Source organism: Roseiconus nitratireducens (assembly GCF_008629675.1).
GTDB classification, from domain to species: Bacteria; Planctomycetota; Planctomycetia; order Pirellulales; family Pirellulaceae; genus Stieleria; species Stieleria nitratireducens.
The window spans coordinates 288,358-346,028 of record NZ_VWOX01000004.1; the positions used below are offsets into that span (position 1 = coordinate 288,358).

The following is a 57,671-nucleotide window of genomic DNA, read 5'->3' on the forward strand; positions in this document are numbered from 1 at the left end:
AAACGTGCGCATCTTTGCCCCATCACCGCGCAACCGATTTGAGTTTCGTTTAGACCCCGCCAATTTACGAAGTCGATGTCGCCACCCATCGCCAGACGGTGGAAAGCCACGCTCTGGCGAGCGTGGCTACTTGTTCTCATTTGTGACCAGCGACGTCGTGTTCGGCCACTTCACCCTCCCGCTTGCGGGAGGGTCGGAGGCGAGGCACGAGACTCCGGGGAGGGTAGAACCCGAAGCGGATGTCAACGACGCACGGCTCAGCAACAACCCTCCCCGCGTCGTCGCGGGGCTCCTCCGCGACCCTCCCGCTCGCGGGAGGGTGAACCAGAGAACGCCTGACATTGATCGCCAGATGGACCTTTGCGGAAATGCCCCACAAAAGCAAGGCAGTTGAACCACTAGTTGCGACGACGTTCTTTCAGGCGGACCGCCTTTCCGGTTCGTCCACGCAGGAAGTACAGCTTGGCGCGACGAACGACACCGCTGCGTTTCACTTCCACCTTTTCGATACGGGGGCTGTGCACGGGGAACTTTCGCTCCACGCCTTCGCCGGCGACGATGCGACGGACGGTGAACATTTCCTTGGAACCGCTTCCCGAAAGGGCGATCACGACTCCGGTGAAGACCTGAATCCGCTCCTTGTTGCCTTCCAAAATACGCAGGTGAACATCGACGGTATCGCCGATCTCGAACTGAGGCGGATTCTCCTTCAGCGAAGACGCCTCGACCTTATCCAAAATGGCCTGACTCATGTTCTTTCTTCTCTCGGGCTTGAATGGGGTGGCTGTGTGGTTGGTTCAAATACGGGGAAGGTTGAAGGTTCGGTCTGAGCGTCCGAGACGATCAATTCCCAAAGGGTTCCACGTTGTTATTTTCCGGATCGAGCAGATCGGCACGCCGCTGCTCGGTTCTCAATCGGGTCTGTTCGTTGCGCCAGCGGGCGATCGCCTGGTGATTGCCGCTTAGCAAAACCTCAGGAACGGGCAGCCCCCGAAACTCCCTCGGTCGTGTGTACTGTGGAAACTCCAACAACCGATTCCCTCGGCTGAACGAATCGTCCACAGAACTGTTTTCGTCACCGAGCACGCCGGGCAGCAACCGCACGACGCTGTCGATGATGGTCATCGCGGCGACTTCACCGCCGTTGAGCACGAAGTCGCCAATACTGATTTCTTCTGGTTGCAACAGGTCGACCACTCGCTGATCAAATCCCTCGTAACGTCCGCACAACAGCATCACGCGGGGGCTGCCGGCCAAGTCCTCGGCCATCGGTTGGTCGAACCGACGCCCCTGCGGGGTCAGCAACACCTTGCGTGCGGGTGTCGGGCAGGATCGCTCCACGTCTTCGACGCAACGCACGGTCACATCGACTTGCAGCAACATGCCGGGCCCGCCTCCGAACGGTCGGTCATCGACCTTGCGGTGCGGTGTGTCGGCCGCCCAGTCTCGCAAGTCATGGCGTTGGATTTCAACCAGATCTTTCTGGATCGCTTTTTCCAACAGACTCTGCGTCAGGTAGCCGTCAAAGATCGCCGGGAACAGCGTCACGATGTCAAATCGCACTCGTCAAGTCTCCGGTGATCACCAATCGCCGACCAAGGACCGAAACCGCGGCAACTATTCCGTGGCCGCTTCGGTTTCCGCCTTGGCTTCACCATCTTCAGCCGGGGTTTCTTCGGCAGCAGCTTCTTCGGCGGGCTCCTCGGCTTTCGCCTCGGCGGCCGGCTTGGGAGCTTCCTGCGGTGCCGGAGTGTACTCCTTCCGTTTCCCCAGGCGCTCCAGGGCTTCCTTCTGGGCTTCCAAGTGCGTGCCTTCGGTGCCGTACTTCTTGATCAGGACGGCGACCTTTTCGCTGGGCTGGGCACCGACGCTCAACCAGTGGTCGATCCGGTCGGCCTTCAACTGGGCCCGCGCATCGGTCTCCGGCAACATCGGATCATAAAAACCCAATTCCTCGATCACGCGACCGTCGCGTGGCGACCGCTGGTCCATTGCGCAAACACGGAAAAAGGGCCGGTGGGTACGCCCCATCTTTTTCAGACGGATTCGAACTGCCATTTCAAACTTGCTCCAGGAAAAAACAACATATCTCTGTGTGGATCGTTTTGGATTCGGACCGACGCTCGGCTACCGATTCTTACTTCGTTTCTTTTGCCGCTTGAGCTTGTCGCGTTGTTTACGCATCTTCGCCCGCTCGGCGTTGGACAACCGTTTTCCGGTCCCCTTCTTGACCTTCATGTGCCCCAGATTCGGATCGCCGCTGGCCATCGCCCCCTGCAACTGCTGCATCATCTGGGCGCGGTCCATCATCGAGCCGCCGGCCATTCCCTGCATCAAAGGCTTCATCACCTCGAACTGCTTGACCAGTTGCGTGATGACGGGCGTCTGCACTCCGGCGCCTTTGGCAATCCGGGTCCGGCGGGCCGCGTCGATCAGTTTGGGATTCCGCCGCTCCTGGGCGGTCATGCTGTTGATCGCACCGATGGTCTGCCGAATTCCGCCGGCGGCCTCTTCGCTTTCCAAGGCCTCCTTGAATTGGCCCATGCCGGGCATCAGGCCCATCATCCGGCCCATCAGGCCCGGCTTGTTGACCTTCTCCATCATGTTCTTGAAATCGTCCAGGGTGAAGTCACCGGAGGCCATTTTGGCTTCCAACTCTTCACGCTCTTTCTCGTCGACGATTCGGTGCGCCTCGGCCGCCGCCGCGACGATGTCACCCATCTGCAGGATCCGCCCCGCCATCCCCTCGGGCCGAAACGGCTCCAGGGCGTCCAGGTGCTCCCCGGTGCCGATGAACTTGATCGGCACCCCGGTGACGTGCTTGACCGACAACAACGCCCCGCCGCGGGCATCGCCATCAAGCTTGGTCATGATCACGCCGTCCAGCTCCAACGCCTTGTTGAACGCATCGGCACTGTTGACCGCATCCTGCCCGGTCATTCCGTCGACCACCAGGTAGACCTGGTCGGGATGGACCTTGCTGTCGATCCGGCCCAGTTCGGCCATCAACGCTTCGTCGATCGCCAACCGGCCGGCCGTGTCCAGGATCACCACGCGGGCATCCTCTTCGATCGCCTTGGCCACACCGTTGCGACAGACCTGGACGGGATCCTGGTTGCCGGGCTCGCTGTAAACCGGGACGTCCAACTGCCGCCCGATCACGTGCAATTGCTCGATCGCCGCCGGACGCTGCAAGTCAGCCGCGACGAGGGTCGGCTTGATGTTCTGCTCTTTCAACAGCTGCGAAAGCTTGCCACAGGTTGTGGTTTTCCCACTCCCCTGCAACCCGCACAGCATGATGATCGTGGGGCCGTCTTTCTTCAGGTGAATGGCCGGGTCGACCGGCCCCAAAATCGAAACCAGTTCCGAATGGACGATCCGGACCAATTCCTCTTCCGGACGCAGGCTCAGCAGGACCTTCTTTCCCAGAGCACGCTCGCTGACGTGCTTCATGAATTCCTGAACGACCGGGTAGCTGACGTCGGCTTCCAGCAGGGACCGCTGAACGATCTCCAACCCCTCGCGCATATTTCCTTCGGTCAGCTTGCCTTTGCCACGCAAGCTTTTGAATGCCGATTGCAATCCGTCCGAAAGGTTGTCGAACACGCGAAGTCAGGAAATTGTCGAAGGGGAAATCAGGACCGGCCGCACCCCGCCGGCAGCGACCACCACGGCACTGCCGCCGTCGTCACCGGACGCGCCGGAAACCACTCGGGACGCTCGGCGGGACAGCCGATGGCTGCCCTGGCCGGGTTCCTCAAACTGGGTCCCGAAACGGGGTTCCTGAACCGCGGAAAACGCGACTTTCCCGCGGCGAACGCCCCGGGCAGGAGCCATCCACGTCGGACGTCCAACGCGTCACGCTGGCGGTCAACTGCCCAGCACGGGTCCGCGCGTGATCCACACGGATCGAACGTGCCGAAGGAGCCCCATTGAGGCGCACCGCTAGCGGCGTCAGGAAAGCCCGGCAGTTTACGGACAACCACGGCGTTTTGTAAATGGACAAAGCCGCCACTTTCGCGGCCGATTCGGTCTCCGACGACCGGCCATCGCACCTGAAGCGACGCCGCAACCGCCGCCCAGCCCGGCAACACGCCTCGCCCCCTCGGTAATGCCGCTGAAAACCCCACTAGTCGGCGACGGTCGATCCCATAGCAGCCTTTCCACCACGCTGGCCGCTAACCCTCCAATTGCGGGAAGGTTTCTCAATGCCGGTGAAAAATACTCAATTTTAAAGAATTTTTCCACAGAAAAGCCGCAGATCGGGTCACTAACTGCGTGCAATGGGGGCACCAGCCCCTTAGGTTGAGGATTGGACCATGCTGGGCGGAAAGTCGCCAGCGGCAGTGTCCTGGGCCAATTTTCTTCCCTTCTCGAACCGACGTTGGAACATGAAACATCTGCTCCCCTCCCTCCTGTTCTCCCTCTGCCTGCTGCCTTTGGTCGGTTGTGGCCAGAGCAATGAGCCACAAGCGGTCACGACCGACGAAGACGAGATCGCGGCCTACGAGGCGGCCCTGGAAGGCGAAGAAACACCGGACGTGACTCAGTGAGCCAGTCCAGTTCCGGCGCTGACGGCAGCCCGGTGCACCGCACCGTTGCCGTCGGCTGCTCATCGAACCGCCAGCTGCACTCCTGAGGCTGGCGGGATTTCGGAGCCTACCACGGCTCCGACGCTCGCGAAGCGATGGATCGACGGGTTCGATCCGCGACGCACCCACCACGGTGCGGCGCTCTTTTCTTTTTATCCTTTTATTCGGAGGCTGCGTTGCAATGGCAACCAAACGAAACGCGTTCACGCTAGTGGAGTTACTGGTCGTGATCGCCATCATCGGGATCCTTGTGGGACTCCTGTTACCGGCCGTCCAGGCGGCCCGTGAAGCGGCTCGACGCATGAGCTGCAGCAATAATTTCAAGCAGATCGGTCTGGGCATTCACAACTATCATTCCGCCTTCAAACAACAGCCCATCCACGGGACCGGGGCCACCAACGAGACGCAGAACGGCTGGCAGCAGGCCGATGATCCGGGTCCGGCTGCGGGCCCGCCGATCGGGTACACCCGCTACATGCTCAGCTACCTGGTTGGGATCCTGCCGTTCGTCGAACAACAGGGGATGTGGGAAACCATTTCCAGCCCCAGCGTCGACGAAGAGGGCGAATCCTGGCCGGCAATGGGTCCGGCTCCCTACGCAATTCGCTACAAGCCTTGGGCGTCGGATGTGCCGACCTATCGCTGCCCCAGCGATCCCGGTTACGGCCTGCCGGCAGTGGGACGCACCAACTACGCCGCCTGCACCGGCGACGCAATTGCTCGGAACAACATCGGCGGAGCACGTTTCGCCGGCGGATACTGGCGGCACTGGCAGGAAACCTTTCTGGTCCGCCAAGTCAAAGGATCGATGCGTGGGATGTTCATTCCGCGTTACTCGTCCAAATTTCGCGACACGTTGGACGGGCTGTCCAACACCGTGCTGTGCGGTGAAATCGCGACCGGATTGGGCGACCGCGATATTCGCACCGCCCCCGCACTGCAGCAGGGCGGCTACTGGGGTAACGGCGTTCACGGCAATCCGTCCCACTGCCAGCAACAGGGGCTGATCGATCCGGAACGGCCGAAGTTCTGGTTGCCCTCGACCAATATTTCGGGAGCCGGTGGTCGCCGCGGATACCGCTGGGCCGACTTCCGCCCGTTGTACAGCCAAGTGGCGACTATCCTGCCGCCCAACCGCGAACTCTGCCTGGCAGGCGGCCACGCCTCTCACGGCCTGGTCGGCGTCAGCAGCCGGCACCAGGGCGGAGCCCACGTGTTGATGGGTGACGGTGCGGTGATCTTCATCACCGACTCGATCGAAGCGGGCAACTCCAACGCCGAACCGGTTTGGATCCGCAACAACAACCAGCAGAGCTCCAACCCGCCGGGTTCGCCCAGCCCCTACGGACTGTGGGGAGCGATGGGCACGCGTGCTTCAAATGAAACGATCGACGAGCAATTGAATCAGTAGATTCCTCGGCTCGGGATCGTTGATCCGACCCGACGCCGGTGGTTCGCCTGAATGCAAGGGCGGCCGCCGGCGTTTTTTCATTTAACGGACATCCACCCAGGCCATTCCGGCCGACTCGGCGGCGCGAAAGCCCAGCGGCGAGTCTTCGAACACGACGCAGCGCTCGGGTTGGACGTCCAACCGCCGAGCCGCCTCCAAGAACACGTCCGGCTCGGGCTTGTGCCGCTGCGTATCTTCCGACGCGACGACCGTCTGGAACAACTCCGCGATCTCCAGGATTGCCAATTGCTCCTGCACCACCGTCCGTGGGCTGCCGCTGGCGACGGCCATCGGCTTCTTTTGGAAATACGCCACGGCGACATTGCACACCCCCTGGTTCCGCCGCACCCGCGGGATCAAGGTTCGAAACAGGGTTTCCTTTTCGTCGGCGACGCCCACCGCATCAACCGACACGCCCTGCTCGGAAGCCAGCATCGCGACGATCTTGTCGCTCGGCATTCCTCCCATCGAATAGAATCGTTCTTCGGTGAACTCGATTCCGTAACGGGACATCGTTTCGTGCCAGGCGACGTAGTGCACGGGCATCGAATCTGCCAAGGTGCCGTCACAGTCGAAAATCAAGCCGTCGTATTGCTGAAAGTCGTCGGGATTCATTTCGGCAAAGATGGCACATCCGACCGATCCGCGTAACCCTGCAACCGGCCGATTCATGAACCAGCCTCCCCAGATCCTGCCCAGCGTCTCGGCCCCCAAGACGCCGCAAAAGGACGATGCTTCGAGCGAGAAATCGTCTGGCGAAAACGTTGCGTTCTGCGACTCGATCTTTGCCAAAGCCTTCCAGGCCGGTGCGTCGGACATCCACTTCGAACCCTTCGAGCAAGCGTTTCGCGTCCGGATCCGGGTCGACGGCACGCTCTCTCAGATCGCCGCCGGACCCGCCGCCGATTACCCGCAAATCTCCTCCCGCGTCAAAATCCTGTCGGAGTTGGATATCGCCGAACGGAGGCGACCCCAGGAAGGACGAATGCGGTTGGTGATCGACGGGCGCAGCGTCGACTATCGGGTCTCCTCGGTACCCACGCGGTTTGGCGAAAAGATCGTGCTGCGGGTCGTCGACGCCACCGGCTTGAAAGCGGACCTGACGCAATTGGGAATGAATGCCAAGGAAGCCCAATTGATGGCCGAGGCGACCAGCCAACAGTACGGCATGTGCCTGGTAACCGGCCCGACCGGCAGCGGCAAAACGACGACGCTGTACTCGGCGATCAATCGGCTCAATCACATGGACCGCAACATCAGCACCATCGAAGACCCGGTCGAATTCAACGTCTTCGGGATCACCCAGATCAGCGTGCGAAGAGACCTGAACATGGATTTCGCGCAGCTGCTGCGACTGCTGCTGCGTCAAGACCCGGACGTGATCCTGGTCGGCGAGATCCGGGATACCGAAACCGCCCGGACGTCGTTTCAAGCCGCCATGACCGGTCACATGGTGCTTTCCACCCTGCACACCAACGACACCGTTTCGGCCATCGCCCGCCTGCGGGATATGGACATTGAACCGTTCCTGATCACCGCCGCGCTCAACCTGGTCGTCGCCCAACGTCTGGTGCGGCGGATCTGCCAGCATTGCAAAGCCCCGGTCAATGTCTCCGCGGCACAGTTGAAGGCACTCGGCATCGGCGAAAAGCAGGCCGCTCAAGCCAGCTTTCACCGCGGCCGTGGTTGCCCCAAGTGCAACGGATCGGGGTGCCGCGGACGGATCGCCATATTCGAAATGCTGTCAATCAGTTCCGCCATCCGCGATATGATCTTCGAAAACGCCTCCACCGAGTTGCTTCGCCAGCAGGCCATCAAGGAAGGCATGCGGACACTACGGATCAGCGCCCTGAGCAAGGCCTTTCAAGGGTTGATCACGCTGGAGGAAGCGTCCCTGTTCACCGGACGCACCTGAGGCCCGCCACCGACGAGGCCGATCCGTGTTCGGAGCACTGAAGTGCTAGCAAAAACCAGTTCGATTTGATCGATCCGGTGATGGGAACCGATCTACCGGCGGGGCGGGCCAGAAACCTAGAATCTCGAGCGGACTTTCCTAACTTGAGGTGCATGGATGCATGAACGGACCCAGCGAGCGGTGGCTCGGTTGTTGTTCGTTTTCTGCTGCGCGTTGCCTTCTTCCGGCGTGTTACTTGCCATCCTGATCACCTGGACCCCGTGGTATCAGAATCGACAACTGGCCAGGATCACCTACCAGCTCAACCGTGAAACCGGGCTCGTTTTCCAGATCGACGGCATCCGCCAGATTGCCCCCGGAAAGTACGTGCTGGACAACGTCCGTCTGAATCACCCGGAAACGGGACACCGCGTCGCGACCGTCCGAACCGTTGACTACTTCGCCGGTCCGGAGCGCATCGGGATCTTGTTGCATCAGCCTGAATTGCAATCGTCCGGGCTGGGGCGGGCCTGGAACCTGTTGCACGATCGCGTCATCAGCCGGCCCGAACACACGTTGTTGCCGATCTCCATCGCGGCGACCGACCTGACAATTCGCAGCCGTACCGGATCACTTTCGCTGCGCGACGTCAGCGTCTCGCTGAACCCGGAAGCCGACGGGGTGCGAATGTTTGCCGAAGCCGGTGACGCCATGGCATCGATCGAGTCCTTGGTCCGCGTCACGTTGTTTCGCGATCGCAGCGGACCGGTCCCGACGACCGAGCTGGTTGTTTCAACCGGCGAAACCAGTCTGCCCTGCTCTGCCCTGGCCGAGTTTTCGACCTTGGCCCGCCAACTGGGCGACGGCGCCCGCTTTACCGGGACGATGAAATGCCGCCAACATGCCGATGGTTGGTCCTATGATCTGGGCAGTTCCTCCGTGACCGGGATCGAGCTGAGCAAGTTCAGCGAGGACCTGCCGCATCGGGTCACCGGGACCGCCGACCTGCGATTGCAACGTGCCGTGATCGAACCGGGCAAGACGGTCAACGTGGCGGGAACCTTTCACGCCCGAGACGGTTGGATCGGCCGATCGCTGCTGCGGTCGATGCAGGAGCGATTGGGGTTCTCGCTGGAACATGTCGAAGAGGTCAGCACCACTCACGATGTTCAGTACGCGCTGGCGGCGTTTCATTTTTCGATCACGGATGAGTCGATGTCGATCAACGGTATTTGCGGACCGAATCGCGACTACGAGGGTTCCGAGGTGGGCGTCGCCCTGTGCGCCCACGGGCTGCCCATCGTGCGAACCGGCGGTGACCGGTTCTTTGCCGAGCAGATCATTGCCACGATTGCCCCACCGGGACGCGACGTGTCGCGCTGGCATCAGGTGTTTTTGCCAGCCCCACCTGCTCTGAGTGAATCGGGACAGCCGGCCGCGGCAATTCGCCGAGCCCGAGCCTGGTCCGGCGGCGAAACGATCCAGCAGCGTTAGCGGGATGGTTGGGCCGAAGGCCCTTCGGTTTGCCCAGCCCAGCCCGTCAGGGCTGGGACACCCATCGCCCCGCGACATGCAGGGCCAACGGCCCGGCCTTTTGTCATCACCGGAATCCACTCCGCGGTGAACTCATCACGACACGGGCTTCTCCGGGGGAAACGCCAACCCGGCAATGATGAAGGCGACCTGGGTGCCGATGAAAACGGACAACCACATCAACACGCCCTGGGTGAACCCGTAGCTGTGCAGGCCGATTCCCAACTCGTTGGTTCCGAACCAACTCCACGCGGTCACGATGTTGCCGCCGATGGCCAGGATCGAGAACCCTAGCGCTTTGACCATCCCGTCCCAACGGGCGTGCAACATCAGCGCGTTCCAAATCACGATCAACAGGGCGCCGTTCTCTTTGGGATCCCAGCCCCAGAATCGTCCCCAACTGTCATCCGCCCAAAGTCCGCCCAGGATGGTTCCGACGGTGCTGAACAGGATCCCGAAGCAGGCCGCCCCGTAGATCATCCGATACAGGGACCGCTGCGCCTTTTCACTCATCCCGGCCCAACAGCTGATCAGATAGCCGATCCCCAGGGTTCCGCCCACCAGCGTGGCCACGTAACCCAACGACACGCTGATCACGTGCGTCGCCAGCCAGAACTGGGTATCCAAAACGGCCTGCAAAACCGGCATCGTGTCACCGCTGCTCAATCCGTTGGCGACGAACAACGTCAACGCACCGGCGGTCGCGGCCAACATGTTGCCGAATCCGAGTTTGAAAATTCGCTCGGCGACCAAACCGAACAGCACGGCCGCCCAACCGATAAACACGGCTGATGAATAAATATTGATGACGGGCGCACGACCCGTGATGTAAATCCGACTGAGCAGCGTTGCGGAGTGGATCAGCAGGGCCACAAACAACACGCCCCAAGTCGCATTTCGCAAGCGATGGCCTCCCAGCGCGAAGTAACCCAACCCCATCACCAAACCGACCAGGTACAGCACCCGCGCCCACAGGCTGGGGGCATTCGATTCCATCCACCGTTCCAATCCAACCTTGCGAGTGTTGAACCCGGCGATGGGATAGTCACGCGAAAGCGCCAGTTGAGCATCCACCGCTTCGTTGAAACCTTCGTAGTCCTTTTTCTCGTCGGCGTAGCTCTTGATCATGGCGCTGAACGGTTCGCTGACCAGCGGCGAACCGTCATCGGGGCCGAGCCCTTTGGCGGCGTCCTCGAAGAACGCCGGCGCGAATGCCATCCAATCCGGATCGTTCACGCTGTTTTCCGCCTGACTCTTGCTGGGCGGAATGATCCGGGCCGCCGGCATCTGTTGGATTTGCTGCATCCGCTTTTGCAGTTCCGAAACGGCGAACTGCTGCACCATCGCTTCGGTGATCCCTTCCGGCAAGTTTTCGGTGGGAATCTCAGGCGGACGCGGCAACTGAAACGCTTCCGCGGTCAACATGTACTGCCGCGTGCGCCGATCCAGCTCCAACAGCTTTTTCTCTTTGAAGGATTGGGCGGCGACATCCTTGTTTCGGGCCAGTTGGATCAAATCGCTTGCTTCGGACCACTGGTCCAGCAACTCGTCCAACGAGTACAGCTTGCTCTCACGCCGCTCCAGCTTCAATTCGCTACGAACCTCCTCCGCGTCGACACGGAACATCGGCAGGTAGCGCAGCGCGGGCTCGTCGACGGCGACCTCCATCAGCCACTGCATCGCGGACAGCTTCTTGCCCTGCGCCCGCGACTCGATGGCGCCCGGGGCGTTGTCCAACGGCAACGATTCCCGATTGCTGATCGCTTTGAGCGTCTGGCGGGCGAACGCGTCCAGTGGCATGATGCGTCCGCCGAACTGCGTCGGGATCTTTCCGGCGGTGTAGAAATCGTATTCGTAGTCCCGCGTCTGCGGCCGCAGCGAGGTCAAGACCGCCGACCAGGGGATCAGCGCGACCAGACCGAACGCACCGGCGACCGCCATCGCGATCCAAATCGGTTTGCTCGACTGTCGTCGGCGGCGTTCCTCCGGATCCATCGCGGCAAGCTCTTTGGTCGTCTCACGCTCGCGACGTCCGACGAAGCGTTTGAGTGTTCCCAGGAAGTGGGCGAGCATTCCCAACGCCATGATGCTGCAGGCAACGTAAGGAATCAGCCAACCGCTGTTGCGCACCACCTGCAAACCGGTCAGCTCCTTTCCGCCCGGAAGCGCGGTGTAGCTGGACTGGAAGAAGGTTTCCCCGCGGTACCGCAACGGGTTGTTCATCCAGACCCGTTCGCGACGATCTTCCCCCGTTTCCGGATCGACAATCCGGATGTAGGAGCTGTAGTCACGGGGTGTTTCCGTCCCGCTGTAGTTGCGTCGCTGGACGTCTTCCAGCTGCACCCAGTACGGCTTGACCTCGCGGTGATACTTCAGCCCCAGCTTGTAATCGGTGTCGTCGACTCTCACGGTGTCGAAGACATCCTTGGCCGATCCGTCGGGAATCAACGTTTCGCGATCCGACAGCATTTGGCTGACCAGGTGCGTCTCCAGCGGCTTTCCGGAATCCTTGTCGATCAATTGGACGTACGCGGCTGCGACGTTGACCTCCGAATCGGTTCCCCCACGTTTTCGCGCCGGTGTCGCCTGGACCTGTTTGCCCAGACCGACCGTTGCGGGATTGTCCGGTTTCGGGTCGGTCAGGTCGGAGTTTTCGAAATAGTTCAGCACCTTCACATCAACCGGCAACGAGGGATCCTGGATCAGATCGCCGGTGCGACTCGCCTGTTCCAGACGCGAGCCCGGAATGGCCGTGACCTCGTCTTTCCCTTCCTGGCTGTTGATGAAAGCCAATTCGACTTTGTCCAGGTTGATCAAGGAATTGGTCGACGCGCCTTCGACCAGGCTGATGCGTTGTTCCAGTTGGCGATCGCCGAACGCGAACTGCCCCACCATCAACAGCCCCACGCCAAGGTGCAACAGCAGGTTCCCGCCCTGGCGTCCGAACAGCAAGATGCAACCGACCAACAAAATGACGCCGGCGCCCAGCCCCTTGGTCAACTGCCACACGATCCGCAGCCCCGGGTCACTGATTCGGACCCCACTGACCAGCGTGTACACAATGATGGCTCCCAGCAACGCGGCCGCGACAAAGCCGGCGATCCGCAAAGCTCGGCCGCGCACATTGATGGACGCGGCGGTCAAGCCAATCGCCGCCGCAATTCCGAACGCCTGAACCCACCGCCACAACGCCAGGTAGGAAATCGGTGGTGCTCCCTGCAGGCCGTCGCTGCTGTGACCGCTGGCAATGATCAGCCCGGCCGCGGAAAACCCCGCCAACAGAAAGACGATGCCCGCGGCCAGCCGACTGCCCGACGCGGAGATGCGAAACCGGGTGGCTTTGGATGCGATCAAATTCAGCATCAACAATGCCCCGATCAACGCGCCGCCGGGAAACGGAATGACGCCGGGAATTGGCTGGGCGTGTGGATAGAACGCCTGGGGAAGGAAATCGTCGAAATGCAGCCAGGCGATCCAGGACGTGAAGTACCGCAGCTTCACATCTTGCATGTTCAGTTCGTCTTGGGCCAACGTGCCGACCAACACGATGATCAGCGACGCCGCGAACAGGGCGACAGTCAACTTCAGTGACCCGATCGCTTTCAGCACGTCCGCTGCGGTGATCACATCGTGATCGTCGCGCGTCTTCCGGTCGAACAACGATTCGGGTGAATTCGGTGCGGTAGCCATGATTCTTCGATCCTGGTCAATGATTGGTCGAAACGGTAAGTCGCCACGGCTGCCACGCGCCGGACTTCGCCCGTCGTGTCGTCAGCCGGCTTCGATTCCTGAACGGGACTTGTTTTCTGAACCGGCCTCGCAGCTCCACTGCGAAGCCTGCCTGCTGCTCGAACACCTCACGGTCCCGTGAGTGGAAACACGAGGTTGACGAACGACACGAATGTTGACGAACGACACTTCCCCTTAGAACGAAAGCGACTTTAAAAATGTTCTCATCGCATCGGATTGCTCCGCGACCGTTTCGGGCGGACCGGTCATCTTGATGAACACGGTCTGCTGTCCCGGACGCGGCACCATCGTGGCGTCGATCGACTTCTGGCCCTGCTCCGGATCGCCTTCGATCACGAAACGCTGAGCCGGGAAACCGGAAATGGTCAAGCTCTCGGCATCAGCCAGCATTTTGTCGACTTCCTCATCGGCCGGCGGCTTCCCGGCAACCTGGCCCATCCAACGTGCGACATTATCCCGCACCTCTCCCAAAGCCGGAATGACGGTGACTTCGGCGGCAGCGTCCTCGCCTCCGACTTCGAACGATGCCCATCGCATCATGCTCTTGCGTCCGTCGCGCCATCCGTCCGGTCGCTCAAAGTCGACCTTCGGCTGCGCGGCATCGGTGGCCGGCGGCAAGTTGCCGGCGCCCGGGATCGCGGATGACGGTGGCCCGCCCGCTGCTGCCCCCGACGCCACTGGCCCGGGTGACATTGGCCCTGGCGAATTTGGCCCTGGCGAATTTGGCCCGCCACCGGAAAACGGTCCTGCGGAAAACGGCCCACCACCGGCCATCATGCCGCCGCCCCCGGCCGCGGCTTCGCCGGTCAAATCGACCCACACGGATTCTCCTTCGGCCGCCGGAACGTCCAACGGCTGCCCGCCGGACCACTTTTCATCGGACGGTTCCAGACTCAATTGGCCCCGCCAGCGATCCACATTCCGTTTGACGTAGTCGTCCCACGTGCCAAAGGAGGGCAAGTCGCTGACACTCAGGTCCAGCTGCTTCTTGGGCGTGTTGATGTCGATGGAGGCAAACCGCATCGGCTTGTCGCCACCCCGCCGCCACGTCTCCGGCAGCGGTTCCAGGACGGGGTTCCCGTCCTCGCCGAACTGGATGCCTTGGACAAATTGACGGAACTGATCATCCACCAGCTCGACGGCTTTTTCCGGCCCCATCACTTTGAAAAACCAGACCTTGTCACCCCGTGGCACGATCGCCCCCAGCATTCGCTGTTTCCCCGGCGCGAGCTGTTCGGGCACTTCCGTGGGAATCGTGTAGGTCACGACGCCTTCTTCAGAACCGCATCCGGCCAGCAACAGGCAACCAAACAGAACCGTAAGGCGCAGCACAGACCACGTTGCGCGCAGCAAACGCGAGGCACCAAAAGAGTGGACCGGTGACATAGAGATTGATTGGGGAGGGTTTGGATTCCGGTTCCTGGGCGGGAGTCATCCTGACCCATCCAGTATAGACGCGTCACCCGCGACGTGTCTCCACCCGAAATCCTACCCGTTGTGCCGCGAATCCCAAATGTGGCAGCCTGACCCGCCACCGGTCCGATCCGGTCGGATCCAACGGATCAGCTATCCCAACCCATCAATCCGATCAAAGAATCCGTCAGCGAGCTGACCGGAGCCGACATCTCGCTGTAGGACCACATGTTTCGAACCAGATCGGTCATCAACATGCCACCGAGCGAAAGCGTCAAAATGATGAACATCAGCGACAAACACTGCATCAACGAGAACGGAATCTCGTAGCCGTAGCCACCCGGTGCCGCACCGACGGTGGCCGGTTCGGCGGAATCGTCGATCGCCACGGCATCTTCGTCCAGCGGCTGAGCATCCAAGGCATCGTCCGGTGAACCGAACGCGTCATCCCCCAGCGGTTCGGCTTCGGCGAAATCAGCCTCGGCAAATCCGCCGGCGTCATTGAAGTCGTCTTCCAAGTCGACCGCTTCGGCGACTTCGGAATCCTCCACTTCGATCACCTGCGAACTGCTTTCCAAGTCGCCGTCCAGGCCGACGCCGGAAGGTGACAGCTGGAATTCTTCATCGCCGGATTGCAGATCGACTGCCGAATCACCGGGCTTCTTGCTACCCGATCCGGAACCGGAGCCGGAAATTCCGCTGCCGTCGGTCAACTCGGCACCCAAATCCAGCGCCGACAGGCTGCTGCCGGCCAAGTCCAACGGCTCGCTTTCCAGCGAAAGTCCGCTGTCGCTCGGGCTCATCAGGTTGATCCCGCTGTCGCCGGCGACCGAGATGTCGCTGACGCTGTCCAGCAGCAGTTCTTCGTCGTCGTCGGCGATGACCAAATCGTCATCTTCGTCCAGCGCGTCGTCCATTTCTCCCAGCACGCTGGAATCCAGGCCGCTTCCCAATCCGGACGACGTCAGCAGGCTCTCACTGTCGCCGGAAATCAACCCGCTACCGCTGCCGGACTGTTCGGCGCTCAGCAGATCCAATTCGCTGAGCACGTCGGCGCCCGACTTCTTTTTTGAAGCGTCGGAACCGGGGCCACCCAAGTCGCCCATCATTTCCAGGCTGCTGGCCGCTCCAGACTCACCCCCGGTGTCCTCGCCGACCATCGCCTCCAGATCCAAGCTGTCTTCGGAGTCTTCGCCCAGGACCAATTCGTCGCTGTCTTCTTCGGAAAGCGAGTTCTCGAAGCTAAGCGATCCGCTGGAACCTTCGCCGGATTTGCCTTCGCCGCCCAGTTCGACGGAGCTGGTGGAGTGTCCGCCGGCGGCTTCAATTTCCTGTCTGGGCACCGGGCCGGTGCTGCCTTCTTTCGGGTCGATCGCGACGTCGACCGAATCGTCGTCGTCGCGAATGATTGCCGGATCATTCAGGCTCAATTCCGCCGAATCGATCTCGACCAGATCGGCACCTTCGGTTTCAAAATCGCCTTCCAATTCATCTTTGCCGCTGTCGCCGGCCACCAATTTGACGTCACTGCCGTCTTCCTTGGACCCGGCCACCAGATTGACGTCACTGCCGCCGGTGCTGCCCTCTTTCAAGTTTTCGCTGCCGATGTTGACATCGCTGCCGCCGCCTTCCTTGCCAGCATCCCCCCCGATCACGCTGCCGATTCCGCCCGCATCCCCGCCCAGGGACGCGTCATCGACCAGGATTCCGGAGCCGGCACCTTCGGCGGCCAATTCTTCACCCAACCGGTCGATTTCGTTTTCCGGGAACTTCCAGCTGGAACCGTCACGAAAACCGCGAATTTCGCCCTGACTGCGCAATTCCACAAGGCGATCGGTCGAAATGCCGAGTTTCGCGGCGGCTTCCTCGAGTGACAGATAAGACATGAGCGGGTTTTACTTCGAGCGGGGAAAAATGAGCGGGGCGTGCTTCGCCGACGATTCCTCATCTCTCTAGCTCGGACGATGGGTGAGCGTTACTTCACCTGACCGCTAAGAAGTCGGATTTCACCGGGCAACGGCGCGGTCGCGTTGAGCGTCAACGAAAAGTCGGCATCGATCGGACGGCTGCTGACCAAGCGAACCTGGCCCGACCTATCGATATGATACACGGCCATTTGCATTTTGCCGGTATGAACCAACGTAATTGTCTGACTTCCCGAGCCGTCAAATCCAGAAAACCCGATCAACTCGCCCGCCGAGCCGACGCGGAGCAGATTCGGGCCGGCGGAAGCACCGATTTGCGGGAAACCGTCGGCCGGACCCACCTCCCCGGGGGAGACCACTGGTGATGGCTGGTCGGCCAACGATCCGACCACCAATGCGAAAACGATCGTCAATCCCATCCATGCGGCTTGCCAACGCATCCTGCTTTTCTCCTTGGGGTGGCGAATCTGCTGACCCCGCGAACCATTCCTAGGGAGCCCATTTTTACGGAGCCCAACGGGACAGCGCCACTTTGATGGAACCACGCTCGCCAGAGCGTGGAAATCTGCACCGCTACCACCGTTTGGCGACGGTCGCTCCATCGACTTCGTGAATGATGCCGCGGCGGTCCGACCGCGGGCGGTCGCATCTTTGCCCAGCGAAGCATTTTTGCCCAGCGAAGCCGACACTTTGGTTCATACCCGGCCGGCGGAGCTAGCCGCAAGTCAGAATTTCTCGGACGCGGTCGTGCAGCTTTCCGTTGGTCCCCAAGCCGTCACCGTTGCGAACCGTGGCGTTGCCCTTCCAGTCGGTAAAACGGCCGCCCGATTCGACGACGATCGGCAGGATCGCGGCCACGTCCCAGGCGTTGCAGGCCGGGTCGACCATCAAATCCGCGCGTCCGGTGGCAACCAGCAAGTATCCGTAGCCATCGCCCCAACTCCGCGTGATCCAGCACTCCCGCTCCAGCCGTTTGTACGCCTCGGCGGCACCGCGAGCGTCAAAAGAGTCGACCTGGCTGGTCACAAACACGGCGCGGTCCAATTCGCTCCGGTCCGACACGCGGGCGCGGGACCACGCTCCGTCGCCAGACGCCCCCTGCGGTCCGCCTCGGTGCCAACACCCCAACCCCGAACTGGCGACCAGGATTTCAGCCAACGCGGGAATGTAGATCACGCCTCCAATTGGCTGACCGTCGCACTCCAAAGCCAACAACGTGGAGTACAGGGGCACACCACAAACGAACGACTTGGTGCCGTCGATCGGGTCGACCACCCAACGGTAAGCGGAATCACCCGAGGTCTCGGCGAACTCTTCGCCCTGGACCGTGTCGTCAGGGAAGCGCTCCCTGATCTGTTCGCGTACCAGCTGTTCCGCCTCGCGGTCCGCCACGGTCACCGGCGACTCGTCCTGCTTGCTGTCGATCTGCAAGTCGTCCGCACGAAAGTACCGCAGCGTGTGCCGACCAGCAGCCTGGGCCACTTCGATCATCGCCGCCAACCGCCCGGCATGCAGTTCGCCCCACTGGTCGGGCGATTTGGGCTGACGAGCATTCGCGTCGTGATCGGTCATGAATTCGCTGATTCGATTGCGGTGCTGGGTTGGTCCTCCCGCTCCGGCGAGGCGTTCACGCTGGATTCCGAAGCGGCGAATTGACCGGGGAAAAACGATTGATACAGCAACATGCCTGCCCCGACCACCAGCAGCGAATCGGCGATGTTGAAGTTCGGCCAGGTCCAGCGGGCATTGATTTGCCACAGAATCCAATCCCGAACGCCACTTTGCCACTCCGGCGGATAACCCGCTTGCCACCACAGCCCCAGCCGGTCGTACAGGTTCCCGATGATCCCGCCCCCGACCAACCCCAAGGCGACGGTCAGCCACCACGATTCGGCGCCGCGAAACCAGAACAGCCAGACCACGATCCCGATCGCGGCAATCACCGACATCGCGGCGAAAAACGTTCCCTTACCGGCTCCCATCCCAAAGACGGCTCCGATGTTCACGGCCGTCTCGATGCCGAAATACGGTTTGATCACCCACCAAATGTCGTTTTGCCCCGGCAAACCACGCCAGCGAAAGATCATCGCCTTGGTCCACAGGTCGACCGCGCCGCCTAAAAGTGCCAACGTGATGAAAGTGACGGCCTGGCGAGACAGCGATTTGCGACCGACACCCGCAGCCGGTTTCGGCGGATCGGCCGTGACATTTGCCTGATTCATCTTCCCTTGATCCGTTCGATCCCTCGGTACTGGACGCCGGGCGTCAGGCCGGCGAAAACCAACACGGTCCTATTCCAGCAAACAATCGCGGAAGCCGGTTTCGGCGCCGCAGCGTTGACACGGTAGACTCCCGAACCGCTCCTGCCCAGATCAACCGCGTCGAAACCAGGCTGGCGTCGAAACCAGGCCGGCGCGACAGCCGATTCCAATCGCCAAGCGGAGACGCACCGCGCGGGGACCGTCGCTGGCCCGGCCCCCCTTTTCAGTGGCGACAAACTCCGGAAATCAATCTATCCTTACGATACCGTCCCAGGCCGGCCCGCCACAGCGAAGCCAACAGCGAACATGACCGATATGATTCAAACCGCCCAGCCGCATTCGTCCATGCGTACGAATCTCGCGTACCAACGCTGCATCAATCCCACCTGCGCCGCGACCTATGACACGGGCGAATTGCACACCTCCTGCCCCAAATGCGGGTACCTGCTGGACGTCAGCTACGACTGGGACAAAGCGGCCGTCCCGGACAAGCTGAGCGATTTTGAGGCGATGTGGAGTCAACGGTTCAACCCGGTTCGGTTTTCCGGGGTGTGGCGTTTCCATGAACTGCTGCCGTTCGCTCCGCAGGAACGCGTGGTGACCGTCGGCGAAGGCCAGACGCTGCTGCAGCAGGCTGATGCGGTCGGAAAATTCGTCGGCATGAATGCCGGCCAGCTGCACCTGCAGTACGAAGGCATGAATCCGTCGGGCAGCTTCAAAGACAACGGCATGTGCGCGGCGATCACCCACGCCAATTTGCTGGGGGCCAAACGGGCGGCCTGCGCCAGCACCGGCAACACATCCGCCTCGTTGGCCCTGTACTGCAGTGCGACGCAATTGATGAAGGCGATCATCTTCATCGGCAGCGGAAAGATTTCCTACGGGAAACTGAGCCAGGCACTCGATTACGGGGCCTTGACCGTGCAGATCGCCGGGGACTTTGACGACGCCATGATCCGCGTCCGCGAAATCGCGCAACGGCTGGGGATCTACCTGGTCAACAGCGTCAATCCGTTCCGGCTGGAAGGCCAGAAGACGATCATGTTTCGTGTGCTGGAAGCCCTTCGTTGGGAAACGCCCGACTGGATCGTGGTCCCCGGGGGCAACCTTGGCAACAGCAGCGCGTTCGGCAAAGCCTTCATGGAGCTGAAGCAATTGGGGCTGATTGACCGCGTTCCCCGTCTGGCGGTGATCAACGCCAGCGGTGCCGACACCCTGTATGAATTGCACGAACGCCGCGGCGTGCGGTGGAACGGCGGTCACGTCGACCTGGATCCGATTCGGGAATACAACGACCACATGGATCGCCACGGCATCAAAGCCGACACGCTGGCCAGCGCGATCGAAATCAACCGGCCCGTGAATCTGAAGAAGTGTCTGCGGGCGTTGGAGTTCTGCGAGGGTGTCGTCCGTCAGGTCAGCGACCAGGAAATCTTGGACGCCAAGGCCAAAGTCGGCGCGGGAGGTTTCGGTTGCGAACCCGCCTCGGCCGCCAGCGTCGCCGGCGCCAAGCTGCTCCGTCGCGAGGGCGTCATCGCGCCAAGCGACCGCGTGGTGTGCGTGCTGACCGGACACGAATTGAAGGACCCCACCGTCACCGTCGCCTACCACACGACCGATCAGGAAGTCTTTCAAAAGACGCTGGGCAGCCGCGGCGTGACCAAGGCTTCGCACGCCAACAAGGCGATCGCGGTCCCGAACGAGTTGGACGACATCATCAAAGCCATTCAGCTGTACGCCTGACCGCACGTCAGTCGCGTTGCTTGCACGGTGCGACAACCGTGGCGAACTCCATCTAGCTTCTGGCTTCTGGCTTCTGGCAGCGGAAATCAATCACGTCCGCGGTGAACCTGCCTGCGGAAAGGCGGATAGAAGTCGACGTGCCGCAGTCGACCGCCCTGCCCTGCCCCGCTGCTCTGTCCCTCATCCCTGCCCCGCTGCCCTGTCCCAGCGGGGCGTGTTACATTCGTTTGAGTACCCCTTCGTCCGCCTTTGGTAGTCCACCCCGATGACCACTCCTTTGAAAATTGCCGTTCATGGCGCCGCCGGACGCATGGGCCGACGCGTGGTGGCACTCGCGTCGGCAGACCCATCCGTGGAAGTCACCGCTGCGATCGAAAACGACCAACACGAACTGCTGGGAGCCGACGCCGGCGAGTTGGCGGGCGTGGACACGCTGGACGTGCCGCTGGCATCCAAATGGCCGACCGACGTCGACGTGGTGATCGACTTCTCGCTTCCAGACGCCATCGACCGCTGCATCGAAAAATGCGAATCCCACGACACGGCGCTGGTCATCGCCACCACCGGCATGACCGACGCGCAGGTGGAACGGCTGAGGGACGCGTCGGCCAGCATTCCCGTCGTGTGGGCCCCCAGCATGTCCCTGGCCGTCAACCTGACCATGAAGCTGGCGCAGCAAATCACCGAAAAGCTGCGTGACGTTCCAGGTGGACTGGACATCGAGATCATCGAGCGTCACCACCGATTCAAGGCCGACGCCCCCAGCGGCACCGCACTGAAGTTCGGTGATTTGATCGCGGAAAAACTGGGTGATGACACCAAGCACGTTCACGGTCGCGAAGGCCACACCGGACAACGGACGCGCAACGAAATCGGTTATCACGCCGTCCGGGTCGGCGACAACCCCGGCGAACACACCATCGTCTTCGGGATGTTGGGCGAGCGAATCGAACTGAACGTCGCAGCCAGCAATCGCGACTGCTACGCCGCCGGCGCCATCGCCGCCGCCAAGTGGCTGATCGATCGCCCCGCGGGCATGTACGACATGTTCGACGTCCTGGAAATGTGAGTCCCGGGAGAGCGAAACGCGGGCCATGAAGTGTGACGAAGGTTACCGGTGTGAGGTTTGCGGAAACGACGTCACGTCCATTGTCGAAAGCGATCTCTACTTGCGTTTCGTGATCGGTGAATTGGACGCCGAAGTTTTGCACACGACGCCCGAACGCCACCTCCGCTGCAACCCGGTGCTGGCACAATTCATTGAGGATGATCGGTTCCCACCGGTGCAGGTCCAGGGCCCCATGGCGCGGCAACACTTGGACACCGCGTTCGTTGCCACGCGCTGCAAATTGGTCAGCCGCGGCTACCGCCGGTTGCGTGAGATTGCCGAGTGGCCCGGCGATCGGGACCTGACGACGTACCCGCTGCCGGAAGTGGTCGCCCGACACGCCTCGGGCTGAACGCCCGCCGAACCTCCCTGGTTCCAAGGCTCCCGCCTTGGAACCGAATGCGCCGCAGGCTCCCGCCTGCGTCCCCATTTCTAACCGTCTATCTGCCACACCCCGCAAACCGAGCTGGCAGAGCCAGCGTCCAGTGCGTTCCCGGGCGGGAGCCCGGGAACGAGGGTTTGGTTCTTGACAAGTTCAGCGTCTACCAGAGAACGAGTTTCGCCACCCTGATTCCAAGGCTCCCGCCTTGGAACCGGATGCGCCGCAGGCTCCCGCCTGCCTGCCGATGCTGAATGCCACATCCCAGGCGCACCGAGCTGGCAGAGCCAGTGCTCCAGTGCGTTCCCGGGCGGGAGCCCGGGAACGAGGGATGGGTTCTTGACAAGTTCAGCGTCTACCAGAGAACGAGTTTCGCCACCCTGGTTCCAAGGCTCCCGCCTTGGAACCGGATGCGCCGCAGGCTCCCGCCTGCGTCCCCATTTCTATCCGTCTATCTGCCACACCCCGCAAACCGAGCTGGCAGAGCCAGCGTCCGGTGCGTTCCCGGGCGGGAGCCCGGGAACGAGGGATGGGACGGATTTGCGTCAAAAAGCCACCGATCGGCGGATTTCCAGCGACCATCCCTGCCCGGGCGGGCTCTCAAGCCGGAGCCGGCGAAATCCGTCTCAGAGAATTGTCCGGCACCTGCTACGATCGCACCTGCTCGACCGACCTTCGCCGCCACTTTCCCAAGACCGCGACGTGACGCACCCTTACAAACCGCCGTCTTCGGACACGCCGGCTTCCGAGACGCCGTCTCCCCCATCGCCGTCTTCCAAACCGCTCTTCAACCGTGGCTTTCTGGGCCTGATCGTCGCCCAATTTTTCGGGGCGATGAATGACAACATCCTGAAAGTCGTGCTGACGTTCATGGTGATCAACGGGGCGTGGGCCGGAATGCTGGGTGATGGCGGACAAGGAATCGTCAGCATTTGCTTCACCGTCCCGTTCATGTTGCTCTCGGGATTCGCCGGTCAGGTCGCCGATCGCAACAGCAAACGGAGCGTCACGGTGTGGGTCAAGATCGCGGAGATCCCGATCGCCATGCTGGCCGGCCTGGGGTTCTACCTGCAAAGCCTGCCGATCACGCTGCTCGCCCTGACCGCACTGACCTGCCAGAGCTCGTTCTTCGGCCCGGCGAAGTACGGCATGATTCCCGAGCTGGTCGCGGGAAAGGATCTCAGCCGCGCCAACGGGGTGATCAACATGCTGACCAACGTGGCCGTCATCCTTGGCACCGTGATCGCCGGTGTCGCCAGCGACCTGTATGCACCGTCGCCCGACAAGATCGGTTTGCTGTGGCTGCCGGGCGCATTGCTGCTCACAACTGCGGTGTTTGGCCTGATCGCCTCGATCTTCATCTCGCCGCTGCAAGCCGGCGACAAGGACCTGGTCTACGCGGCCAACCCCTTCAGCACGTACATCGCCACGATCCGCGAGATGTCCAAGACACGACTGTTGCTGGTCATGATGGCCTGGGGCTACTTCTACCTGCTGGCCGGCATCGCCCTGTTCATCGTCCCCGAGTACACCGAGGTCTTGCGGATCAATCACACCGAAGCGAGTGTGCTGATGGGGGTCCTGGGGATCGCGATCGGACTCGGATGCGCCGTCGCCGGGGTGATTTCCGGCGACCGAATTCGGCCGCGTCTGACGCTGATCGGTGCAACCGGGCTGGTGGTGATGTTCTTCCTGCTCGCGGCCATTCCGCCGTGGATGCCGAACGCGCGTCCGATGGTGCGGGTGGCACTGAGCAATGTGTCGCTGCTGATTCTGCTGGCGGGCTTTTTCGCCGGGTTTTACATCATCCCGTTGCAAGCGTTGCTGCAACGGTTGTCACCGGACGACGAACGCGGACAATTCCTGGGGACGGCCAACGCCGTGTCGTTCGCCTTCATGACGGTGGCCGGAGTGTTGTACTCGACCATCCGGCCTGCCTTCGGCACTCAGCCCCAACACATTTTCTATGTGGCCAGCGGACTGATGCTGGTCGGCGCGGCCTACTTCGTTTGGAAGCTACGGGGCACCGGACTCCTGGCCGCGACCTCGGCTGGTCTTGCAGCCGATCCCAACGCGGCGCTAAACGAACCGGACGCCCCGGACAAATCGAACGATCCCGCCCCACGCGACGAAGCGGTCGCCCCGGCAACGACGCTCGATCACGTCGCTGACGCCAGCAACGGTTGATCGGCGGCCTTACTCGCTGGCCGGAATCTGAACCAGATCTTTCTCTTTGGCCATCTTGCGGATGTCCTCAGTGATCTTCATCGAGCAGTACTTCGGTCCGCACATGCTGCAGAAGTGGGCGCTCTTGAAAGTGTCCTGCGGCAAGGTTTCATCGTGGTAGCGACGGGCCGTTTCGGGATCCAAGGCCAGACGGAATTGTTCGTTCCAATCGAATTCAAAACGGGCCTTGCTGAGCGCGTCGTCGCGGTCCTGAGCCCCAACGCGCCCCCGAGCCACATCGGCCGCGTGGGCCGAAATCTTGTAAGCGATCACACCTTGCTTGACGTCTTCCTCGTTGGGTAGCCCCAAGTGTTCTTTGGGCGTCACATAGCACAGCATTGCGGCACCGTGCCATCCGGCCATCGCGGCACCAATGGCGCTGGTGATGTGATCGTAGCCGGGGGCGATGTCGGTGACCAACGGACCCAACACGTAGAACGGCGCCCCTTCACACAACTCGGCCTGTTTCTCCATGTTCATCTGGATTTGATGCATGGGGATGTGCCCCGGTCCCTCAACCATCATCTGGGTGCCATTGGCCTTGCCGCGTTTGGTCAGCTCGCCGAGCACTTCCAGTTCGGCAAATTGAGCGTCGTCGGACGCATCGGCGATCGATCCGGGCCGCAGGCCGTCACCGAGCGACCAGGTGACATCGTACTGACGCATGATGTCGCACAGATCGTCAAACGCATCGTACAGAGGGTTCTGTTTGTTGTGCGCCATCATCCATTTCGCGATCAACGACCCGCCGCGACTAACGATCCCGGTGACACGGTTGATGCTCAGATGCAGATGCTCCAGCTTCACACCGCAGTGGATCGTCATGTAGTCCACTCCCTGCTTGGCCTGGTGTTCCACCATGTCCAGGAAGTGCTGGGCATTCATGTCTTCGATGTTGCCGCCCAGCTCTTCAAGCATCTGGTAAATCGGGACGGTTCCGATCGGCACCGGACTCTTTTCGATGATCTTGCGACGGATGTTGTCGATGTCTTTGCCCGTGGACAGATCCATCACCGTATCGGCGCCGTAGTGCACCGCCGTGTGCAACTTTTCCAGCTCTTCGCCGACGTTGCTGGTCACGGCACTGTTGCCGATATTCGCATTGATCTTGCATTTGGCCGCGACACCGATGCACATCGGCTCCAAAGCGCCGGCGGCGTGCACCCTGTTGGCAGGAATCACCATTCGCCCGGCCGCGACTTCATCGCGGATCGTTTCGACGGGCAAGTTCTCCCGCTTGGCGCACGACTCCATTTCGGGAGTCACTTCGCCGGCCCGCGCCGCCATCAATTGCGTTTTACTCATCTATCTACTCCGAAGATCCGCCAGGGAGAGCGGATCCAGTGCGAAATCATGCGAAAGTCATTGCGGTCGAAAGTCGTTGCGGTGACCAGGATTGCTTGGCTGGCCGCCCCGCGTGCGTGTCATCGACCACCGTCGCGACGGTGGCACGGTCGCCGGGGTGAAGCCAATCGTCCGAGGGCGCAAACTGCCAGTGCTACCGCCAGGCGCGTGCGTGGTCGATGCACCGTGTGTTATACGCGTCCCGCGCGGATCCGAGTAGATCCCCCCAACCGCCGCGGCGGATTTCAGAAGGTGGCGATGCGCTAGAATGTTTTCAAGTATTCCAGCACCGATTCCTTCTCGTCCTCCGTCAACTCCTCCGGGAATCGGTGCCCAACGTTACTTTTCCCGAACTTTCGCGTGTCGAAGTAGCTGCGGCGGAGCACGTCGTCGGTCAGTCCCGCCGGAACTTCTGAAACTTCTTCGAATTCCAGTCCGACCTTTTCGCGGTTGAATCGTTGTGAGACGGGCCGCCAGACCGTGGGCCGCTGGTCGGGATGCAACACATGCCACAGTGTCGGCACGCTACCGTTATGGAAGTACGGAGCGCTCGCCCAAACGCCATCCAACGGGGGCGCCACGTAGCCGTCTGGATCCACCACCGTTTGCTGAGGATCAGCCTCCTGAGCGTGAGCAAACCAACTGCGTGCATATTTCTGACGCCCTTCGACCGTCAACGCCTGCAACCGCACCGGATCGGTCCCCACTTCATCCAACGGGACCCGCACGTTGGGATACTCTGAATCCGCTCCCGGCGTTCCGTGACAACGGGCACAGTGATCGTTGAAGACCGCCCTGCCCTGCTCCGCCCGCGTCGCATCGACCGGGTGCGGGTACTCGGGCGGACGAAGCGAACTGAGGTAGGCGTACACGTCGCGAAAATCATTCTCGTGCTCGCGAAAAAACTCCGGTCCGTTCTCGGGAACCAATGCGAATTGCATCAGCCCACGGTGTCCCTTTTCCGCGAATCCGTCGATGTACAGGTTCGGCCGTTTGTGAAAGTACCACCACGGCGGCGCATCCATGTCGTGATGGACGAAGAACTTGGGGGGCTTCCGGACGACATTCAATTCTTCGTCGCGGCCATTCATCAGCCCCATTCCGAACACCACCGCGTTGGTGGTGCCGTTGGTCGTTCCCAGCGGGATGAACAGGGCTCCCAGCTCCATCCTCCCGGGGAGACGTCCCAGCAAGATCTTTGCTTTCCCGATCTCCTCGGTCAGTGTCTGCAATGCGAATCGGTTGTTGGGCGCACCAGGGGTCGGCATGCCATCGACCGAACCGCCATGGCAACTGAAACAGTTCATCGTCCACCGACCTTGATCATCGACAACGTACTGCAGCGGCTTGCCGGATTCGTCGCCGGGACGCGGGGTCAGACCATACCTGGCGAACGCCATTTCACGCCGCCGCTCAGGCGACGCCTGCTCAGCTTCGCTACGCAGCGGTTCCGGCCAGACCTTCCAGAGGGAATCGAAGGTTTCCTGGTCGAAGTCACCCGGCAGGATCGCTGTCTCGATCAGGAATCGGTAGCCGCGTTCGGCCGCCGTCAGCTCGCGTGCCGACGGCCCGGCCGATCCGTCAGCAGCAAAACCGCCGGTGGTCAGTAAACACCAGCACATCAACGACAGGGACAGTGTGGTTCGAATCATTAAAAACGCGTTCGGCAACGAGGACAAACCGAAAGTCCTATTTTAGACCTCCGGCCAGCGATAACCGAATGATTTGGGGCCAGCCAACGGGTTTTCGCCCGCTCTGAGGGAATTCGGAGGACTGAGAATTCGGAGGACTGAGAAATCGGAAGACCGGGAAATCGGAGGACTTCGCCACCGGTTCATGTGCGGCAGGCACCCATCAAATCCCACGAGCCGACGAATCGGCAGCAAACTGCAGTCGATGGACGGAGATTCGCCCGGCCAGCGATTCCGTGTGGGTCACTTGGCGTTGGCTCCCCACACGTCGGACAAAGGCCTGAACCGAACGCGGACCGGATCGCGAAATCAACCACACGTCCGCCCGACCGGCCGGCAACGCCTCCAACCGGCGTCGAATCCAGGATTCATCGGCGAATACCGAGAGGACGGCAACATCCTCCACGGCATAAGGTCCCCGCAGGGGAAACGCGAGGTAGTTCCAAGGGGCACGCTCCTCCAATTCGGAATCATAGGGTTCGGCGAAGAATCCGGTTTCGATCAGCCCACTGTCCAGCCATACCGGCTGGCCCGCGGTCCGGTGACGATTCACGAAGGCCGCGGCCTGGCGCCAGTCTTCGCCGCGGAGCTGACGCGGCAGCCGGCCGGTGCCAAGCATCGCCCACGTTCCCTGGATGTGTCCTTGAAACCCCAGCACGACGACGACCGCAATGATTCCCGTCCAGAACCTCCACTTGGCCCCCGCATCGGTCAAGGCTTCACTCCACGACGGTGCCGCGAACGCACCAGCTCTCCACGACGGTGCCGCGAACGCACCGGTACTCCAAGACGGTGCAGCGATCGCACCGGCACTCCACGCCAACATCGGTAACGCCGCGACGTAGTACCGCCGATGCCACAGAGGAACCCAGCCCGAATAGGAAAGCCAAAAAAACGTGGCAGTCCCGAGTGTGGCGATGATCGCAGGCAAAGCCCCCAACCAGAACGCTCGCCACGCAGTGGCATTCGACTTCCGCGCCGTCGCCAACCACACGGACACCCCGCACACCGCGGGGACGCCGACCAATGCCCCCCAACGCCAGGCGTTCAGAAACGCGCGAGAGTCGGTCACATGACCAAACGCCCGCCACTGGTCGCGATGAGACCACGAATCTCGCAGTGACGAATTCCACAACAGCGCGGCGGTCACCAACAGCGCAACAATCGCCACGCCGTCCCACAGGTTCAATCGTCGTCCGTGCCGCTTCCAATCGATGATCAAACACACCGGAATCCACCACCCCAAGACTCCCAAGGAGGTCGGATGCAGCAGCGCCGACGCGCAAATCGCCAGCGTCAATCCCATACGCCACCTCGGACGCGCCGCTTGGGGCCCCAGGTGACCCGATTCGGTCGCCGGGTCGCTTGGGACGTTCTCCAGCCCCGTCATCGCGGCACACGTCGCCAGCACGCTGCACAACATCACCGCAGCGTAGGGCCGCAACTCGCAACCGAAGAACACCGCGTTGGAATTCATGGCGAACAGCCCACCCGCGATGACCCCGCCGGCAAGACGGCCGGTCTGTTTCGCAACCCCAACGACGAGCAGGGCCGCTGCGCAGGAACTTGCCAACACGCTGCTGAACCGCAGCCCCCATTCGCCACTTCCCACCAAGCGACGCCAACCCCACAGTGCTTGAAAGTACGGGGCCGTCTGGTTGCCGACCCGCGCCCTGGCGGCAACTTGGGCCAGCCCATCATCGACGGCCCATGCCGAATGCAACTCGTCGATCCAAAAGCTTTCTCCGCAGGAGGGCAGCCGGAACGCAAGCGCGAGCACGAAAACGACCACCGCCGCCACGAGCAGGATCCGGGGACTTGGCGCGGGCGACGGGGGATTCACTTCGCGCCCTGCGTCAACAAACACTCGGCCGACTGCTTGATCGCCTCACACGCGGCAGACACTTGCGCCGCCGTCACATCCAAATGGGTGACCAGCCGTACCGTCGCCGGTCCGGTGTCGAAACACCACACGCCCCGCTCGCGGAGCAAGCCGACCAATTCGGCCGCGGGCGTGCCGCCGCCGCCATCGCGCTGCTCGGTCGACTTGCCGATCGGCTCCGGTCGATCGACGTGAATCATCACCATGTTGGTTTCCACCCGGCCACCGACGATCGACAGCCCGTCACAGGACGCCGCGGCGGCGCCGAGCTGCTGGGCCGCTTGGTGATCCTGCTCCAGGCGATCCCGATGATGCTGCAAAGCGTGCAAGGCTCCGGCGGCGATGATCCCGGCCTGCCGCATCGCCCCGCCGAACAACTTTCGTCCCCGCCGCGCCTCGCGGATGAAGTCGGCCGAGCCCGCGATGGCGGACCCCACGGGTGCGCCCAGGCCTTTGCTGAAACACACGCTGACGCTGTCGAAGGGTGCCGCCAGCTGTTCCACCGTCGTCCCGCTGGCGACCGCCGCGTTCCACAGCCGGGCACCATCCAGGTGCGTTGCCAACCGGTGACGCCGTGCCCACTGACAACTCGCAACGACATCATCCTGTCGCTGGACGCGGCCACCCCATCGGTTGTGCGTGTTCTCGATGCACAGCAGACCGGTGCGGGGATGGTGTTCGTCACTGGCGTGGACCTGGCCGACCAACTGTTCCGGGCGGATCGTCCCGTCGTCCGTCGCAATCAACCGTGGGATCAACCCCGACAGCGAAGCGTAGGCGCCTTGTTCGTAGTGATAGATGTGACAGTCGGCTTCGCACAGGAATTCCGTTCCGGCCGGACAGTGGGTTCGCAGCGCCACCTGATTGGCCATCGATCCGCTGGGCACAAACACGGCGGCTTCCTTTCCCAGCAATTCCGCCGTTCTTTTTTCCAACCGGTCCACAGTCGGATCCACATCGATCACCGCGTCGCCCACTTCGGCCTCGGCCATCGCCCGGCGCATTTCCGGCGTGGGTCGGGTCACCGTGTCACTTCGCAAGTCAATAACGGGCGCTGCCTGCATGGTCGGCATCCGATGCGGGAGAATGAGTCAGACGGGCGTTTTCGCCGCAGTGTACCAGTTGTGGCACGATGCCTATCATGGGGCTCGACCATCGGTTCGCACCTTTTTCCGCCCGAATCGCCGACCGAACCTGCGGATTGATAAAGCCCTCCATCGGACGACGCCCGCCGTCAAAACCCGCCTCGAACACCTCTGGCATCCCTGACGCCAACGATGACCGAATCCGAAGTGAAACAAACCGATCTGCAAATCCAACGCGTTGACGCCCGCAGCGGATCGGCCGAGATCCTGCAGCAACTGCGCGAAAAGCTCAGCCCCCGCGGCGACGTGGTTTCACCACGCGGACGCGCGTTGACCGAGGAAGTGTTCGGCGGCCCCCTGACGCCGGTCGAAGTCGTCCAGCGAATCTGCGCGGATGTCGAGCGCGACGGAGACCGTGCCCTGCTTCGCTACAGCGAGCAATTGGACAAAGCCGCTCTGGCGGCCGAAGACTTGCGAGTCCCCGCGGAGGAACTTGCCCAGGCGCATCATGACGCCGACCCGGAGTTGTTGAAATCGATTCGCCGAATTCGCGACAACGTGGCAGAATTTCAACAAGCCATCCTGCACCACGACGTCACCATCGAACCCAAGCCCGGGGTGAAGCTGACGCAGCGGTATGTTCCGCTGCGACGCGTGGGTGTTTGCGTCCCCGGTGGTGCCGCGGCGTATCCCTCCACGGTTCTGATGACCGTAGTGCCGGCCCAGACCGCCGGCGTCGCGCAGATCGCGGTCGTCGCCCCGCCGACAGCCTTCGGTGCGTACAACCGCGACGTGCTGGCAACCTGTCACGAACTGGGTGTCACCGAGGTCTATCGGATGGGTGGGGCCCAAGCGGTCGCCGCGTTGGCTTTCGGTACCGATTCCGTCCCGGCCGTGGACAAGATCGTGGGTCCCGGCAACCTGTTTGTCGCTTTGGCGAAAAAGCATGTCTACGGAACGGTCGACATTGACTCCTTCGCCGGTCCCAGCGAAGTGATCGTGATCGCCGACCAGACGGCGCGTCCGGATTTTGTCGCCGCCGACTTGCTGGCCCAGGCCGAACATTCGCCCGGCAGCGCGATCTTGATTACGTGGGATCCCGCATTAATCGAATCGGTCGCAGCCGAACTCGCCGATCAGGTGGCACAACTGGAACGAAGTGAACTGACCCTGGACAGCCTGGAAGCCTTCGGCGCGTTGATTCTGGTTCGCGACCAGGACCACGCCTGTGAACTGACCGATTCATTCGCCCCGGAGCACCTGCACATCCAGACCGCCAATCCGAGAGACCTGATGGCGAAGATCCGGAACAGCGGGGCGGCATTTTTGGGGCACCACACCCCGGTTGCATTGGGTGATTACGCTGCCGGCCCCAGCCACGTGCTTCCGACCGGCGGCACCTGCAACTGGGCGGCCGGCCTGTGCAGCAACAGTTTTCTCCGCAGCGGAAGCGTGACCGAATTCAACCAACAAGCGATGAATGACATCGCCCCCGATGTCGAACGACTGGCCGAGAAAGAAGGCCTGACCGCCCACGCCCGCAGCGTCTCCCTCCGTCGATCACCTTCCCCACCCCGTCCATGACCAAGACCGACCTTCGCGCAGCACTCGCTCAGATGCTGCCCTACACACCGGGCGAACAACCGCCACCGGGCAAGTTCATCAAACTGAACACCAACGAGAACCCGTATCCGCCGGCCGAGTCGGTTGTCGCGGCGATCAAGAATGCCGCCTCGGGTCCGCTGAACCGATACCCCGACCCGACCGCGACGCTGTTCCGTCGCGCGGCGGCCGAAACGTTGGGGTTACCGGGACCGGATTGGATTTTGGCCGGGAACGGAAGCGACGAAATCCTGACGATCCTGGTGCGCGGGTTTGTCGGCGAAGGGCAAAAGCTGCGGCTGCCCTACCCCAGCTACATCCTGTACCGAACGCTGGCCGACATCCAAGGCGCCAAATGGGAACAAGTTCCGTTTCTCGACGGCTGGCACCTGCCCAGCGTATTCGGCGAAGGCGATCGCGATTTACGGCTGGTGCTGCTGCCCAATCCGAACAGCCCCAGCGGGACGGTCGTTCCGCCGGACCAGGTCGAACGGCTCGCCGCTTCCCTGCCCTGCCCTTTGGTCGTCGACGAAGCGTACGCGGACTTTGCCGAATTCAACTGTTTGGACCTGGTCCGCAAGCACGAGAACATTCTGGTCACCCGCACGCTAAGCAAATCGTATGGCCTGGCCGGCATTCGATTCGGCTTCCTGGTCGCTCAACCCTCGTTGATCGCCAAACTTGCCAACATCAAAGACAGCTACAACTGCGACTATCTGGCAACCATCGCGGCGACGGCGGCGATTTCCGCCCAGGACTGGCTGGCTGACGTGATCGCGAAGATCAAGGCCACTCGGTCTCGGACCGAATCCCGGTTGCGGGAAATGGGATTCGATGTCACTCCTTCACAGGCCAACTTCGTTTGGTGCACTCATCCCAGCGGCCGCCACGAGCAATTGCACGAATACCTGAAAAAGAACCAGATTCTGGTTCGCTACATGAACTTTCCTGACTGGGGTGACGGCATCCGAATCTCCATCGGCACCGACGAGCAGACCGAAGCGTGTATGATGATGATCGAGCGTTACCTGCAATCGCTCTGATCTTCTCCCGTCGCTCCGACACGCCGTCTCCGCATTGCCGTCGATTTCGGATCATGAATGGCACCGCTGAACTGAAAGTCCGACCGCTGCGCGGACGTGGGCAAAGACCGGTGGGTCGGAACCGCCTCCGGGGTCGGTGCCTGGGCGTGCTGGTCGCGGTCGTGGCGACGTTGTCGACAATGCAACTGCACGGCCAAACCGCTTCGTCGTTCGACCGCGAGAAGCTTGAACGCCTGCTGAAAAGCGACAAGGTTCTGGAGCTACGTGAAGCCGTCCAGATCATCCGCGTGCACCCCCAACCGTCGATGGAGTTCTTGCCGTTGTTGGCTCGGCGTGCCAGTCATCCCGAGTTGACGGATGTGTTCCGCTGGTTGGTGGCGCAGCATACCGATCCGGAGCAACTGAAGCAGATTGTGCCGGAGGCCGGCTCCGTTCATCCGCTGACGCTGCAATTGGTCCAGTCGACCATCGAATTGGGCGGCCGATCGGGCGCTCGCCGCCCAACCTCGTCGCCCGCGATGAATGCGTCCTCCCAACCCCGGTCGCCTATCGCCGCGGCCTCTTCATCACCACGGTCCGCACCAACAAACACGCGTCCGACGACCGAACCTCGTCCAGCGCCCCCGTTTCGGAGACGCACCGAATCGCCGGCGTCACCTCCACCGCGGCCGGTCATTCCGCAGTTGAACCAACCCCAACGGATTGCCGTCGCAGATTTGCGGGCGGAAGTGGATGCGGACGAAGCTCCGGTCATGAAGTTACCGCTGTCAGATCAGGCCTCGCAGTTGGAGCGACTGGAAGCGTTGGCAAGCGTCCCGGCGGACCAGCCGCTTGGCGACGATGACTGGGGCTATGTTTTCCGAGCGCTCGATCAAAGCTTTACGGTTGATCGGTCAACCTTCGGAGCGGCAAGGAACTCTAGCATTTCCAAGATCCTGAACCTTGCCAAACGCGTCATCAAAGATCACTACGCGACCAATCGGACACTCGTGCACCAGTTCATCGTGTCACCGGAAACCAGCAATCCGGAACGGGTGATTTCGCTGGTCGGCGATCTGGGCCGGGCAGACGAACAAGCATTTGAGTTTGTCTGGAAGCTGGGCGCCGTTGACGACAACGAACTGCGAACGGCGGCCCTGAATCACCTTCATTACTCAGAGAACGCCGCCAATCAAGTCGTCGATGAATTGATCAACCGGATGTCGCAAGATCCGTCGCACGTGCGGGCGTTCGTGATTCCCGTGTTCCGAGTCAGCCAGAAAGCCGATGACAATGGTCGGAGCAAAATCCTGGCGTGGCAATTGGAGCAGTTTGAGCCAACGTTCGCAGTGGCCGATCAGCGTCAACCGATGCATCGTCAGAACCTGGAGATCGTCTCTCAGGCCAGGACGGTTGTCCGCAACATGTCGCCGCAGATGCAGGTCCGCTGGGTCGAGCCCATCGTCGCTCAGGCCGAACAATCGCGTCATCCACGTCCCTACGTCGATTTGCTGTCCACGATGAAGTGTGCGATCGGCCCCGCAGCGGACTTAATTGCCGGAGTGATGAACGACCAGACACAAAGTGTGGATCGGTTGAACATGGCTCGGCTGCTGTATCGTGCAGCTGGCAGTCGAAGTGATGTTTATCCGATGTTTCGCAAGGTCATCGTGCAGCCAAGGCCCGAGCAAGCGGAATTGAACGCGGCCCTGCTGGGAGTCATCGAAGTCGGGGAACCGGCAAGCGAGTTGGTTCCCGATCTGGTACGGTTGCTACGCGAACCGGCTTATTCGGATAGTCACTCGATGATACTCGCGGCGATTCGAGCGACCGGTTGCGGCGGCCGCCCCGCAGTGACGGAGCTTGTCGCCGTGTTATCCGATCCGTCCAAAGCATCCCTGCATCGGGAAGCACTGGAGACGCTACAGGCAGTTCAACCCGAAACGGACCAGGTACTCGAATTGCTGCTCGACATCGCACTGGATCGAGATCCGAAACACCAACGCGGTGGCTCCACCAGGAGTCGGGCGTTGGGGATGATCCGAGAAATGGGTCCGGATGCCGCCGAGGCAGCCGACGACCTGGAACCGCTCGCCAACTCTGATTCCCATTACGCTTACGCCGCCCGAGCGGCATTGGCGGCGATTCGTCCCGAGGCGTTATCGCCGTGACGGCCGATCGTCATGAAACAGGGTTGCAAATCCTCCGGCCAAGCCGGGGCCGGAGTCGCGGCCATTGAGAACGTTGAACCAGGTCGACTAGACTGATTCGGGTCGCTCCCGGCGCCATTCTTCTCGGCAGAACTGCTTTTGAGGGCAAGACGCATCTCCGCTCCCATGTTTGATCCGCTTCACAAGTGGCTAGGGATTCCTTCGGCAGAACAGCCTCCGACTGACTATCGGCTGCTGGGGCTGGCGAAGTACGAGGACGATGCGGACGTGATTGATTCGGCGGCGGACCGCGTCTTGACCTTCTTGCATGACTTCACCGGCGGCGAGCACGGCGAGTTGGCCGAACAGCTTTCCAATCAGGTCTCCGCCGCTCGACTTCGTCTGCTGAACCCCGCACGCAAAGCCGCCTACGATGCCGAACTGCGAGCATTCGAAGACAGCCAGCAGGCCCCGCAAGCGGTCGACTCCACGTCGATCGACGCCGTGCTGCAGATCCCCCCGCGGCCACCACGGGAATCCGACGCGGCCGCCGTGGAGAACGAACAAGGCGCCCAGGATTCGTCGCATCCGCCTGGTCGGGCGGCGACGGCTCCTGCTCCGCCGATCCGGACCGGAAACCGTCAGGCGAAATCCAAACGGCCGCGATGGCGATTGTTTTGGCTGATCACCGGCATGCCCGGGATGATCGCATTGGTCTATCTGGTTTTTGCTCTCAGTACAGGGCGACTGGAATTCGACCAGCAGAAGTTGCAACGCCTTGGATTGGCAACGGACGAAACGCCTGAAGAGTCCACGGAACCAGCGGAGGAACCTTCGTCGCCGACGCAACCCTCCACCGCGAACGTCCCAGCGGCTTCCCAAGATTCTGAGACGACACCGCCATCGCTTCCCCGCCAACCCGATTCGGATTCCCGCCGTCGGCCGCTGTCCCCCGGCTCCGACGATCGCGATGACTCGATTGCGAATTCCGATCCACCGCAATCAGTTGGGGAAACAGACGACACGTCCGCGACACCCTGGACGCCCTCCTCCCTGCCCTTCACTCCGCGCTCGCGAATCTCCGATGTGGACAAGCCGCCGGTCCCTCCGGCTGACACCATCGAGCAAAAGATGTCGATTGTGCGGGAGCTTTACGAAGACGCCTACCGAAACGCATCCGATTCCGAACAGCGAATCGAGGTGGCCGACAAAATGCGTCGAGCCGCTGAGAAGATGAACGATGATCCCGAAGGAAAGTTTGCGTTGTGCCGGGTTGCGCGCGATATCTACGTTGGTGAAGACGACTTCGTCGATGCCATCGAGACCATCGAATTGATGGACCGATCGTTTGCGGGGATCGATGAGATCTCCCTGAGCCGCGAAGTGCTTTCCTCTGTCGGCAAGACATCCAGCCGGGCCGGAGAATTCGCTGCCCAGTGCAAGCGGCTGGCGGCAATCTGCATCCCGCAAGCCCGATTCGACGACGCGCTGGCCATCATGGACCTGATCCGTGAAAACGGCATCCGTCTCCGGGCGTTTCAGTATGAATCATTCAAGATGCTCAAATTCCACCTGGAGTACGCGAAGGAGTTGTTTGATCAATACCAGTCGGCCGCGCTCAAGCTGGAACAGGACCCAACCGACCCGGAAGCGGAGCTCGCCGCGGGAAAGTACTTGGCCCTCATCGAAGGCCGGTGGGAAGACGCATTGCCAAGACTCGCCAAAGGCTCCGATCCGCTCTATCGAGAAGCGGCCGCCCTGGAGATCGGTTTCGATTCGAATGAGGCAACAGCGCTGGAAGTCGCCGATGCGTGGTACGAAGTCATTCGATCCACCCGTTCCGTCTTCGGAGCTGCGCCCTTGGCCAAGCATGCGGTTTGGTACTACCAGGATGTCATGCTGAAAAACAGCGGACTGGAGAAAGAGAAAGCGGCTCAGCGGATCACGACATTGAATCGGCGGATCGCCGAAGGCACCGCTCACCTGCCCAGCAGTTCCGAAAACGGAGCGGAGAGTCGGTATTCTGCCGGCACTCGGTTGCTGGACAGCCAAACGTTCGATTCGCCCGATCCGGATGACTTTGCGACGATCAACAACGACACGGTGCGGATCGGCATGGGCCGTCAGTCGTCCGGTCACGGCGAGACTGCCGCCGGTTTCGAATTGGACAATGTGGGCACCATCACCGTTCGCGGGACCGCCTCGCAACCGGCAATGGCCGCTTCCCCCTTCGTGGCCGTGGGATTCATGATCGACTACTTTGGGGCAAACGGGTATCGCTCTCGCGTGTTCTTGGACATTGGGAACACACGGCCGCAGGCATTTTCCAATCATCCGCCCTGGGGATCCGCTGCGATGCCCTCCCGGCAGTTTCGGCTGCCACCCGATTCCACCTACACGCTGGACTTGCGACGATGGGCACCGCCCGACTGGAACGGACGCTGTTGGTTCTCGGTCTACATGCGTGACGCGGGACCGCAGCGAACGTTGATGGCCAGCGTGTCATGGGATCCACCGGCGTCGGTCGACCGCGGAGAGTGATCGAGTGAATCCAACCTCGTCCAAACCTTCTCCGGTCGCAGTTGGCATCGACTTGGGCACCACCAACAGTGTGATCGCCTACGTCGACCACCACGGTGAGCCCCGCACCTTGCTCAATAGCGACGGTGAGTTGATCACTCCGTCGGCGGCGCTGATCGAAGGCGATGAGGTCACGGTCGGGAAACAGGCCATCAAAGCCCGTGTCACCTTGCCGGGCAATGTCGCCATGTTTGCCAAACGGGACATCGGGAAACCGGCGCTGTCGCAGCAATTCAACGGCCAAACGGTCTCGCCCGAATTGATCGAATCCTTTGTGTTAAAACGGCTGAAACGCGATGCCGAATCACGGCTCAACGCGCCGGTCGAACAAGCGGTCATCACCGTCCCTGCCTATTTCAACGAACCCAAACGCCTGGCGACGATCCGTGCGGCCAATCGGGCCGGTCTGGAAGTCTTGGCGATCATCAATGAACCGACCGCGGCATCGATCGCTTTCGGACTGCTGACGCAAAGCAGAGTCCTCGGGCCGCAGACCGTGCTGGTCTACGATCTTGGCGGCGGAACCTTCGACGTGTCACTGGTTCATGTCGACCAGAAAGCGATTCGCGTGCTGGCGACCGACGGCAACGCGATGCTCGGCGGCATCGATTGGGATCGTTGCCTGTCGCAATGGCTCGATGACCAGTTCGCCCAGGCCTGCGGATTTCGTCCCTCCGAAGCCGATACCGGTCAAGCCTGGCTGATGCAGGAAGCAGAAGAATTGAAGCATGCCCTGTCGAGTCGACCGGAAGTCAAGATTCGATTGACTTTCCAGAACTCGACGCTGAAAACCAAGATCACCCAGTCGCAGTTCGACGACCTGACGGCACACTTGTTGGATCGCACCCGGTTCACGGTCAGCAAACTGTTGAAAGAAAGCGGGACGACGCCGGAAACAATCGACCAGGTGATTCTCGTGGGCGGTTCGACTCGGCTGCCTCAGGTGTCCGCCATGATCATGCGCGTGGTGGGGCTGGATCCGAACCGGTGTGTCTCGGCCGACGAAGCCGTCGCCCACGGGGCCGCCCTTCACGCCCATTCGCTTGCTCAAAAGCGTCGCGGAAAGTCCGCCGACGCCGACACAAACGATCTACTTGTCTGCGATGTCAACGCGCACAAGTTAGGGGTGTTGGGGATCGATCTGCAAACGCGTTTGCGCTGCAACTATGTCATGATCCCGCGGAACACCCCGCTGCCGGCGACCCACACCGCCCGCTTCCAAACGATCCGCGACGGGCAGGGAAGCGTTGCCGTGGAAGTCGTCGAGGGCGGTGACTCACGAGGGCGATACGGAACGCGGCTGGGAAGGTGCGTGATGCGGGGACTGCCCCAGGGACTGCCAGCCGGAACGCCCGTCGACGTGACCTTTCGCTACGACGACGACGGCTTGATGCGGATTGAAGCGCGGCTGCCTGCCACCGGACAAACCGCTTCGACCGAAATCCAGCGGCAACGGTCCAGCATGGCCTCCGAATCCATTGAGGATTTTGACCCACAGTGGCTGCTGGAAGATTGACGCCATGCAAGCGGATTCTTCGGACCCGATGATCTGACCGGCGAACCCGGCGTGGCTGGCGGAGTCCTTTTAGCCGGGCGATTCCCACCCTCGGTGCTGCGGCGAATGGCACAACTGGCGTCTGCCGGGCGGATTTCCGGCCGTTGCCGGACGGGGCCCCTTGCCCGCCGGACGAAAGCGAAGCACGATTCTACCGACCCCCTTCCCGAACGCCGTTTGCTCGCCGCCATGAACCGTACCGCCAGTATCCACCGCACCACCGGAGAAACCGATATCAGGCTCTCGATCGACCTGGACGGCAGCGGCGACGGCAAACGCGACTCCGGCATCGGATTTCTGGATCACATGCTGGACCTGTTCGCCAAGCACGCATTGATCGATCTGGAGGTCACCGCCAAGGGCGACTTGCATGTCGATGACCACCACACCGCCGAAGACATCGGAATCACGCTCGGACAGGCCCTGGACCAGGCCCTCGCCGATCGGGCGGGGATCCGCCGCTATGGTCACTTTACCCTTCCCATGGACGAATGCCTGGTCACCTCCGCTGTCGATCTGGGAGGGCGCTACGCATTTGAGTACAACGCGCCGATCGCGGCCGCAAAGATCGGGACGTTTGACAGTGAGCTGGTTGAACACTTTTGGCAATCCTTCGCCGCCAACGCGCGGTGCAATCTGCACGTGCTGTTGCACCACGGTCGCAACTCGCACCACATTGCCGAGGCGGTGTTCAAATCGGTCGCCAGAGCGATCCGCATGGCCGCCGAATCCGACCCCCGTTCGAACCAGATCCCCAGCACAAAAGGCGTGTTGTAGGAGGCCCGGTCGTTTGTTAACGCACGACTGCCCGGACAAGGAACCCAAACAAAGGGCCGGGCCGTTGGCCCTCCCCATTCGTTGAGGCCCCCGTTCCCCGGCCTTTCAGGCCGGGCTGGGCAAACGTTCGGGGCGTTGCCCCTTTGGTCCCAACATGACGGCCGACGCGCACGGCGGGCCGAAGGCCCTGCGGTTTGCCTAGCCCAGCCCGTGTTCGGGCTGGGTCTCTGTTGCAAAAGGAACCAGAGGGCCGAAGGCCCGGCCGATTGCGTGACGATTAGCGTGCGACGATCGAATCGAGCGCGAAATCGTCACGCGGGTCGTACGGATAGAACTGACGCGCGACGCGTTTCGCCAAGACTCCCAGGTACAGCTTTTGGAACCGTGATTCGGTCGTCTCGCTGGTGTACTGGCCGGCCGTCGTGGGATAGGTGAACTCTTCCATCTCCGAACGATAGAGTTGCTCGCCCGTCTTGGCATCCACAACCGTGATCACCACATCGGCGCGTCCACGGTACAAGGTCGCACCGTCACGGAGCTTCAGGTTTGCGACTTCGATGGCCAGCACCTTGTCGGCATCGACCCCGCGTCCGATTTCGGCGAATTCCAATTGATCCCAGCCGTGGGTATCGCGCCAGTTGGCGATCTTATCCTCACGGACAATCTCGATGTCTTTGATTTGTTGCTTCAACAACTGGGTCACGTTGCGTCCCAGAATCCGTGCGGAGGGATCGTCGCTGAACTGGCTGTTTTCGGTCAGCGTCACCACCGCGACCCGGCTCTCTTCCAACCCCTCATAGGCCGCGGGCGCTTTGTCGCCGCCGGCCGCGTGGATCAGGTTGGCCGCCAGACCCAGGCATCCGGATTGGGTTGCCAACAAACTGGCCACGATCAAGCTCATGCACAACGTCACGGCGGCGGGCCGAGCCATCGCTCCGACGGCGTGTCCAGAGGGTCGATTGTTTGCCAAACGCATCAGCACAAAATCCTTTTCGTGTCAGAATTCCCGTTGAAGCCCAACGCATAAGCAATTGGCGGGGTTGCCCGCAAGCCGACTTCCCTGAGCATCCGACCTTGGCCAACAATCAACCTTCAATCAGGGGGCCCAGATGACACCGGCATAGCCGACCACTCGCGTTCGATCGCCCCCCGCGTCGGCGCTCGTTGCGTAAGCAATTTCTTCCGCCACCGGCTGGATCCCCAACGCATTCATCGTCATCAACGTCAAAGCCGCCGGCAAACGCCCGCACATGCTGATGTCTTCTTGCTGGCAAACCCGCAACAGCCTTTCACCGTCACCGGTCGCCAAAGCGTCCAGGGCCATCCGATCACGGCGGCGATTTTCGGCATCCGCCGCGAAATGGTTCATGTCACTACTGACCACCAACAGGGGAGGGTCCTGCTGTGACTGCAACCAGCTTGCCAGGGCTTCGGCGGCGGCACGCAACTGATCCAAACTGCCCCCTTGCATCGCGATCGCGGTCAACCGAGCCTGAGGGCAGAACCGCACCATCCAAGGCAATTGGACTTCGATCCCGTGCTCGCGGCGATGGGCATTGGAATCCAACTCCATTGCGGGAAGGCAGCCGGCCAGTTCCGTCGCGGTCGCCACGTCACCGTCGATCGACGTGGCCGCCGAGAGCATCCATCGGTCGTGGGGTGCCACGGCCCAATCCACACCGTCGCGCGTGTGCTTCGGGCCGATGATCAGCACACGCTGAGGAATCTCCAGTCGCCTCCAAACCTCCGCAGCAACCCGACCGCTGTACTGCAATCCGGCATGGGGAACCATCGCCGCAAACACTTTTCGACGTTCGCAGTCAGGCAGGTCGGAAAGCAGCTCCTGCACCAGTGCTTCGCGCGAGGAGTCATCCGCTGGGTAGAACTGGCCCGCGACGGCGGGCGGTCGGGCAGCAACCTGCGCTTGGGCTCGGGGACCGATCGAAGCGCGGATGGTCTCGGCCGTGCACTCGCACCGCATGGAATACAGCTGGGGACTTTGGCCGAAACGTTCCATGGTTTTTGCCGACCGCACGACCGCACGGGCATCGCCGTCCTGCTGATAGCACACCGACCAACAAATCCCGTCGGTGATGATCACCGCACGGCCTTCCTTTTCCGCCTCAGACAGATCCGAATCGTCCGCCAACCCGTGGTGCACACAATCTGCCAGAACCGCCAGTTCGACCACGCATTGTTCGGCCGATGCTTCCCGACCCAGCCACGTGGCAACCTGTTCGGTCATTCGGTACAGCGAGGATTGCAGCGGCCAGGTCTCTTGCACTCCAAGTTGAAACCACTGCTGCGAGCCTTTTTCCGGATGCGTCGCGGAGACGATCAGCCCCGAGACTTCCAGATCACTGAACTCAACGGCGTAGTACATCGGCGTAGCGCCCAACTGCATCGCCACCAGGTTGCCGTGGACCCACCGTCGACAGGCGGTCAGTTCTTGTTCGCCCAGTCGGGACACCGGTCGCGACCTCACCGTGGGGTCCATTGCCAAGCGTTCGCCAAAGTGAACGCCATCAAACAAGCTCAATTCCGTGTTGTCGTTCAACCACGCCCCCGCCGGCAAACCCGCTTTGCGGCAGACGGCATCCAGAAACTGGCGGGCGTTCCACCCCTGTTCGGTCGCGACCTGCGGCAACAGCAGGCCCCCTTGGCCGCCGCACTGGATCCGCAATCCATGTTCGCCCACCTTCACCAGGTCTTCACGCTCAGCACCGACGGCTTCGACCGGACGTACCGGCCCCAACAACGAGACGGATAATTCCAGGTACGGCAGTTCCGACGGCGACAACCGGGTCAACCGGGGATCGCGTGACGTTCGCGAGGCCGAATCGGCCAAAGATTCGCCCAAAGTGGTCAAGCTGCCCTGGCGGCCACAACATCCGCGCAGCGTCTGTCCGCGTTTGACGGTCACAAAAACGCCGTGAATCGGCAGATCCGCCAAGTCGCCCAAATGCTCCGTTGCGGTGCCGGGGTCACCTCCGCACGCGGCCAATTGGACCATTCGGGAGGCGACACGGTGAATCGTTGTTTGCTGTTGATCGGTCAGGGAAGTCAGCACGTCGGCCTGCTTGATTGAAATGCGTTCGTTGACCCCGCTTCGAAGTCCGGCGGGCTCGTCCGTTTCGTGTTCTGGTGTCACCGTTGGAATCTGTGGAATGTGAATCCGCTGTCGTCTCGCACCCCAACGGCCGGGCCCCTCCTCGAACACGCCAGGCACGACCGTACCACATTGCGAGCAGGCACTGCCCGTCAACTGGTAGCGACCAATTTGGTGCCAGTCCCGTTCGATCAACAGCTGACCACAATGATGACAGTAGGTGCTTTGTCGTTGGACGTCGTGCACGTTTCCCACGTAGACGTAGTTCAAACCACAGTCGCGGGCAACGTCGTAGGCCATCTGCAATGTCGCCGGCGGCGTGGGCGGACGGTCGGTCATGCGAAAATCGGGATGGAAGGCCGTGAAATGCAACGGCACGTTCGGCCCCACGTTGTCATACAGCCACTGCGCCATGCGGCGGATCTCGTCGGGCGAATCATTCGCATCGGGGATCACCAGATTGGTCAGCTCGACCCAGCAGTCGGTTTCATTGCAGGCGTATCGGATCGTGTCCAGAACGGGAGCGAGATGAGACCCGGTCAGTTTGAAATAGAACGTCTCATCAAATGACTTCAGGTCGATATTGGCCGCATCCATCGCGGCATAAAAATCGCCGCGTGCCCGGTCGGTGATGTACCCGGCTGTGACGGCCACGGACTTCAGACCGGCGCGGCGACAGGCATGGGCCGTGTCGATCGCATACTCGGCCCAGATCACGGGATCGTTGTACGTGAACGCGACACTCCGGCAGCCCGCCCCCGCAGCCGCGGCGGCGATTTCGTCGGGCATTGCCCGGTCGCTCAACCGCGTCACCTCGCGGCTTTTGGAGATGTCCCAGTTTTGGCAGAACTTGCAGCCCAGGTTGCAGCCGGCGGTGCCAAAGCTGAGCACGGCGGATCCGGGCAGAAAATGATTCAGCGGCTTTTTTTCGATCGGGTCCACGCAGAACCCGGTGCTCTTGCCATAGGTTTCCAACACCATTTGCCCGCCCACGTTTTTGCGGACAAAGCAAAATCCGCGATCCCCGTCTTTCAATCGGCAGGCTCTGGGGCACAGTTCACACAGCAAGCGCCCATCGGGTTCTCGGGAATACCATTTGGTTGCCATCGCTCCGCCATTCATTTCGCCACCATCGATCGGAATTGGACTCCCCTCGGACGCCTTGGTGCATTCGAAGCGGTCTGCACACACCCGCTGCTGCCTGTATCATTCGCAGTTCCATGGATTCAGCATACACCGCTTCCCCCTGCTCCTTCCGGATCGCCATGAACATTCGACGCCGTGAATTCCTGGCCCTGTCCGCCGCCGCACTCGCCGGCCACATCCGCCCGGCCGCCGCCGCCGATGCCGCGAAGACGGAAAACACCCTGTGCGTTTTCACCAAACCCTTCAACTCGCTGTCGTTTGATCGTCTGGCCGAAGCGGTCGCGGAACTTGGGTTCGACGGCATCGAGGCTCCGATCCGCAAGGGAGGACACATCGAACCGGAACAGGCCGCCGATGAACTTCCGAAATTGGTCGAAGCGCTCGCGCAGCACAACTTGGAAGTCACCGTGTTGACGTCGGACATCAACGACCCGCAGGATCCGCTGACCGAAAAAGTTTTGCGGACGGCCGCGACACTTGGCATCCGACGCTACCGGATGAAGTACGTCCGCTACGACGACGAAGTTCGTATCGATGACCAGCTGGCCAACTGGCGAGACCAGTTCCGGGACCTGGCCGCACTCAATCACGACTACGGTGTGACGGGGCTGTACCAAAACCATGCCGGCCGGAATTACATGGGCGCGCCGCTATGGGACTTGGCGCGCGTGCTGGAAGGGATCAATCCTGCCGACCTGGCCGTCGCTTACGATATCCGTCACGCCACGGTCGAAGGCGGCACGAGCTGGCCGACGACGTTTCGGATGATCGCGCCCCACGTCGATACCGTGTACGTCAAAGATTTCGTTTGGAAAGATGGCCAGGTCCAAAACGTCCCGCTGGGCCAGGGACGCGTCGATCCGAGCTTTTTTTCAATGCTCCGCCGATCCGGATTCCTTGGTCCGATCTCGCTGCACGAAGAATACTTGGATCATCGCGACGCCGACCTGGTGCCGCAGCACCTGCAAGCCATCCAACAGGACCTCAAAACACTGCGGGCGTGGATCACCGCCTGAAGGTGACGCCGGGGCATGGGTGCCGCGTGCGATCGGTCAGACGCTCACGCGATCAAGGCTTTGAGGACGGTGTCGCTGGAACCAGGAACCCGACGGCCGACAGGCCGATCAAACACCACATCACCGAAAACAGCAGGTGATTGGAGAACAGGGCGATCGAGGTGAACAGCACGACGCCGACCGTTGCCGCTGCCCTGGGCGGCATTAGCCACATCCCCAACCCCACGACCGTCTCGGTCACGACCACGCCTCGGCTGTACCAGGTCGCGATCTCACGCAGCGTCTCCGGACCGAAATGCCCACGGACCCAGTTGAACGTCCAATACTGACGCTCACGAAAATAAATGTCGTAAAACACCTCTCCGGACCAATACTCCGACGTCCATTTTCCGACCGCACCGCCGATCAGAATCATCGACCCAATCGCGCGGGCTGCAAACGCGCCCCGCCGGAGCAATCGGTCCGGACGGTCCCGTTCCATTCGGGTGCAGAACCAAAACGACCACAACTGCGTCCACCAGCTGGTGGTGAAGGTCGCGTCGTTGTAGGTCGCCTGATGCACGCACAGAATCGACAGGGAGGCCACTGCGGCCGCGACTGCCAGGGTCCGCAGGCGGCCCCAGCGGTTCGCGATGAGGGCACCGACCAGCGTCGTCAACACCGCGACCAGGTAAGCCCAACGGACGACCGACGCCGAACGAGCCCAATCCGGGAAGAAGGGATCAGCGAGCGGGATCTCCCCGTCTACCTGATCGGCGATCCGAAAGAAGCTGCCCTTCCAGACCAACCCCGCCACCACCGCGATTTGAACCATCCGGTAGGCCATGACCACCTTGCGTCGCGAGGTGGCAGCGTCGTCCACGGAATGTTCTCGGTCGTCCGATTCCGAAGGGTTGGAGACGGCGGTTTCGCCATCCATCAGTCAGCCTCCTGGACAATCCATTCAAAGCCGCCACCGCCCACCGGTTTGGCATGGATGACGGTTTTGATCTGTTGCCCCCGATAACGCGTCCACACGGTCACCCAGCGATCCTTGCCGGGACGCAGATGACGATACCGTCCATCCGCGAATGTCAGAACGCGCAGCGGAAAATGGTTGATGTATCGCCGATTCGATTCGGGTTCCAAGAACGACACGATCAAGTCCTCGGGAAGCTCACGGACCTCGTATTGGTTTGCGAAGTTGTACATCGCGGGGATCGGAGCCTGGAGGGCCCACGCGGCGAACGATCGGCTGCGCAAGTGAAACCGCTTCATCGTGGCCTGCGCGACAGCGGGCACCCAGGGCGTCAACAGCAGCCACGCGGTGACCGCTCCGATTGCCAACAGCAGCACCGGAAACAAGGGGTCCCGAGCTTGCGAGTTTTCGGGGAGGGGAGCATCCGAAACTTTCGTTTTCACATCACCAACTCAAACCTCTTCCCGAAGGAAGCTGAAGCACTGCGGCGCATCGTCGCTCGGTCGTCGATGACATTCCGAACATTTCCATCCTAGCAGGCAGCAAACACCACCGCAGCGCGAACCGAGCCAGGTAGCCGGGGCCTGTCCAGCCAGACGGCGTGTCTATGAGGGTAGCCACGTTCGCCAGAGCGTGGTCTGCACCGCGCCGGCCACCGTCTGGCGACGGTAGCTACCTGATCTGCCATCTGCCGTAGGCACGCTCGCCAGAGCATGGTCCACACCGCGCCGGCCACCGTCTGGCGACGGTAGCTACCTGATCTGCCATCTGCCGTAGGCACGCTCGCCAGAGCGTGGAACAGAAGGCATCGCCACCGTCTGGCGACGGTAGCTACGTCAACCTCGTGACGAGCAAGCCCCGAGTAGCGCGGTCCAGCTAGGACGCTTCGATCTGACGCAGGGCGACTTCGCGAACCAGTTGGGGATTGGCGTTGGGATTGCGCTTCCGGGCCTGGCCGATCAACGCACCGACGGCTTTGGTGTTGCCGCCTTTGACGTCCTCGACCACCTTCGGGTTGGCCTGCAGCAGTTCGGCGACAAGCGATTCGATCTCCGACGAGTCCACCGACTCGATGCCCAGAGCTTTGATCGCCTCGTCCACCGAGGCATCGTGTGCCGCCAGATGTTTGAACACGTCGCGGGCCCGGTCGTTGGTCAGATCGCCGGCATCGACTTTGGCAAGCAACTCGCCCAGCTGCTCCGCCGCCACGCCGAACGATTCGACGTCGGTGCCCTGCTCTTTCAGCGTCCGCATCACGTCCTGCTGCACCCAACTGCTGGCGCGTTTGCCATCACCAGACGTCATCGCGGCGGTGTCAAAGTATTGGACCATGGCCGGTCCTTGCGACACGATCACATCAGCGTCATAGATGGAAATCCCGTGCTGCGATTGCAACCGCTGCCGGGCTTCGTCGGGCGTTTCTCCCAGCGACTGCCGCAACTGCTCGACCCGTTCACGGGGGATCCGAATCGGCAACAGATCGGGACAGGGGAAATAACGATAATCAGCCGATTCCTCTTTCTCACGTTGCGGGTAGGTGACCTCTTTGACGTCGTCCCAGCCGAACGTGCGTTTGCCGCGCGTCTTGATCGTTTGGCCCGTCTCCTGCCACTCGGCCAATTGACGCTCGGCTTCAAAGTGCAGCGCGCCGGCAACACTTCGAAAGCTGTTCATGTTTTTCACTTCCACAATCGGAGTGGCGATGACGTGTTCGTCCTGCTCGATGTGCAAGTTCACGTTCGCATCCACCCGCAAACTTCCCTCCTGCATCTCGCAGTCCGACACGCCCAGGTGGGTCATCGTCTCTTTCAATTTCGTCAGGTACGCAAGCGCTTCTTCGGCAGTCCGCAGATCGGGTTCGCTGACGATCTCCAGCAGTGGCGTCCCACAGCGATTCAGGTCGATCCGGCTGTCGCCCCTTCCGGATGCCTCATCATGCAAGCTCTTGCCCGCATCCTCTTCCAGGTGCGCACGAATGATCCCGATTCGCCGGGTCGCGTCCGGGTCGGCCGGATCGGTGATTTCCAGGAAGCCGTCGGCGCAGATTGGCAAATCAAACTGGCTGATCTGATAGCCCTTGGGAAGATCGGGATAGAAGTATTGCTTGCGATCCCACTTGGTCATCGGGGGGATACTGCAATTGATCGCCAACCCCGCGCGCACCGCCAGTTCGACGGCCGCTTCGTTGATCACCGGAAGGGCCCCCGGAAGCCCCAGGCAAACCGGACAGACTTGTGTGTTGGGCGGGCGACCAAATTGCGTGCTGCACCCACAGAACAACTTCGATTCGGTCTTGAGTTGGACGTGCACTTCCAAACCGATGATGGTCGTCGTGGAAAGCTTGGACATCGTGAAAGGTTTTGTGGGAGCGGGAGAAGTCAAGGTAATCAAGAAAACGCCGCGGACAGTCGGCCGTTTGTGCAGCCCGGATCCGGCGGCCGGGTCATGGTGTCGATCGGATCAAGGCGTCGGCCGCCGCGTGTGATGATCGGTCGCCGATTGGAAAGCGGACGCGACGAACAACAACCGGCCTTCCTCCAAGGGTGGTCCTTGCAGCTGGATGCCGACGGGAAGTCCCTGCTCGTCAAACCCGCCGGGCAAAGAAATCGCAGGGACGCCTGCCAGATTGGCTCCCACCGTGAACAGGTCGCACAGATACATCTGAATCGGATCGTCGACCTTCTCTCCCAATTTGAACGCCGGGGTCGGCGTCACCGGGCCCAGCAACAGGTCGACTTGAGAGAAGGCCGCATCGTAATCGCCACGGATCAACCGCCGGACTTTCAACGCCTTGTTGTAATACTCGTCCGCATAGCCTTCGCTCAGTGCGTACGTGCCCACCATGATCCGCCGTTTCACTTCGTCGCCGAAGCCCTCGGCGCGGCTGCGGCAATACATCGACAACAGATCTGTCACGCCCTCGCTGGCACGGTGGCCGTAATGGGCGCCGTCATAACGCGACAGATTGCTGCTGGCCTCGCTGGGCGCGATCACGTAGTAGGTCGGCACCCAATACTCGCGATGCGGCAACTCCACGTCGATGATTTCCGCCCCCAAATCGGCCAGAACCTTGATCGCATCCCGCACCGCCGCTCGGACCGAATGGCTGATCCCCTCGGCATCCAACGATTCGCGAAGCAGGCCGATCTTCAACCCGCGGAGGTCTTTCGACTTGGTCGCCGCGGCGTAATCCGGGACCGGCTGATCGAGGGAAGTAGAATCCCGAGGCTCGAACCCGGCAATCGTGTACAGCAACAAGGCGCATTCATCAGCCGACCAGGCAATCGGACCGACCTGATCCAGACTGCTGGCAAAGGCGACCAATCCGTACCGGCTGACGCGACCGTAGGTGGGCTTCAAACCCGTGACACCGCAAAACGCACTCGGCTGGCGGATCGATCCGCCGGTGTCCGTCCCCAGGCTCAGCGGGACCGTGCCGGCGGCGACCGCCGCCGCCGCCCCACCACTGCTGCCGCCCGGAGTCCGATCGGTATCCCAAGGATTTCGCGTGATGCCAAACGCGCTGGTCTCGGTGCTGGCCCCCATGGCAAATTCGTCCATGTTGGTCTTACCCACGATCACCGCGTCGGCCCGCCGCAAACGCTCAACCACGGTCGCGTCATAAGGAGGGCGGAAATCACGCAGCATTTCGGAGGAACAGGTTGTCGGCATGTCCTGCGTGCACAGCACATCCTTGACCGCCACGGGCACCCCGGCCAGCGGCCCCAGGTCCTCGCCCGCGGCGCGGCGCTGGTCGACCGACTTGGCGACTCGCAGGGCACCTTCCCGGTCAACAAAGGTGAACGAGTGGTGGCGGGGCTGGGACGCCTCGATGGCATCCAGCGCCTTCTGAGCGATTTCAACCGCGGAAACCTCTCCGGCGGACTGCAACCGCAGCAATTCCAAAGCAGAATCAAGCATGTGGACGAAACTCGTGGGACCAAAGAAACCGGGCAGAGAAGGATTATCGGCCATCGCCGGACAATCGCCTACCGGTCTAAACACGCCCACCACAGCGACGCGGACGGCCCGATCGGCCGCCCCGTTTAGCGCAAAACCAATCTGGCGACACAACCGGCCAGGCCCGCGGAAAGCTCGATCGTCGCGTCGTGCAACGCCGCGATCCGATACGCGCGGCAAAGCCCCAGCCCCAGCCCTCGGCCGGCCTCGCGGCCGCTGTAGAACGGATCGAACGCGTGGCGAGCGGCCTGGGGATCCAACCCTGGACCGCTATCGGCGACGCGGATCTCCCACGGCCCAGAATGACCGGAGGGGTCGGAACGGCCGGACGGCTCCGACGGGTCGGGGAATTCGGCCGGCCGTAAAGTGACGACCACCGTGCCCGCTTCGCCCACCGCCTCAACGGCGTTTCGGATCAATACTCGAACCGCTTCCAACACCATTGCACGATCGGCCTGGACGGTCGCCGGTCCCGAGAACGGTTCCAATTCAATCTGAATCTCCTGTTCCTCGGCCTGCTCGGCAAAATCGTCGACGGCGTCCCGGACCACCGCGTTCAAATCCACGGCGTCCGGATTCGGTTCCGGCGGATTGGCGTAGAACATCAGTCCCGCGATCATTTCGTGGGCCCGGTACACCTGCTGGACGATCTGGGCCAGCGATTGGGCTCGCTGTGGATCCGCTTCGCCCTGTTGAAGTTGCTGAGCCCGGGCGGAAATGTTCGCCAACGGATTGTTGATTTCGTGGCTCAACCCATACGCGAGTTGCTGTGCCGATTCTCGATTGCGTCGCTCCAAGACCTCGCTGAACGCGCCGTCGATCGCCGACCGCTGAAGTTGCCTCTCGGCAAGCGACTGCAACAGCATGCTGCCCCGCAACGGCACGTCGTCCTGATCCGGATCATCCCACAGGATGGAAGGCCAGGTCCGCAACCAGTCCTCGGGAACTTCCGGCCCCAAGACTTCCAACCAGTCCCTGGCCTGGTCGACCCACTCGCTCGGTTGCAACCGCCAACAGCGCGACATCAAACGTGACCAACGACGCTGGTCAATCGCCGTGATTCTCGGTGCCGCCAACAGCCACTCGCCGCCGGAAAACAAATCGCAGGAGGACTCGATCAGCCACTGGGCAAGATCGGTCGCGGCGACAAATTGCCCGCCGCTCCAGTGTGCCAGGGCGAACATCAGCAGCGGAGGATCCCGACGCAACGTTGCCGCAACCTCGCCGATCCGCACCGACGACGCCGACGTGATCAGCTCCATTCGGTCCGAACCCGCGGCGTCCCGATCCAGCATCGCTGACGTCAGTGTCGTCAACGCCCGGTCGGACAAAGGCAACCACCAACGTCCGCCGGAGAACTTCAGCGGCGGCAGCACACCCCACCATCCCAGGTCACCGGGGACCGACGGATCTTTGGCGTGGTGGCGGAGACTGGTCACCGCGTTCATCCCGAATTCGTTCGAAACGTCATGAGGGAGGTCCAGAAAGCAATGCCGACGGGCAAACCCAATCGACCCGACCGCAACGGGGAACCTGCTGACCGGGATGTTCCCCCCGGGTGACAAAGACACACGATCAAAAACGACGCCACCGGAGCGGAACACCGCTCCGGTGATTCGTGATGCCGTTTCCCGCCAACACGCGGGAGTCGCGGACGACGCCGTCCGTCGTCGAAATTCAGTTCGGGACGTTGCGTTCCATTTCCAGCAAGTCGCAAGCCCGCACCACAAGGTCATCGATGGCAAACGGCTTCTGCATGAAGTCGTTCGCGCCGGCCGCCTTCAACGCGTCCACCTTGCTGTGCTCGACCATTCCGGAAATGCACAGGATTTTCACCATGTCCAAAGCCGGATCGCTGCGCACCCGCTGGCACACTTCTTTCCCATTGATGTCTGGCAACATCACGTCCAACACGACCAGGTCCGGCCGAAACTCTTTGACGCCCATGCCGGCGTCGAAACCGTTGTTGGCCGTCCGAATGTCAAACCGACCGTCGCGTTCAAAGCCGTCTTTCATCAACTCCACCAGATCCTGGTCGTCGTCAACGATCAACAGCTTTTTCTTGCCGCTTTCCAGAGCGTCGGTCGGAATGCCGTTGTCTTTCATGAACAGGTAAAGCTGTTCACGAGGGATCCGCCGGAACTTACTTCCGGGGACCCGAAATCCTTTCAGCGAGCCATTGTCAAAGCAACGAATGATCGTTTGCTGGCTGACTTTGCAAATCTTGGCCGCTTCGCCTGTCGTAAAGACCGTCTTGGTGGTCATCGCAGAAACCATCCTCCCTGCAGGACGAGCCGTTTCCCAACCTGTGCGTTGTCGTGGACAAGCCGCTCATCGCCCTGCCCAGGTGCATGTCAAATTTGATGCTAGCAATCGCCAACATCCTGTGTGGGTCACTCGACCCGCACGACATGCGTCTTTTAGCAAGACCCCCACGCTTCCGCACAAGAGCATTTCAGTGCCAAGTTGTGTCAAAAACGCAGGTAGCAGCAAACTCCGAAACCTTCAAGCTTGCCAAGCTTGCCCGACCTGCGAATCTTAACGCGTTGACCGCCGACGTCAAGATCAGCTTGGGGCCCCAATGCCCCACATCCAGGTAAGCCAATGCCCCGCATCCATGCAATTCAGCGCCCCGCTTCCAGGTAGGCCAGCAGCAGTGCGATGTCGGCCGGCGTGATGCCGCTGATCCGTTGGGCCTGGCCCAGCGTGATCGGTCGGATCTCGCTGAGCTTTTCGCGCGCCTCGCTGCGCATGGCAGTGATCGTGGCGTAGTCGAAGGTTCCGGGGATCTTTTTCTTGAGCATTCGCTGCTGCCGCTGGACTTCATTTTTCTGCCGGCTGACATAGCCCTCATACTTGATGTCGTACACCACCTGCTGGGCAGCTTGGGGTCCGATGGCCACCAGTTCCGGGACGATTTCGCACATCCGTGACCAATCGACCTCGGGGCGGCGGAGGTAGACATCGCCCGCCACATCGCCTTTCGCGGTGGACACTTTCACGCTCCGCAACTGTTCCAGCGCACGATCCATTTGATCCAGTTTGTCGGCGAAGCGTTCACGGCGTTGCGAATCGATCAATCCCAACTTGTCCGCGTCGGGTGTCAATCGTCGATCGGCGTTGTCCTGGCGCAACAGCAGTCGATACTCGGCCCGGCTTGTGAACATCCGATAGGGTTCATCGGTGCCGCTGGTGACCAGATCATCGACCAGCACACCAATGTAAGCCTGGTCGCGCGAAGGCACCCACGGGGCTTGCCCGGCAATACGGCGCGCCGCGTTGGTCCCGGCGATCAAACCCTGTCCGGCGGCTTCCTCGTAGCCGGTTGTCCCGTTGATCTGCCCGGCCAAGTACAAGCCCTCGACGCGTTTGGATTCCAGGTGCGGCCACAGCTGTGTCGGCGGGCAATAGTCGTACTCCACCGCATAGCCGTAGCGCATGATGGTGGCGTTCTCCAATCCCGGGATCAGCCGAAACATTTGGTCCTGGACATCGCGGGGCAGACTGGTGGAGATCCCATTGACGTAGACTTCTTCGGTGTGATGCCCCTCGGGTTCCAGGAACAATTGGTGAGCGTCTTTGTCAGCGAAACGCACCACCTTGTCTTCGATCGATGGACAGTAGCGCGGACCGCGTGAATTGATTTGCCCGCTGTACATCGGCGCCCGGTGCAGATTGGCGCGGATCAAATCATGAACCGCCACGTTGGTCATTGCGATGTGACAGGGAACCTGCGTCAGGTTCAACGTATCGTTCAAAAACGAAAACGGCTGGGGCACGTCATCGCCGGGCTGCTCGTCCAGGCTTTTGTAATCGATTGTTCGGCGGTTCAGCCGCGCCGGCGTGCCGGTCTTGAAGCGATCGATTTCAAACCCCAACCGGTTCAGCGCTGCGCTGATGCCCGTGGTCGTTCCTTCACCGGCTCGGCCGCCGGCCGTCTTGGCATCCCCGGTGTGCATGATGGCCGACAGAAACGTTCCGGTGGTCAAGATGATCGCCGGCGCTCGATACTCGGCGTCACCCCGAACACGCACCCCCACGACTTTTGTTTCGCCGCCGGCCTGCTCGGTCAACAGGTCCTCGACCGTTTCCTGACGCAGATCCAAATCCTCCTGCAGCTCGATGCGATGCTTGATGTACTGCTGGTAGGCTTTCTTGTCGGCCTGCGCGCGGGGGCTGTGCATCGCCGGACCCTTGCGGCAATTGAGCAACCGAAACTGGATCCCGGTCCGGTCGATGGCCTCTCCCATCAACCCGCCGAGCGCATCGACTTCGCGCACGATCTGTCCCTTGGCGACGCCGCCGATGGCCGGATTGCACGACATTTGGCCGACCGTATCCAAATTGGTGGTCAACAACACCGTGCTGGCGCCCAGACGCGCCGCTGCCGCGGCCGCTTCGGTCCCGGCATGCCCGGCTCCAATGACGATCACGTCGTATTGATACTGAATCATGAATTGAATTCTCTTGTCACGAATCGACGCCGCGCCGGGCGCCAGTTTCCCACGCAAGTTTCACGCTCCGAGAGCGGCCGTCCCCGCGGATCACGGGGCCCAAGGATCTCCCCACATTTAAATCCGTTGTGCTTGGGAGGAGCGAACGGCGACGAAGCCGCAGGAGGGGTGGACGAACCGCCGCTTCCCGAAATACTCGCTCACGGTGGCGGTGGGCGGATCGCTTTTTACCGTCGGCTGCTCAAGTAGCGGACCCCAAATTGCCGAAGCCGAAGAGGAGGTCTACCCCCGCTGATTCCACTCGGACGTGTTCGATGCACCCACCCGGCAAAACCGCTCTGGTCGCAATCCTGGCTGCCAGTGTCTGGTGTCAGGCGACGGTTCGGGCGAGCGATGCCACGGGAGCCGTGCCACCGGAAGCCGTCAAACTTGCCTCCCGCGTGTTCGAGCTTCCATTCCAACGTGACGCCGGGTCGAAGGCAACCCGTGTCCGATTGTATGTCTCGACCGATCGCGGACAAACCTGGCGGACTGTCACCGAAGAACCCATCACGACGTCGCAGTTTCATTACCAGGCTCCCAGCGACGGCGAATTCTGGTTCGCCACGGCGACCGATCTGGTCTATGCCGCCGACGACCCGCCCGAACTGACGGTGCAACAGCGGGTGGTGGTGGACACCGCCGGACCGCAGATTGCCATCCGCGGCGAAGCCGACATCTCCGGACAGCTTGCCGTCACGCTGCAGTTGGATGATCCTCAGAAGGTGGCCACCTTGCGAATCCTGTACGCCACCGACGTCGCTCCGCAATGGAAAACCATTCCCAACGACGCCGTGGACGACCAGGGGCGGTTCAAGGTCCGACCGACCGAGCGTTGGCAGCAATTGCCCATTCACGTGACCGCCGTCGATTCGCTGGGCAATGCCTCGGTCGAATCGAAGACGTTTCGCCGCCCACGTATTGCCCAAACGCAACCGGCTTCGGCCGACGAACCGACGCCCACCGAAGTCCCCGAGTCCGACCGGAACCCTGGCGTGACGGGATCCTCGAATCGCTTGCGGGTGCACACGGCCGCCGGCCCCAGCGATCCGCCGGCGATGCTGATCGGTCCTCAACTGGTTCCACGCGACGTCCCCGAAAATGCTCAGCCGTCGACCGGACCGGGGTTCTCCGGCGCATCGGACTTGCGTGATGACGGAGCCCCTGTTCCGACAAATCCTTCCCAGACGGATTCGACCGATGGGACAGGACCGACGGCCAACCGTCGTTCGTCGCGCGACCTTTCCTTCGGATCCGGATTCGGATTCGGGCGAACGTCCCCTCAAGCCCAGCCCGCGGGAAAGACCTCCGGCCAGCCGCAGTCGCCCCAATCGCTTAGCCTGCCGTCGGCGGGGCTGAGCGCAAAAACCACACCGCGCGGACTGGAAGTCCTGGGGATGGATTCGGGCAGCACGACGCCGCCGGGATCGTTTCATCCGGCCGGAGCCAAACCGATGAATCCCGCAAAGTCACCCTCGACGTTCGGGCCGCCATCGGTCCACCAGTCTTTCGGCTCACCAGACGATTCCGGCCAACCACAACTCACCGGACCGAAAACGTTCGCGGCAGCCAAAGCGACGGAAGCCGCCCCCGAATCGATTCCCACACCGGCCGCCGATCCGGATCGCCCACGCAGTCTGTCCGAAGCGATGCGCCCGCTGTCGTCTGCCGAATCCGCCGGATCGGTGGAGACCGAAACGATCCCGACGCCAGCCCCCAGCGAGACCCCGGAAGACCGGCGCCGCTATCGCGCCGAGCGTGCCGAACAGATCGGTCGCGATCAACAAACTCGATTTGATCTGGCGCAGCTTGCCCGAACGGTGCCGTTCCGCTTCAGTGATTCGAACCTGTTCAGCTTGGAATACGAACTGGAAGCCGTCGGCGCCGCGGGCGTGGACGCGATCGAGCTTTATGGCAGCACCGATGGTGGCCAGACATGGAAACGCTGGGGCGTCGATGCGGACCGAACCAGCCCGTTCGATATCAAGACCAAGGGCGAAGGCATCTTCGCCTTCAAAGTCGTCGTGCTTGGCAAGAACGGATTGGCCAGCCCGCGCCCGCTTGCCGGTGACCCGCCGGACATCGCCGTGGTCGTCGACCAAACCCTTCCGGAGATCAAGATCACGTCGGCACGCTACGGCGAGGGTGATCGGACGGGATCCCTGGTGATCCGCTATCAGTGCAGTGACAAGAACATGTCCGAACGTCCCATCGCGCTGGCCTTCAGCGACTCCGCCTCCGGACCGTGGACCACCATCGCCGCCGGACTCCGCAACGAAGGCCTGTATGTCTGGCCGGCCGATCCCAAATTGCCGCCGCAGATCTACCTGCGAATCGACGCCACCGACCAGGCCGGCAACGTCGGGAGCTACTTGCTGGATCAGCCGATTGCCACCGAAGGGCTGGCGCCGCGTGCCAGGATCTTAGGCTTCCGGCCTCAATGATCCGGCCGCGAAGTGGTTGGCGACGGCAGCGACATGGACTCTGACATCTAAAATCGGGAACCACGGGTTCCAAACGTCATTCGCCGCCGTCTGGCGACGGCAGCGACACGGCTTCGCAGCTTACTCGCCTTCCGCACCGCTTACTCGCCTTCTGCACCGGAGGCTGTGGCGGTGGGGGCATCGGGCCAAATGGATCGCAGCGGAAACAGCGTGGTGTCCGTCAATCGCGCCGTCTCTCCCCCGGCGAAAACTTCGATCACCGGCTGCTGACTGCTCGGGAAGATCCGGTCGCTGATCACGGCTTCCCCGTCGTTGATGAAGACCTCGATGGTCGACCGATCCACGATCATTTCCAACGTCACTCGGCCGTCGATCGTTCGCACCGGCGCTTCGTGACGACCGGCAAACGTCTCGTGGAAATCCACCGTTCCAGATCGACGCCGGTCGACATACACCACACGACCTTGGCGATCGTATCCGACCTCGGTGAACTCGTCCGCTCCGGTCCGCAGCCGAATGCCGCAAGACCTTTCCGTCCCGGGGATCAATGCTGTCTTCAACACAAAACTCATGTCCGACAGTT

Annotated in this window: 42 protein-coding genes (2 of these 42 only partly in view); 16 read left to right on the forward strand and 26 right to left on the reverse strand. The window is 61.7% G+C overall.

Annotated elements, in window-relative coordinates; genetic code table 11:
* From FYK55_RS09010 to ffh, 5 genes are all read right to left on the reverse strand, one after another.
* Positions 1–12, reverse strand: partial view of a YraN family protein gene (locus tag FYK55_RS09010; RefSeq protein WP_150076067.1) — the 5' end (the start) only. The gene continues 459 nt to the left of window position 1, outside the view; 12 of the gene's 471 nt are visible here — the first part of the coding sequence; the start codon lies at positions 10–12; its stop codon lies beyond the left edge, outside the window.
* A 386-nt stretch (positions 13–398) separates the two neighbouring features.
* Positions 399–752 (reverse strand): 50S ribosomal protein L19, encoded by a 354-nt coding sequence (gene rplS / locus FYK55_RS09015; RefSeq protein ID WP_150076068.1) that lies wholly within the window; start codon positions 750–752, stop codon positions 399–401.
* A gap of 91 nt (positions 753–843) precedes the next feature.
* The gene (gene trmD, locus FYK55_RS09020; RefSeq protein ID WP_150076069.1) at positions 844–1,563 is read right to left on the reverse strand and encodes a tRNA (guanosine(37)-N1)-methyltransferase TrmD; all 720 of its coding nucleotides are present in this window, start codon (positions 1,561–1,563) and stop codon (positions 844–846) included.
* 54 nt (positions 1,564–1,617) lie between these two features.
* The gene (rpsP, locus tag FYK55_RS29975; protein ID WP_150076070.1) at positions 1,618–2,058 is read right to left on the reverse strand and encodes a 30S ribosomal protein S16; all 441 of its coding nucleotides are present in this window, start codon (positions 2,056–2,058) and stop codon (positions 1,618–1,620) included.
* A gap of 69 nt (positions 2,059–2,127) precedes the next feature.
* Positions 2,128–3,606: a signal recognition particle protein gene (gene ffh / locus FYK55_RS09030; RefSeq protein WP_150076071.1), complete on the reverse strand. Its 1,479-nt coding sequence runs from the start codon at positions 3,604–3,606 to the stop codon at positions 2,128–2,130.
* Positions 3,607–4,391: 785 nt separating this feature from the next.
* On the opposite strand from ffh, the gene FYK55_RS28960 reads away from it, so the two are divergent.
* Positions 4,392–4,553, forward strand: a complete 162-nt coding sequence (locus FYK55_RS28960; RefSeq protein ID WP_161604384.1) for a hypothetical protein — start codon at positions 4,392–4,394, stop codon at positions 4,551–4,553.
* A 220-nt stretch (positions 4,554–4,773) separates the two neighbouring features.
* Positions 4,774–6,003 (forward strand): DUF1559 domain-containing protein, encoded by a 1,230-nt coding sequence (locus FYK55_RS09035; RefSeq protein WP_150076072.1) that lies wholly within the window; start codon positions 4,774–4,776, stop codon positions 6,001–6,003.
* 81 nt (positions 6,004–6,084) lie between these two features.
* Here FYK55_RS09035 and FYK55_RS09040 read toward each other — a convergent pair whose 3' ends face one another.
* On the reverse strand, positions 6,085–6,714 hold the full coding sequence (locus tag FYK55_RS09040) for an HAD family hydrolase (protein WP_235908544.1): 630 nt from the start codon (positions 6,712–6,714) through the stop codon (positions 6,085–6,087).
* On the opposite strand from FYK55_RS09040, the gene FYK55_RS09045 reads away from it, so the two are divergent.
* Positions 6,713–7,957 carry a GspE/PulE family protein gene (locus FYK55_RS09045; RefSeq protein WP_161604385.1) on the forward strand — a complete coding sequence of 415 codons (1,245 nt, stop codon included), beginning with the start codon at positions 6,713–6,715 and terminating at the stop codon, positions 7,955–7,957. The genes FYK55_RS09040 and FYK55_RS09045 overlap by 2 nt on opposite strands.
* A 156-nt stretch (positions 7,958–8,113) precedes the next feature.
* Complete coding sequence (locus FYK55_RS09050) at positions 8,114–9,430, forward strand: hypothetical protein (protein WP_150076075.1); 1,317 nt, start codon at positions 8,114–8,116, stop codon at positions 9,428–9,430.
* Between the two features lie 135 nt (positions 9,431–9,565).
* On the opposite strand, the gene ccsA is transcribed toward FYK55_RS09050, so the two are convergent.
* From ccsA to FYK55_RS09080, 6 genes are all read right to left on the reverse strand, one after another.
* The gene (gene ccsA, locus FYK55_RS09055; RefSeq protein WP_150076076.1) at positions 9,566–13,159 is read right to left on the reverse strand and encodes a cytochrome c biogenesis protein CcsA; all 3,594 of its coding nucleotides are present in this window, start codon (positions 13,157–13,159) and stop codon (positions 9,566–9,568) included.
* A gap of 234 nt (positions 13,160–13,393) precedes the next feature.
* Positions 13,394–14,551, reverse strand: a complete 1,158-nt coding sequence (locus FYK55_RS09060; RefSeq protein ID WP_150076077.1) for a hypothetical protein — start codon at positions 14,549–14,551, stop codon at positions 13,394–13,396.
* Positions 14,552–14,781: 230 nt separating this feature from the next.
* On the reverse strand, positions 14,782–16,518 hold the full coding sequence (locus FYK55_RS09065) for a helix-turn-helix domain-containing protein (protein WP_150076078.1): 1,737 nt from the start codon (positions 16,516–16,518) through the stop codon (positions 14,782–14,784).
* A gap of 89 nt (positions 16,519–16,607) precedes the next feature.
* Positions 16,608–16,997 (reverse strand): hypothetical protein, encoded by a 390-nt coding sequence (locus FYK55_RS09070; protein ID WP_150076079.1) that lies wholly within the window; start codon positions 16,995–16,997, stop codon positions 16,608–16,610.
* Between the two features lie 274 nt (positions 16,998–17,271).
* On the reverse strand, positions 17,272–18,129 hold the full coding sequence (gene hisN / locus FYK55_RS09075) for a histidinol-phosphatase (RefSeq protein WP_150076080.1): 858 nt from the start codon (positions 18,127–18,129) through the stop codon (positions 17,272–17,274).
* Positions 18,126–18,779 carry a signal peptidase II gene (locus tag FYK55_RS09080; RefSeq protein WP_150076081.1) on the reverse strand — a complete coding sequence of 218 codons (654 nt, stop codon included), beginning with the start codon at positions 18,777–18,779 and terminating at the stop codon, positions 18,126–18,128. Before FYK55_RS09080 ends, hisN begins: the two co-directional genes overlap by 4 nt.
* 384 nt (positions 18,780–19,163) lie before the next feature.
* On the opposite strand from FYK55_RS09080, the gene thrC reads away from it, so the two are divergent.
* The 4 genes from thrC (at position 19,164) to FYK55_RS09100 (ending at position 24,235) form a co-directional block, all read left to right on the forward strand.
* Positions 19,164–20,561 (forward strand): threonine synthase, encoded by a 1,398-nt coding sequence (gene thrC, locus FYK55_RS09085; protein WP_235908545.1) that lies wholly within the window; start codon positions 19,164–19,166, stop codon positions 20,559–20,561.
* A 265-nt stretch (positions 20,562–20,826) separates the two neighbouring features.
* On the forward strand, positions 20,827–21,630 hold the full coding sequence (gene dapB / locus FYK55_RS09090; protein ID WP_150076082.1) for a 4-hydroxy-tetrahydrodipicolinate reductase: 804 nt from the start codon (positions 20,827–20,829) through the stop codon (positions 21,628–21,630).
* 25 nt (positions 21,631–21,655) lie between these two features.
* On the forward strand, positions 21,656–22,021 hold the full coding sequence (locus FYK55_RS09095) for a hypothetical protein (protein ID WP_150076083.1): 366 nt from the start codon (positions 21,656–21,658) through the stop codon (positions 22,019–22,021).
* Positions 22,022–22,750: 729 nt separating this feature from the next.
* A complete protein-coding gene (locus FYK55_RS09100; protein ID WP_150076084.1) occupies positions 22,751–24,235 on the forward strand; it encodes an MFS transporter in 1,485 nt (494 codons plus the stop codon).
* Between the two features lie 9 nt (positions 24,236–24,244).
* Here the strand turns inward: FYK55_RS09100 and thiC are convergent, their stop codons facing one another.
* The 4 genes from thiC to FYK55_RS09120 form a co-directional block, all read right to left on the reverse strand.
* Positions 24,245–25,579, reverse strand: coding sequence for a phosphomethylpyrimidine synthase ThiC (gene thiC, locus FYK55_RS09105; RefSeq protein ID WP_150076085.1), 1,335 nt, complete (start codon positions 25,577–25,579; stop codon positions 24,245–24,247).
* Between the two features lie 302 nt (positions 25,580–25,881).
* Entirely contained in the window at positions 25,882–27,270 is a 1,389-nt protein-coding gene (locus tag FYK55_RS09110; protein ID WP_150076086.1) for a c-type cytochrome, read from the reverse strand.
* A gap of 202 nt (positions 27,271–27,472) precedes the next feature.
* Positions 27,473–29,032 (reverse strand): hypothetical protein, encoded by a 1,560-nt coding sequence (locus FYK55_RS09115; protein WP_161604387.1) that lies wholly within the window; start codon positions 29,030–29,032, stop codon positions 27,473–27,475.
* A 116-nt stretch (positions 29,033–29,148) separates the two neighbouring features.
* Positions 29,149–30,255, reverse strand: a complete 1,107-nt coding sequence (locus FYK55_RS09120) for a threonine aldolase family protein (protein ID WP_150076088.1) — start codon at positions 30,253–30,255, stop codon at positions 29,149–29,151.
* Between the two features lie 213 nt (positions 30,256–30,468).
* Between FYK55_RS09120 and hisD the strand changes: the two genes are divergently transcribed.
* From hisD to hisB, 6 genes are all read left to right on the forward strand, one after another.
* A complete protein-coding gene (hisD, locus tag FYK55_RS09125; RefSeq protein WP_150076089.1) occupies positions 30,469–31,860 on the forward strand; it encodes a histidinol dehydrogenase in 1,392 nt (463 codons plus the stop codon).
* Positions 31,857–32,921: a histidinol-phosphate transaminase gene (hisC, locus tag FYK55_RS09130; RefSeq protein WP_235908546.1), complete on the forward strand. Its 1,065-nt coding sequence runs from the start codon at positions 31,857–31,859 to the stop codon at positions 32,919–32,921. Before hisD ends, hisC begins: the two co-directional genes overlap by 4 nt.
* Before the next feature lie 53 nt (positions 32,922–32,974).
* On the forward strand, positions 32,975–35,071 hold the full coding sequence (locus tag FYK55_RS09135; RefSeq protein ID WP_150076090.1) for a hypothetical protein: 2,097 nt from the start codon (positions 32,975–32,977) through the stop codon (positions 35,069–35,071).
* 165 nt (positions 35,072–35,236) lie between these two features.
* Positions 35,237–37,591, forward strand: a complete 2,355-nt coding sequence (locus FYK55_RS09140; RefSeq protein ID WP_150076091.1) for a hypothetical protein — start codon at positions 35,237–35,239, stop codon at positions 37,589–37,591.
* Positions 37,592–37,595: 4 nt separating this feature from the next.
* Positions 37,596–39,146, forward strand: coding sequence for an Hsp70 family protein (locus FYK55_RS09145; protein WP_161604388.1), 1,551 nt, complete (start codon positions 37,596–37,598; stop codon positions 39,144–39,146).
* A gap of 228 nt (positions 39,147–39,374) precedes the next feature.
* Positions 39,375–39,962: an imidazoleglycerol-phosphate dehydratase HisB gene (gene hisB / locus FYK55_RS09150; protein ID WP_150076093.1), complete on the forward strand. Its 588-nt coding sequence runs from the start codon at positions 39,375–39,377 to the stop codon at positions 39,960–39,962.
* A 277-nt stretch (positions 39,963–40,239) separates the two neighbouring features.
* Here hisB and FYK55_RS09155 read toward each other — a convergent pair whose 3' ends face one another.
* Together FYK55_RS09155 and amrS are read right to left on the reverse strand one after the other, a co-directional pair.
* The gene (locus FYK55_RS09155) at positions 40,240–40,938 is read right to left on the reverse strand and encodes a hypothetical protein (protein WP_150076094.1); all 699 of its coding nucleotides are present in this window, start codon (positions 40,936–40,938) and stop codon (positions 40,240–40,242) included.
* A 120-nt stretch (positions 40,939–41,058) separates the two neighbouring features.
* A complete protein-coding gene (amrS, locus tag FYK55_RS09160; protein WP_201743661.1) occupies positions 41,059–44,178 on the reverse strand; it encodes an AmmeMemoRadiSam system radical SAM enzyme in 3,120 nt (1,039 codons plus the stop codon).
* Between the two features lie 158 nt (positions 44,179–44,336).
* On the opposite strand from amrS, the gene FYK55_RS09165 reads away from it, so the two are divergent.
* Entirely contained in the window at positions 44,337–45,233 is an 897-nt protein-coding gene (locus FYK55_RS09165; RefSeq protein ID WP_150076096.1) for a sugar phosphate isomerase/epimerase family protein, read from the forward strand.
* A 52-nt stretch (positions 45,234–45,285) separates the two neighbouring features.
* Here the strand turns inward: FYK55_RS09165 and FYK55_RS09170 are convergent, their stop codons facing one another.
* The 7 genes from FYK55_RS09170 to mnmG form a co-directional block, all read right to left on the reverse strand.
* Positions 45,286–46,152: a hypothetical protein gene (locus FYK55_RS09170; protein WP_150076097.1), complete on the reverse strand. Its 867-nt coding sequence runs from the start codon at positions 46,150–46,152 to the stop codon at positions 45,286–45,288.
* Positions 46,152–46,634, reverse strand: a complete 483-nt coding sequence (locus FYK55_RS09175) for a hypothetical protein (RefSeq protein ID WP_150076098.1) — start codon at positions 46,632–46,634, stop codon at positions 46,152–46,154. Before FYK55_RS09175 ends, FYK55_RS09170 begins: the two co-directional genes overlap by 1 nt.
* 433 nt (positions 46,635–47,067) lie before the next feature.
* Positions 47,068–48,540, reverse strand: coding sequence for an Asp-tRNA(Asn)/Glu-tRNA(Gln) amidotransferase subunit GatB (gatB, locus tag FYK55_RS09180; protein ID WP_150076099.1), 1,473 nt, complete (start codon positions 48,538–48,540; stop codon positions 47,068–47,070).
* A gap of 111 nt (positions 48,541–48,651) precedes the next feature.
* Complete coding sequence (gene gatA, locus FYK55_RS09185) at positions 48,652–50,112, reverse strand: Asp-tRNA(Asn)/Glu-tRNA(Gln) amidotransferase subunit GatA (protein ID WP_150076100.1); 1,461 nt, start codon at positions 50,110–50,112, stop codon at positions 48,652–48,654.
* A 125-nt stretch (positions 50,113–50,237) separates the two neighbouring features.
* Positions 50,238–51,599 carry a sensor histidine kinase gene (locus FYK55_RS09190; RefSeq protein WP_161604389.1) on the reverse strand — a complete coding sequence of 454 codons (1,362 nt, stop codon included), beginning with the start codon at positions 51,597–51,599 and terminating at the stop codon, positions 50,238–50,240.
* A gap of 229 nt (positions 51,600–51,828) precedes the next feature.
* A complete protein-coding gene (locus FYK55_RS09195; RefSeq protein ID WP_201743662.1) occupies positions 51,829–52,416 on the reverse strand; it encodes a response regulator in 588 nt (195 codons plus the stop codon).
* A gap of 359 nt (positions 52,417–52,775) precedes the next feature.
* Complete coding sequence (mnmG, locus tag FYK55_RS09200; protein ID WP_150076103.1) at positions 52,776–54,605, reverse strand: tRNA uridine-5-carboxymethylaminomethyl(34) synthesis enzyme MnmG; 1,830 nt, start codon at positions 54,603–54,605, stop codon at positions 52,776–52,778.
* Positions 54,606–54,919: 314 nt separating this feature from the next.
* Here mnmG and FYK55_RS09205 point away from each other — a divergent pair, with 314 nt between their 5' ends.
* Entirely contained in the window at positions 54,920–57,088 is a 2,169-nt protein-coding gene (locus tag FYK55_RS09205; RefSeq protein WP_150076104.1) for a hypothetical protein, read from the forward strand.
* A gap of 140 nt (positions 57,089–57,228) precedes the next feature.
* On the opposite strand, the gene FYK55_RS09210 is transcribed toward FYK55_RS09205, so the two are convergent.
* Positions 57,229–57,671, reverse strand: partial view of a glycoside hydrolase family 32 protein gene (locus FYK55_RS09210; RefSeq protein ID WP_150076105.1) — the 3' portion only. 1,636 nt of this gene lie beyond the right edge of the window; 443 of the gene's 2,079 nt are visible here — the last part of the coding sequence; its start codon lies beyond the right edge, outside the window; the stop codon is at positions 57,229–57,231.

Excerpts from the sequence above, each read along its gene's own strand:
- ccsA (WP_150076076.1), bottom strand. The coding sequence starts at position 13,159 with ATGGCTACCGCACCGAATTCACCCGAATCGTTGTTCGACCGGAAGACG.
- FYK55_RS09095 (WP_150076083.1), top strand. The coding sequence starts at position 21,656 with ATGAAGTGTGACGAAGGTTACCGGTGTGAGGTTTGCGGAAACGACGTC.
- hisN (WP_150076080.1), bottom strand. The coding sequence starts at position 18,129 with ATGACCGATCACGACGCGAATGCTCGTCAGCCCAAATCGCCCGACCAG.
- FYK55_RS09035 (WP_150076072.1), top strand. The coding sequence starts at position 4,774 with ATGGCAACCAAACGAAACGCGTTCACGCTAGTGGAGTTACTGGTCGTG.
- FYK55_RS09140 (WP_150076091.1), top strand. The coding sequence starts at position 35,237 with ATGTTTGATCCGCTTCACAAGTGGCTAGGGATTCCTTCGGCAGAACAG.
- gatA (WP_150076100.1), bottom strand. The coding sequence starts at position 50,112 with ATGCTTGATTCTGCTTTGGAATTGCTGCGGTTGCAGTCCGCCGGAGAG.
- FYK55_RS09135 (WP_150076090.1), top strand. The coding sequence starts at position 32,975 with ATGAATGGCACCGCTGAACTGAAAGTCCGACCGCTGCGCGGACGTGGG.
- hisB (WP_150076093.1), top strand. The coding sequence starts at position 39,375 with ATGAACCGTACCGCCAGTATCCACCGCACCACCGGAGAAACCGATATC.
- rplS (WP_150076068.1), bottom strand. The coding sequence starts at position 752 with ATGAGTCAGGCCATTTTGGATAAGGTCGAGGCGTCTTCGCTGAAGGAG.
- thrC (WP_235908545.1), top strand. The coding sequence starts at position 19,164 with ATGCGTACGAATCTCGCGTACCAACGCTGCATCAATCCCACCTGCGCC.
- gatB (WP_150076099.1), bottom strand. The coding sequence starts at position 48,540 with ATGTCCAAGCTTTCCACGACGACCATCATCGGTTTGGAAGTGCACGTC.
- FYK55_RS09050 (WP_150076075.1), top strand. The coding sequence starts at position 8,114 with ATGCATGAACGGACCCAGCGAGCGGTGGCTCGGTTGTTGTTCGTTTTC.
- FYK55_RS09065 (WP_150076078.1), bottom strand. The coding sequence starts at position 16,518 with ATGTCTTATCTGTCACTCGAGGAAGCCGCCGCGAAACTCGGCATTTCG.
- FYK55_RS09080 (WP_150076081.1), bottom strand. The coding sequence starts at position 18,779 with ATGAATCAGGCAAATGTCACGGCCGATCCGCCGAAACCGGCTGCGGGT.
- FYK55_RS09205 (WP_150076104.1), top strand. The coding sequence starts at position 54,920 with ATGCACCCACCCGGCAAAACCGCTCTGGTCGCAATCCTGGCTGCCAGT.
- dapB (WP_150076082.1), top strand. The coding sequence starts at position 20,827 with ATGACCACTCCTTTGAAAATTGCCGTTCATGGCGCCGCCGGACGCATG.
- FYK55_RS28960 (WP_161604384.1), top strand. The coding sequence starts at position 4,392 with ATGAAACATCTGCTCCCCTCCCTCCTGTTCTCCCTCTGCCTGCTGCCT.
- FYK55_RS09040 (WP_235908544.1), bottom strand. The coding sequence starts at position 6,714 with ATGAATCGGCCGGTTGCAGGGTTACGCGGATCGGTCGGATGTGCCATC.
- FYK55_RS09045 (WP_161604385.1), top strand. The coding sequence starts at position 6,713 with ATGAACCAGCCTCCCCAGATCCTGCCCAGCGTCTCGGCCCCCAAGACG.
- FYK55_RS09190 (WP_161604389.1), bottom strand. The coding sequence starts at position 51,599 with ATGAACGCGGTGACCAGTCTCCGCCACCACGCCAAAGATCCGTCGGTC.
- FYK55_RS09070 (WP_150076079.1), bottom strand. The coding sequence starts at position 16,997 with ATGCGTTGGCAAGCCGCATGGATGGGATTGACGATCGTTTTCGCATTG.
- rpsP (WP_150076070.1), bottom strand. The coding sequence starts at position 2,058 with ATGGCAGTTCGAATCCGTCTGAAAAAGATGGGGCGTACCCACCGGCCC.
- hisC (WP_235908546.1), top strand. The coding sequence starts at position 31,857 with ATGACCAAGACCGACCTTCGCGCAGCACTCGCTCAGATGCTGCCCTAC.
- amrS (WP_201743661.1), bottom strand. The coding sequence starts at position 44,178 with ATGGCAACCAAATGGTATTCCCGAGAACCCGATGGGCGCTTGCTGTGT.
- FYK55_RS09120 (WP_150076088.1), bottom strand. The coding sequence starts at position 30,255 with ATGCAGGCAGCGCCCGTTATTGACTTGCGAAGTGACACGGTGACCCGA.
- mnmG (WP_150076103.1), bottom strand. The coding sequence starts at position 54,605 with ATGATTCAGTATCAATACGACGTGATCGTCATTGGAGCCGGGCATGCC.
- FYK55_RS09155 (WP_150076094.1), bottom strand. The coding sequence starts at position 40,938 with ATGCGTTTGGCAAACAATCGACCCTCTGGACACGCCGTCGGAGCGATG.
- FYK55_RS09195 (WP_201743662.1), bottom strand. The coding sequence starts at position 52,416 with ATGACCACCAAGACGGTCTTTACGACAGGCGAAGCGGCCAAGATTTGC.
- thiC (WP_150076085.1), bottom strand. The coding sequence starts at position 25,579 with ATGAGTAAAACGCAATTGATGGCGGCGCGGGCCGGCGAAGTGACTCCC.
- FYK55_RS09170 (WP_150076097.1), bottom strand. The coding sequence starts at position 46,152 with ATGGATGGCGAAACCGCCGTCTCCAACCCTTCGGAATCGGACGACCGA.
- FYK55_RS09110 (WP_150076086.1), bottom strand. The coding sequence starts at position 27,270 with ATGATTCGAACCACACTGTCCCTGTCGTTGATGTGCTGGTGTTTACTG.
- FYK55_RS09165 (WP_150076096.1), top strand. The coding sequence starts at position 44,337 with ATGAACATTCGACGCCGTGAATTCCTGGCCCTGTCCGCCGCCGCACTC.
- hisD (WP_150076089.1), top strand. The coding sequence starts at position 30,469 with ATGACCGAATCCGAAGTGAAACAAACCGATCTGCAAATCCAACGCGTT.